General features: G+C 28.6%; 49 protein-coding genes, 1 pseudogene and 1 CRISPR repeat array (1 of these 51 cut by a window edge). Of the genes and pseudogenes, 5 read left to right on the top strand and 45 right to left on the bottom strand.

The genetic code is table 11. From position 1 onward, the window contains the following. Positions 1–67 precede the first annotated feature (67 nt). The 31 genes and pseudogenes from METOK_RS08230 to METOK_RS08075 all read right to left on the bottom strand — a co-directional run bounded on the left by METOK_RS08230 (position 68) and on the right by METOK_RS08075 (position 24,720). Positions 68–940 (bottom strand): cohesin domain-containing protein, encoded by an 873-nt coding sequence (locus METOK_RS08230; RefSeq protein WP_013867757.1) that lies wholly within the window; start codon positions 938–940, stop codon positions 68–70. 55 nt (positions 941–995) lie between these two features. Beyond that, positions 996–1,748 (bottom strand): CARDB domain-containing protein, encoded by a 753-nt coding sequence (locus METOK_RS08225; RefSeq protein WP_013867756.1) that lies wholly within the window; start codon positions 1,746–1,748, stop codon positions 996–998. Between the two features lie 32 nt (positions 1,749–1,780). Then, on the bottom strand, positions 1,781–2,422 hold the full coding sequence (locus METOK_RS08220; RefSeq protein ID WP_013867755.1) for a NosD domain-containing protein: 642 nt from the start codon (positions 2,420–2,422) through the stop codon (positions 1,781–1,783). A gap of 241 nt (positions 2,423–2,663) precedes the next feature. After that, a pseudogene (locus METOK_RS08930) lies at positions 2,664–3,319 on the bottom strand (C25 family cysteine peptidase). 17 nt (positions 3,320–3,336) lie between these two features. Continuing rightward, the gene (locus tag METOK_RS08205; RefSeq protein WP_048057964.1) at positions 3,337–3,864 is read right to left on the bottom strand and encodes a C25 family peptidase propeptide domain-containing protein; all 528 of its coding nucleotides are present in this window, start codon (positions 3,862–3,864) and stop codon (positions 3,337–3,339) included. A gap of 49 nt (positions 3,865–3,913) precedes the next feature. Beyond that, positions 3,914–4,102 carry a hypothetical protein gene (locus METOK_RS08200; RefSeq protein ID WP_048057963.1) on the bottom strand — a complete coding sequence of 63 codons (189 nt, stop codon included), beginning with the start codon at positions 4,100–4,102 and terminating at the stop codon, positions 3,914–3,916. 268 nt (positions 4,103–4,370) lie between these two features. Further along, complete coding sequence (locus tag METOK_RS08195; RefSeq protein WP_013867753.1) at positions 4,371–4,625, bottom strand: hypothetical protein; 255 nt, start codon at positions 4,623–4,625, stop codon at positions 4,371–4,373. 176 nt (positions 4,626–4,801) lie between these two features. Further along, positions 4,802–5,710 (bottom strand): S-layer protein, encoded by a 909-nt coding sequence (locus METOK_RS08580; RefSeq protein WP_232210809.1) that lies wholly within the window; start codon positions 5,708–5,710, stop codon positions 4,802–4,804. A gap of 207 nt (positions 5,711–5,917) precedes the next feature. Then, positions 5,918–8,320: a carbamoyltransferase HypF gene (hypF, locus tag METOK_RS08185; RefSeq protein ID WP_013867751.1), complete on the bottom strand. Its 2,403-nt coding sequence runs from the start codon at positions 8,318–8,320 to the stop codon at positions 5,918–5,920. 104 nt (positions 8,321–8,424) lie between these two features. Then, entirely contained in the window at positions 8,425–9,291 is an 867-nt protein-coding gene (locus METOK_RS08180; RefSeq protein WP_013867750.1) for a topoisomerase DNA-binding C4 zinc finger domain-containing protein, read from the bottom strand. Positions 9,292–9,424: 133 nt separating this feature from the next. Continuing rightward, positions 9,425–11,131 carry a thiamine pyrophosphate-binding protein gene (locus METOK_RS08175; protein ID WP_013867749.1) on the bottom strand — a complete coding sequence of 569 codons (1,707 nt, stop codon included), beginning with the start codon at positions 11,129–11,131 and terminating at the stop codon, positions 9,425–9,427. 219 nt (positions 11,132–11,350) lie between these two features. Then, the gene (locus METOK_RS08170) at positions 11,351–12,571 is read right to left on the bottom strand and encodes a SufB/SufD family protein (RefSeq protein ID WP_013867748.1); all 1,221 of its coding nucleotides are present in this window, start codon (positions 12,569–12,571) and stop codon (positions 11,351–11,353) included. Beyond that, complete coding sequence (gene sufC / locus METOK_RS08165; protein ID WP_013867747.1) at positions 12,547–13,287, bottom strand: Fe-S cluster assembly ATPase SufC; 741 nt, start codon at positions 13,285–13,287, stop codon at positions 12,547–12,549. Before sufC ends, METOK_RS08170 begins: the two co-directional genes overlap by 25 nt. A gap of 60 nt (positions 13,288–13,347) precedes the next feature. Then, positions 13,348–13,905 carry an archaeoflavoprotein AfpA gene (gene afpA / locus METOK_RS08160; protein ID WP_013867746.1) on the bottom strand — a complete coding sequence of 186 codons (558 nt, stop codon included), beginning with the start codon at positions 13,903–13,905 and terminating at the stop codon, positions 13,348–13,350. Positions 13,906–14,016: 111 nt separating this feature from the next. Further along, positions 14,017–14,613, bottom strand: coding sequence for a flavodoxin family protein (locus METOK_RS08155; protein WP_013867745.1), 597 nt, complete (start codon positions 14,611–14,613; stop codon positions 14,017–14,019). Positions 14,614–14,678: 65 nt separating this feature from the next. Further along, positions 14,679–14,966: an MTH865 family protein gene (locus METOK_RS08150; RefSeq protein ID WP_013867744.1), complete on the bottom strand. Its 288-nt coding sequence runs from the start codon at positions 14,964–14,966 to the stop codon at positions 14,679–14,681. Positions 14,967–15,125: 159 nt separating this feature from the next. Then, positions 15,126–16,304, bottom strand: coding sequence for an FprA family A-type flavoprotein (locus METOK_RS08145; protein ID WP_013867743.1), 1,179 nt, complete (start codon positions 16,302–16,304; stop codon positions 15,126–15,128). 97 nt (positions 16,305–16,401) lie between these two features. Next, complete coding sequence (locus METOK_RS08140) at positions 16,402–16,752, bottom strand: DsrE family protein (protein WP_013867742.1); 351 nt, start codon at positions 16,750–16,752, stop codon at positions 16,402–16,404. A gap of 39 nt (positions 16,753–16,791) precedes the next feature. Further along, entirely contained in the window at positions 16,792–17,379 is a 588-nt protein-coding gene (gene rbr, locus METOK_RS08135; RefSeq protein ID WP_013867741.1) for a rubrerythrin, read from the bottom strand. Positions 17,380–17,514: 135 nt separating this feature from the next. Beyond that, a complete protein-coding gene (locus METOK_RS08130; protein WP_157198912.1) occupies positions 17,515–18,159 on the bottom strand; it encodes a peroxiredoxin in 645 nt (214 codons plus the stop codon). A gap of 132 nt (positions 18,160–18,291) precedes the next feature. Continuing rightward, the gene (locus tag METOK_RS08125) at positions 18,292–18,477 is read right to left on the bottom strand and encodes a rubredoxin-like domain-containing protein (RefSeq protein ID WP_013867739.1); all 186 of its coding nucleotides are present in this window, start codon (positions 18,475–18,477) and stop codon (positions 18,292–18,294) included. A 12-nt stretch (positions 18,478–18,489) separates the two neighbouring features. Further along, positions 18,490–19,005 carry a ferritin gene (locus tag METOK_RS08120; RefSeq protein ID WP_013867738.1) on the bottom strand — a complete coding sequence of 172 codons (516 nt, stop codon included), beginning with the start codon at positions 19,003–19,005 and terminating at the stop codon, positions 18,490–18,492. A gap of 8 nt (positions 19,006–19,013) precedes the next feature. Further along, on the bottom strand, positions 19,014–19,271 hold the full coding sequence (locus METOK_RS08115; protein WP_013867737.1) for a thioredoxin family protein: 258 nt from the start codon (positions 19,269–19,271) through the stop codon (positions 19,014–19,016). A gap of 23 nt (positions 19,272–19,294) precedes the next feature. Continuing rightward, positions 19,295–19,450, bottom strand: coding sequence for a rubredoxin (locus tag METOK_RS08110; protein ID WP_013867736.1), 156 nt, complete (start codon positions 19,448–19,450; stop codon positions 19,295–19,297). Positions 19,451–19,553: 103 nt separating this feature from the next. Continuing rightward, complete coding sequence (locus METOK_RS08105) at positions 19,554–19,910, bottom strand: class II SORL domain-containing protein (RefSeq protein ID WP_013867735.1); 357 nt, start codon at positions 19,908–19,910, stop codon at positions 19,554–19,556. A 130-nt stretch (positions 19,911–20,040) separates the two neighbouring features. Next, a complete protein-coding gene (locus tag METOK_RS08100; RefSeq protein ID WP_013867734.1) occupies positions 20,041–20,355 on the bottom strand; it encodes a carboxymuconolactone decarboxylase family protein in 315 nt (104 codons plus the stop codon). Between the two features lie 395 nt (positions 20,356–20,750). Then, a complete protein-coding gene (locus tag METOK_RS08925) occupies positions 20,751–20,975 on the bottom strand; it encodes a hypothetical protein (protein WP_013867733.1) in 225 nt (74 codons plus the stop codon). Positions 20,976–20,979: 4 nt separating this feature from the next. Further along, a complete protein-coding gene (gene apgM, locus METOK_RS08090; RefSeq protein WP_013867732.1) occupies positions 20,980–22,281 on the bottom strand; it encodes a 2,3-bisphosphoglycerate-independent phosphoglycerate mutase in 1,302 nt (433 codons plus the stop codon). A gap of 32 nt (positions 22,282–22,313) precedes the next feature. Next, positions 22,314–23,135, bottom strand: a complete 822-nt coding sequence (locus tag METOK_RS08085; RefSeq protein WP_013867731.1) for a hypothetical protein — start codon at positions 23,133–23,135, stop codon at positions 22,314–22,316. Between the two features lie 181 nt (positions 23,136–23,316). Then, the gene (locus METOK_RS08080; RefSeq protein WP_013867730.1) at positions 23,317–24,015 is read right to left on the bottom strand and encodes a sugar phosphate isomerase/epimerase family protein; all 699 of its coding nucleotides are present in this window, start codon (positions 24,013–24,015) and stop codon (positions 23,317–23,319) included. 288 nt (positions 24,016–24,303) lie between these two features. After that, positions 24,304–24,720, bottom strand: coding sequence for a hypothetical protein (locus tag METOK_RS08075; protein WP_013867729.1), 417 nt, complete (start codon positions 24,718–24,720; stop codon positions 24,304–24,306). 255 nt (positions 24,721–24,975) lie between these two features. On the opposite strand from METOK_RS08075, the gene METOK_RS08070 reads away from it, so the two are divergent. After that, the gene (locus METOK_RS08070; RefSeq protein ID WP_013867728.1) at positions 24,976–26,058 is read left to right on the top strand and encodes an archaeosine biosynthesis radical SAM protein RaSEA; all 1,083 of its coding nucleotides are present in this window, start codon (positions 24,976–24,978) and stop codon (positions 26,056–26,058) included. A gap of 96 nt (positions 26,059–26,154) precedes the next feature. Here METOK_RS08070 and mch read toward each other — a convergent pair whose 3' ends face one another. Next, the gene (mch, locus tag METOK_RS08065; RefSeq protein WP_013867727.1) at positions 26,155–27,126 is read right to left on the bottom strand and encodes a methenyltetrahydromethanopterin cyclohydrolase; all 972 of its coding nucleotides are present in this window, start codon (positions 27,124–27,126) and stop codon (positions 26,155–26,157) included. A 175-nt stretch (positions 27,127–27,301) separates the two neighbouring features. Here mch and METOK_RS08060 point away from each other — a divergent pair, with 175 nt between their 5' ends. Then, positions 27,302–27,811: an MBL fold metallo-hydrolase gene (locus METOK_RS08060; protein WP_048057962.1), complete on the top strand. Its 510-nt coding sequence runs from the start codon at positions 27,302–27,304 to the stop codon at positions 27,809–27,811. Between the two features lie 182 nt (positions 27,812–27,993). Here the strand turns inward: METOK_RS08060 and METOK_RS08055 are convergent, their stop codons facing one another. From METOK_RS08055 to thiL, 9 genes are all read right to left on the bottom strand, one after another. Beyond that, complete coding sequence (locus tag METOK_RS08055) at positions 27,994–28,479, bottom strand: hypothetical protein (RefSeq protein WP_013867725.1); 486 nt, start codon at positions 28,477–28,479, stop codon at positions 27,994–27,996. A 213-nt stretch (positions 28,480–28,692) separates the two neighbouring features. Continuing rightward, a CRISPR array of direct repeats spans positions 28,693–33,124; the repeat unit is 30 nt; unit sequence ATTTCCATCCATCAATGGTCTGATTTTAAC. 429 nt (positions 33,125–33,553) lie between these two features. Next, positions 33,554–34,210: a type I 3-dehydroquinate dehydratase gene (gene aroD / locus METOK_RS08050; RefSeq protein ID WP_013867724.1), complete on the bottom strand. Its 657-nt coding sequence runs from the start codon at positions 34,208–34,210 to the stop codon at positions 33,554–33,556. 5 nt (positions 34,211–34,215) lie between these two features. Beyond that, on the bottom strand, positions 34,216–34,854 hold the full coding sequence (locus METOK_RS08045; RefSeq protein ID WP_013867723.1) for a hypothetical protein: 639 nt from the start codon (positions 34,852–34,854) through the stop codon (positions 34,216–34,218). Positions 34,855–34,891: 37 nt separating this feature from the next. After that, entirely contained in the window at positions 34,892–37,285 is a 2,394-nt protein-coding gene (locus tag METOK_RS08040; protein ID WP_013867722.1) for a DEAD/DEAH box helicase, read from the bottom strand. Positions 37,286–37,332: 47 nt separating this feature from the next. Beyond that, positions 37,333–37,809, bottom strand: a complete 477-nt coding sequence (locus tag METOK_RS08035; RefSeq protein WP_013867721.1) for an archease — start codon at positions 37,807–37,809, stop codon at positions 37,333–37,335. An 85-nt stretch (positions 37,810–37,894) separates the two neighbouring features. After that, positions 37,895–38,929, bottom strand: a complete 1,035-nt coding sequence (gene rtcA, locus METOK_RS08030) for an RNA 3'-terminal phosphate cyclase (protein ID WP_048058114.1) — start codon at positions 38,927–38,929, stop codon at positions 37,895–37,897. A gap of 126 nt (positions 38,930–39,055) precedes the next feature. Continuing rightward, positions 39,056–39,889 (bottom strand): NOL1/NOP2/sun family putative RNA methylase, encoded by an 834-nt coding sequence (locus tag METOK_RS08025; protein ID WP_013867719.1) that lies wholly within the window; start codon positions 39,887–39,889, stop codon positions 39,056–39,058. Continuing rightward, entirely contained in the window at positions 39,849–40,364 is a 516-nt protein-coding gene (artE, locus tag METOK_RS08020; protein WP_013867718.1) for an archaeosortase family protein ArtE, read from the bottom strand. The genes METOK_RS08025 and artE overlap by 41 nt, the downstream gene beginning before the upstream one ends. Further along, positions 40,361–41,320, bottom strand: coding sequence for a thiamine-phosphate kinase (gene thiL, locus METOK_RS08015; protein WP_048058113.1), 960 nt, complete (start codon positions 41,318–41,320; stop codon positions 40,361–40,363). Before thiL ends, artE begins: the two co-directional genes overlap by 4 nt. A 371-nt stretch (positions 41,321–41,691) precedes the next feature. On the opposite strand from thiL, the gene METOK_RS08010 reads away from it, so the two are divergent. From METOK_RS08010 to METOK_RS08000, 3 genes are all read left to right on the top strand, one after another. Further along, entirely contained in the window at positions 41,692–42,999 is a 1,308-nt protein-coding gene (locus METOK_RS08010) for a B12-binding domain-containing radical SAM protein (RefSeq protein WP_013867716.1), read from the top strand. 482 nt (positions 43,000–43,481) lie between these two features. Beyond that, positions 43,482–44,663 carry a redox-regulated ATPase YchF gene (locus tag METOK_RS08005; protein ID WP_013867715.1) on the top strand — a complete coding sequence of 394 codons (1,182 nt, stop codon included), beginning with the start codon at positions 43,482–43,484 and terminating at the stop codon, positions 44,661–44,663. A gap of 131 nt (positions 44,664–44,794) precedes the next feature. Further along, entirely contained in the window at positions 44,795–45,091 is a 297-nt protein-coding gene (locus tag METOK_RS08000; RefSeq protein ID WP_048058112.1) for a hypothetical protein, read from the top strand. Positions 45,092–45,102: 11 nt separating this feature from the next. On the opposite strand, the gene METOK_RS07995 is transcribed toward METOK_RS08000, so the two are convergent. The 4 genes from METOK_RS07995 to METOK_RS07980 form a co-directional block, all read right to left on the bottom strand. Then, positions 45,103–45,594 (bottom strand): YkgJ family cysteine cluster protein, encoded by a 492-nt coding sequence (locus METOK_RS07995; RefSeq protein WP_013867713.1) that lies wholly within the window; start codon positions 45,592–45,594, stop codon positions 45,103–45,105. Positions 45,595–45,677: 83 nt separating this feature from the next. Then, complete coding sequence (locus tag METOK_RS07990) at positions 45,678–46,364, bottom strand: phosphatase PAP2 family protein (protein ID WP_013867712.1); 687 nt, start codon at positions 46,362–46,364, stop codon at positions 45,678–45,680. Between the two features lie 9 nt (positions 46,365–46,373). Further along, positions 46,374–47,429, bottom strand: a complete 1,056-nt coding sequence (locus METOK_RS07985) for a M42 family metallopeptidase (protein WP_013867711.1) — start codon at positions 47,427–47,429, stop codon at positions 46,374–46,376. 136 nt (positions 47,430–47,565) lie between these two features. Continuing rightward, positions 47,566–47,723 carry the final stretch of a PIN domain-containing protein gene (locus METOK_RS07980; RefSeq protein ID WP_013867710.1) on the bottom strand. It continues 241 nt past the right edge of the window, so 158 of the gene's 399 nt are visible here — the last part of the coding sequence; its start codon lies beyond the right edge, outside the window; it ends in the stop codon at positions 47,566–47,568.

Here is a 47,723-nt window from a genome sequence, read left to right as displayed (position 1 = left end):
ATAAGATTATATAAGGCATTTATTTTACGATTGTAGTAGGAATTATTTCATTATTATTTAAACTTACTTAATTTACATTTCTACCAAGTAGGGTATCTTTTTTACTCATTCCTAACCAGTATATCTTGTAGGGTTCCAAATATACATTGGATATATTGTCATTTCTTGTATATATGCGTCCATCTAAATCAAGTATTTGTATCCAAGTGTTGTTTATGGATAATATATAATCGCTTAGTTTTACCTTTCCATTGTAGTTTTCATAATCATTTATTGCTGGATTTACACCTACTAAGTTGTATCCTGGATATACTATTCTTGATGGTGGGTTTGAAGGTTCTGAGTTACTATTATATAATATATTCATTATAGTATCATTTTTACAGAATATATAGTATCCATACAATACCTTCAAATTGTTTTCCCTATTTAATTTCCATGAGTTGTTGTAGTATGTGATTATCTCTACAACATTTGAAGGATTATCGAATGTTATGTTGTTCCTATGTGGTAATGATATTGCATTCCAACCTTTTTTCAAGTGTATGGTGGTTCTACTTATAATACAATAGTTGGTTACTTTTGTAATTATATTTGAATATTTTGTTCCGTTACTGTCGCAAATTGTGGTTTTTTGCAATGAAATATTGCCATTTCCTGAATTTAACGCTTTAAAGGTTAATGTTGCTACTTTAAAATTATTATTTGGAAGATTGGAGAACCACACCAAACTTATTAATCCTGATGAGGTATTTATCATTCTTAAATTTGCATTATTTGAAACATTGCTCAATGTAATGGCTGTCAAGTTTAATATACTTTTATTGTATGTAATAATGGTTTCAAACCCTCCACAATTAGGAATATCATCCACTTCCAAACTTATATTGAATGTTTCGCCTGTTTTTGAGATTATATATTCTGGATTTAATTTAGCCAAAATATTGCCATATACATAAAATACTGCTGAGTATTTATTATTTGATTCATTTATCTCATTTACTTGGGTTGTTGATATCTACAACTACTGTTAAATTATGAGCTCCTATTGTTAAAGGTTTCCAATTAAATAAAATGGTTTCGATACTATTTGCATTTAATGAATTTATTGTTTTTGTAGCTACAATATTACCGTTATCTTTCAATACTGCATTGAATGATGATGCATCATTCATTCCCATGTTTTTAATGGTTGCATATACTATGTAAGAGTTATTTACCACTATTAGAGGTTTTAGAATTCTAATATTTGTTACTGTTAGGTCCGGTCGAGGGGTAATATTAATAATTCTATTTATTTTATAGTTTTCAAATTTGTTTATTAATGGATAATTATCATTAATGTTGTTACAGTAGTCAAGATTATAAGGAGTATCTCCAATACCATCTCCATTTGAATCAGTACCATTGTAATCTGAATAGTAGTTTCCTAAGTAATTGCAATATGTATTTCCGTTGTATGTGTAGTTTATTATATATGGTGAGTGGAATATGTTATTTTGTAAGTTAGTTAGGTAGATATTTCTCTTACTGTTATTTATGAAGTTGTTTAGGTAGATTATATTGGATGATGATGAATCAAGGTAAATTCCATTATGGTCATTGCAAACAGTTACATTAGTTATGGTATTGTTGGATGATAAATCAAGAGTAATTCCATAATTATTATTACTTGCATTTACATTAGTTATTTTACTGTTAGATACATTCCAAAATTCAATACCAAAACTTACATTATTTATTGACATATCTCTTAAAGTTATATTTTTACAATTTATGGCTATAACTGACCTGCATTGTCTATTACTTTATCTTTTTCATTTTCTAAATAAACCAACGGTTTTCCATTAACTGTATTGTTTTTTATTGTATTATGGTATGATTTCCAAATACATAATCCACAATTGTTGAAATTATTGTTGGTTATATTGTTGTTGAATGATGTATTAAGGATGATTCCATCACCATAATTAATACTTACATTTACATTAGTTATTGTATTGTTGGATGATGAACCAAGGTAAATTCCCTCATCAAATCCTTTAACAGCTAAATTCTTTATTGTGATATTTTTATGATTATTTACATAGATACCACATTTCCAATGCCAATTTGTAGTATTCCTGTCTAAAATATGCCCATTTCCATCCAACACAACATTATTTGCATCTATGGTTATTGCTGTTGTAGTTAGATTTTCACAGGAAGTATTTAATATATAATATCCAGGAATCTCGATATTATAAGGTAAATAATTTATAAAGATTTTTTTATTCAAATTAACTTTATTATTTAAACTTAATGAAGGGTCGCCATATAGGTTAAAATCCATTAAATTCATCATCCAGCAGCCATCATCATAATTAGCAAGATTACTTTTTGCCGCATAAAGTGCCTCTCCAACGGGATAATCCAATGCCAAATATTTTGAAAATTTATAGCCAATCTCATTACCACTTGCTGTTCCATCTGGTTTCCAATATCCTGGATTATACCATGAAACCCTTGAAGCTGAAACCGTAGCAACTGCACCTCTTTTTAATAATGAATATCCTAAATTATCCGAATCTTCTGGATATCCATTTAAGCACGAACATTGATAAGTTATTGCTGGTTTGTTGTCCGATAAATTACATACATCAGATGAATTAGTAAAATTTACCCTACTTCATTTCATTGTAGTCAGGAACACCATTACTGTTATTATCGTATGCCCAATATTTCCTATAAGCTCCCCATGAGCTACCATGTCCGCTCCAAAATACCAATCCATATCCTTTATTCCACTCGTTTATCACATTTTCTTTGTTTATTGGTGCATTGTAATATGGAGCACTAGTTGGAACTGGATTTAACCCCTCTCTTTCATACATTATATAGTAAGAATAATTTAATGGTTGCAATATATTTTCAATTAAATATTTTGGTAAATCCCTATCATCTGTTCTTTCATACCAACTTCCATCTTCATTTTTATAATTTGCTATCGCCATGGGTAGTAAAACTCTTCTTCTCCAATTACCACTGCTATTTTCATATTTATGGTTTTTATAAATATATTATTTAGTTGGGTGAAATTTCCATAGAATGGGATTCTTCCGACAAATACTTCTGGATAGAAATCCACATCATCATTAAGGTCTCCATATATACCATTTCCATCTGAATCCCAATTTCCAGTTAAATCTGCATAGAAATAATCTGTTGGTGATGCTCGATAATATGTTGCATAATATCTTGGATAACACATCATCATTGGAATATCTCCGTAGCCATCTGAATCATTTAATGGGTCATCTGGGTTTGGATTGCCAATCAACAATACATATTTTATTCCTAGGTTTGGTAATGATTTTTTAACCAATTTCTAATAGTTATGACTCTTTGCTGTCCTGTGGCATTTCCATAATCATTTTCGGTTATAATCAATGGATTAAATCCTCTAATTTTTAACCAGTTTGTAAAATTATTTAATGCTTTGGCTGATTTATTAATGCGATTTGTTGTTACAATTACATAATCATACTTAACGGATGATGAGCCATATTCAGCAGGTAGTAGGGTATTGGTATTTAATGCATCAGAATTCAATAAATTATAATGATTCAAGAGATGCTTAGTATATGTGGATATAGAATATTTTTTATCAGCAGTATTCAATAATGAAGGTAGATGATTTTCACCCCTTAAATTATAGGATACTCTGAAAACTACTTTTTTAACATGGTAAGCCTTTTTTTGAACTGGATTATAGAGAATAGGGTTAAAAGATATGGCTATTAATTTTGCCTCTCTCAACTGCCCTTTATTTACGATATTTGCGGGTCTCTCTGGGTAAAAACTATCATTGTTATATATATTCATATTGTATCCATTGACGATATGTTTCCCTATTCCATAATCTACTATTGTTTTATTTATTCCATCTGCAACTTGGTGGAGCTGGTTTAATATTTAATGTTCTATTTATATAGTTTCCATCAACTTTAATTATTTCCAATTTAACCGTGGATAAATTACAATTTGACGGAAGGATTATATTATAAATTTTATACGGCAACATTGGATTTCCCGGAGCTCCTCCATTATAAAATCCATCCATTATAAATAGGTTGCTACCGTTAATATCTTTAATATTATAGTAGTTGGAGGACGTTAATGTATAATTATCAGATAATTCTCCTTTTCACCCCACAGCTACTAATGATTTCCAGTAATGAACTGAAATATTGTAGTATTTTTTATTTTTATACTTCTATTATTACTATTTTTTATAGGTATGATAGCACATGTTTTTTCATCGATATAATTTAAAGCTGGATATCCAACACAGTACGTGTAATTTTTAGATAAATTTGATATATTTAATACTATAATTCCAGGTATTTATTCTCCCTGATTTTTTTAAGAGGTATTGTTTTTATTTTTTCAAATACTCCTGAACCAGGAATATCCTCATTAATATAATAAAACCTATAAAGTGATACATTTTTAGGCTCTCCTTTAATTAACACATAATTTTTTGATATAGGATTATCGCATATAACCGTTATATTAACAACAATTATACCATTCTCCCTGTTGTCGCCTGTCCTATCTAAGTTATTATTTACACAGCAACACATAATGCCTAAAAATATTATTGATATAACTATTGGGATATATAAATATCTTTTAATGATTAACCACCACCCCTTTTTATTTTATAACATTTAAAAATTTTATATTATTTATTATATTATCTATCATTTTATAAGTTATAAAAATTATTGAATTAGAAAATATAAAATAAAAAAAGTAATTAAGGTTTATTTATTTTTATAGCTTCATCATCTTTCCATTCTACAAATGTAGGTTCTGATGGAATATCATCCAATGTTTTGAAGTATTCTACTGCTGCTTTTGTTCCGTATCTATCTGAACCTGCCAATAATATTACATTATGTCCATTTATTGTCTGTTTTTGGATGACTCCCATATGAGCTCCTGGGTAGTTATTTGTTACTTTAACATTAAATTTGGAAAGATATTTATTAGTTAATGGGTTAGCTACTGGACCTCCTATTAATATACAGTCTTCTTTTATTTCCAATGGTTTATTTACTAATTCTGATGTATCTTTAAGATGTTTTGCCGATAAATCTTTGTCAATTTCGGAACCTAATATCAATTTATAGTTATGAACAATTTTTTTAATCTTTTCTGATTTTATATCACTTGCTACATCGTTATAAGACACTGCGATAGTTTGTGAAATAGTCCCACTGCTACCTTCTACGGTTGAGTTAGTAGATATAGATGAGTTGGTGGATATGTTATTAGATATATTATGTCTTTCATTATTGCCCAATACCTCTTTTGGAAAAGTTAATGATAATTCTTTTACATCTCCACTTTTCCATGTTGTGGTTTCATCAGCCTTATAATTTCCGATATAAAATTCAACAGTTTTTCCTTCATCATCCGAACTTCCTTTAACTATCAATTTTTCTTCTGAATAACTTTTTCCCCCAAATTTATTATTTTTGATAATTATCGAGCCTCTTTCCTCCCCATTAATTTTTGCCACCAATTTTACATTATTTAATGTTCCTCCACCTTCTACATTGATAGTTCCATAATATGAAGCTGGGAGTATCGGTGCAGATTCAGCATATACTGCGGATGTTAAAAAAATAAATGTAAGAAATAAAAATATTTTTTTTAGCATTGTTTCACCATTATTCATTATACCCCATTTTAATGACATTAGTAAATTATTTTATATTTTTAATATTTATTTATTAATTAGTATATTCAATTAACATTTATTTTTATTATTTTATTTTTATATATTTTTTACTATTTAATTCCAACATATCTAACTATAAATTTTATAAATTAAACAATATATAATGCTTTTTACCTCATTTAAATTTTAACACCTGCTGTTTAAAATATATCCAATGCCCTGACCAAAACTAATACCACCATCCCCATTGGGAACTTGCTTATGGTATAAAAATTTAAATCCGTTATCTTCCACATTTTCCCTTATTCTCTCAGATATGATTTTATTATAGGAAACTCCACCTGTTAAACCTATATATTTAATATCATAGAGCTCCGCATTTTTCATGGCAATTTCTGAAAGTCCTTCTGCAATAGCCAAATGAATATAATAAGCTATAAATCCTTTTTTAAATCCATTTAATAGCATATTATAGCAGTTATAAACTAAATCGGTTGTATTTAATATATTGTTTTTTATTTCGATATCATTTTTAGCCATTTTTAAACATTTAGTATAATCATCTGGATGTTTTTTTATATAACTCTCCGCTACACTTTCCATTCTAATGGCATATTCACCATCATAAGTTCTTTTATTTGTTATAGAAAGTAATGCAGAGATAGAATCTAAAATTCTTCCGCACGATGTGGTTTTTATAACATTTATTTTTTTATCCAACTGGAAAAGCATAAGTTTCAAATCCTTATCACTGAAAAAGTTATATTTCTTAATAAATTCAATTAATTCATCGGAATTTAATCTTTTATACAGTATTGAAAATAACATTCTAAGCGGATATTTTGCAGATAAATCCCCGCCTGTTTGATACTGTTCTTCCAAATGACCCACTCTTTTTATATATTTATCGTTTTTATAGTTTTTATTTCCATTATTATTTTTATCATCATAATCATACCTATATTTTAAAATTTCACCTCCCCAAATATTTCCATCTTCACCATATCCAAGCCCATCGACAGTGATAAAAATAGCGTCCTCAAATATGTCGTTGTCTCCCATCAATGCATAGGCATGTGCTTTGTGATGTTGTAGTTTATAGAGCTCGGTATCAAATTTCTCTGCGAGCTCGTATGCAAGTTTTGTAGAATTATAACTTGGATGTAAATCACTTACAACAGCATCTAATTTATTTGTATTTGTTAATCTTAAAATATTGTATATTGCATCATTTAAATAGTTAAATGTTTCATACTTGGAGGTATTTCCAATATATTGCGTTAAATAAAACTTATTGCCTTTAACTAAACATGCCGTTGAGTTGAGCTCAGGACCCACGCATAATATATTTTTGTTGTTATTTTTAATTAAACTGTTATTTACAATAATGGGTTCTGGCACATAGCCTCTTGAACGCCTTAAAAATATCATTCTGTTATTTATTTTCTTTAATACGCTATCATCACACCTATTTATTATTTCACGATTGTGAAGCAAAAAGTAGTCTGCAATATCCTTCAAATTATTTAATATATCTTTATTTTTTATAGACATTGGGAGACCTGGAAGATTGGCGGATGTCATAATATAGGCAATTTTATCGGTATTATCAAATAAAAGATAATGTAATGCGGAATACGGTAGCATAACGCCTATGGTATTTAAATTGGATACATATTTTGAAAAATATTTATTGTAATCTTTATTTTTTTCAAGAACAACAATAGGTCTTTTTGAGGATTTTAAAAGATTCAATTCATCATCATCAAAAGTTGCAAATAAATCTAAATATTCCAATTTTGTCATTATGGCAAATGGTTGAGTTGGACGATTTAATTTATTTCTTAAATTTAATACAACTTCATCATTATCACAACAACAGGCTAAATGAGTTCCACCAACGCCTTTTATTGCAATTATATGTCCCTCTTTCAGAAGATTTACTGTATTTTCAATAACATCTTCTTTTTCACATAGTATTTTTCCATTTTTATCCGTTAAAAATACTTTTGGACCACATTTTGGACAGCATGTTGCCTGAGCATGGAATCTCCTATCCAATGGGTTTTTATATTCATTTAAACAATCCTCACATAATGGAAATTTATCCATGGATGTATTATCTCTATCGTAGGGGAGCTCCTTTACTATGGTAAATCTCGCACCACAATTTGTGCATGCGGTAAATGGATATTTGTATCTCCTGTCATTTTTATCCATTATTTCCTTTAAACAATCCTCACATATTGCTATATCTGGTGGAATTGTTCCCTCCTCATTATTTTCGTTATTTTCTTGACTTTTTTCTATAATAAAATCGTTATAGTAATCCATGTAATATTTATATAGGGATTCATCAACTTCATCAAAAACTTTTATTTCATTAATTTTTGCCAATGGTGGTTTTTTATTCATTAAATCATCCAAAAAAGCGTTTATATTAGTTTTATTTCCTATTACCACTATCTCAACATAATTTCCCATATTTTTTACATATCCCCTTAAACTATTGTCTTTGGCAATTCTATAAACAAAAGGTCTAAATCCCACACCTTGAACTATGCCTTTTACCATTATCTTTTTTAGCATAATATATCCCTTAATTAGAGTAATAATAAATTAAATAATTAAATAACTAATGTAAAAATTTAATAGGCATGTTTAAAATTAAAAAAATTAAAAATGAAATAATATTATTTTTTTAAGAATCTCCTATAAAGACAGTTCGGATAGTTTGAACATCCTAAAAACTCTCCTCTTTTGGTTTTTACCAATCTGAGTTTTCCACCACACCATGGACATATATCATCGTGCATCTGTTTTCTTACCTCATCCACAAATGAATATCCACTTTTACATAACCTGCTTTTATTGTATCTTATTATATTATTTTTAACATCTACATATATTAGATAATTTTTAAACAATTCTGTATTTTCCAAATCAACGATAAGTTCGTTATTAGTTATTTCAAATCCTTTTGTAATCTCCATTTTTGTTTTTAATGGTAATAACCAATATCCTTGACCAGAATAGTTAAATAGTCCTGCTTTATATTTTAATCTACCTATTAACCAATTATAATCCCTATTTGCAATATATCTCGCACTTTCTTCAACTGAATTAAACATATTTCTTTCTTTCATTCTTTCCAAAACATCAATTATGTGCTCATCTCCACTATTATATTTTTCCATAAGCATCCTTTCAAAAGTGTTTATAAACTTCTCTTTGTCTATTTTTATACATAATAAAAGACCATTAAATCCATTTGCTACGACATATTTTTCTTTTTCAATAATATCTGCTCTATCAAATTTAAAGTAAAGTCTTGCGTTTATAAATTTATTTTTATTGTCAGAAATCCCTTTTTTCAGCACATAATTCTCTTTACAGTTTTTTGTAACACCATAATAAAAAACTGGACTTTTTCCATTTTTTAATCCGATTATTGATATAAGCCCCTCAGGAACTCTCCAATTTTGATTCCATGTTTTATCACTTAATGCCGTTGCATTAAAGTGCATATTGCTTGTTAGTGTTTTAAATAATTCATCCATGTTTATTCCTCCATTGGTAATAATTTAATTCTATTTATTTTTTTAATTTTTAATTATTTTTTTATTTAATACCTTGATTAACTTTAAAATCATCATCATTTTAAATTATTATTATTTAAGTTAATTTATTTAATTAAATAAAAGGTTTAGGTAGCCCCTCATTTTCACATTCAACTACCATAAGATAAGGTTTGTTATTGTTTAAATAATATTTTATATTTCCTCCTATTTCATCGATATCTTCTATATAAACATTATCAATATCGTAGGCATCTGCTATTTTATTAAAATCTGGATTTTTTATATTACCAAATACATTTAATCTACTATTTTTCATTATTATAATAAGTATTTTTAGATTATTTTCTGATACTGTTGCGAGCTCCTGCATATTCATCTGGAAACCGCCATCACCATTGATGGAAATTACCTCCCTATCGATATTATAATCCAAACATCCAAATTTAACTCCAATCGAAGCGGGAAGCCCAAATCCCATAGTTCCCATGCTATGAGATGATATAATATTTCTTGGAATTACACATTTTTTTAATAATGATACAAAGACTGTATGATTTCCAGCATCTGTGGTAATTATTGAATCATTGGGTAAATTATATAGTATCTCTTTGATTTTTGAAGAGTAATCCCCTAATTTAAAATTTAGACTATTATTAATATTGGGAATATTACCTTTATTATCCTTATTTGTATTGTTATTATCACAATTATTATAATAATTATTGATATTATTGGTATTGGTAGTCATAACCTTATTGCTATTATTTAATGAACTATCATTGTATAACTCATTTAATCCATCAATTAAGTTCTTAATATCACTTAAATCATTAATTTTAATGTCCAAATTAATTACTTTTTTTAAAACTTTATCCCTAATACTTTCAGGTATGGTGTTGTATGAAAGGCTTACACCAATTGAAAATATAACATCGCTTTCCACGATATATCTATTTGCTATAAATGTTCCCCTTCTTCCAACTAAACCTAAACAATTCTTATAATTTTCGTCAATAACACCTCTTGCAGGATAGGTTGTTGCAATTGGAATATTGCATTCCTTCAATATATTATTTATATTACTCATATCATTGTAGGATAATGTTCCATAAATACCTTGACCTATAAGCAACAAAGGTTTTTTAATATCTTTTATATTAATATGTTTTTTAATTATTTTACCTTTTATATCCTTATATCCTAATTTATCCTCATTTTTATGATAGTTGTTATTTTTATCATTATTTTTATTATTTTTACTGTTATTATATCTATTGTATTTATTATAGGTATTGTTATATATGCCGTCATTATTATTGTCATATTCAGTGAGACACTTTACCTTTGATTTAAGAATATCACTTGGAATATTTAAATGGATAGGTTTTTTATTATTTAAAGTTTCAGAAAATGCATTTATGAAATAACCTATGTCTGGTTTATTCATAAAATATCCTTTATATATATTTAAAAAATCCAAAGGTATTTCTTGAAAATAATTTTTATTTATATATTTTCTCATGCATCTTCCAGTGATGGCTATTACAGATGAGGAGTCCTTATATGCTGTGGCAATGCCTGTCATCAAATTTGTAGCACCAGGACCCGCAGTTGCTAAACATACTCCAATATGATTTGTAATTCTACTATACCCATCAGCCATGTGCAGAGCTCCCTGTTCATGTCTGACCATTATATTTTTTATTGGTGATTCATTTAATTTATTATATAATGGAAAAATCTGTTCCCCAGGATATGAAAAAACTGTTTTTATATTATTTTTCATTAGAAAATTTATTATTGTATCTGTAAATTCCATTTTATCCCATAATTTATTATTATATTTTTATTATTTTATTATCTACACATTATCATCCAATTTTTATATATTTTTATATATTTTTCAGTCTTTATTTAAATTATACATTAAAAATAAAAGTTTTTATTTTACGATAAAATAATTACAAAAATATGAAATATGGATAAAATATAAAATAGACCTATAAAATGGATATACTGAAATAATGAGTATTAATAATTACAATCCATCAAGAGTCATATCCATTATTTGCTCAACAGATTTTGCAAGTTTTGGGGGAAGTCCCGATATATCTACGCTTAAAAATCCTTTTATAATCAATGAAGTGGCCTCGTCCTCTGTTAAACCCCTTGACATTAAATACATTAGTTGATTTTCTGCAATTTTTCCAACAGCTGCCTCATGCGATAAATCAAGGTTTGTTTTTTTAGCCTCTAATTCAGGAACTGCATGAAGATGTGCATTATCCGATAAAATTAAACCTCTACATTCCAAATGTCCTTTTACATCTTCACTTTCTCCAACGAGATGACCTCTTGCTATTATTTCAGCATTATCTACAACAATAGTTCTTGAAATCATATCTGCACTGCTACCTTTTCCCGATAATATAGCCCTTGTTCCCATGTCCATCTTTGAGTTTCCTTTACCATAAGCCACAGTTTGAAAGGTTGCCTTTGAGTTATCACCTGCACAATAGACTGTTGGATAACTTTGGATAGATTTAACCTTTGATAATACCACATAATTATTTATGAATATCCCATTTTCTTCAACATATACGCCAGTTCTCGGTCTAACATGGACATTTTCGCCCCAGTCATGTATCATAGTATATGTTAATTTTGCATCTTTTTTTACATAAAATTCAGAAACTCCAATATGAAGACCTGATTTTACATGTGGAGAAGTTGCACATCCAGTAATCACATTCAATTCAGCCCCTTCTTCAACAATGATGATATTATGAACATTTTGAGATGAGCTCTCCTCACCAATTAAAAGGCATGTTTGAAGTGGTATAGTTTCCTTAACACCCTTTGGAACTCTTATGAAAAATCCTTCTGTTAATTCCAATGCTACTCTTGCTGTGTATTTATCCTTAATTTCAACAAGATTCCAAAAGTAATCATCCAAATCATATTTTTTAAGAGCCTCGGAAATTGGCATCATTTCAATGTTTGAATATGTTTTTGAATAAACTGCCTTATTATTTATTTGCAAGTATGAACCTGCTGAGCTCTTCTCCTCAATATCGATACCTATATTTTCAAGTTCGGATTTATACTCTTGGTCGAGCTCAGTCAATGAATCTATTGATATGCCATCTTTTTCTATTTTATATTCTTCAAGATTTATATCTTCTCCGTATGGTGCTGGAACATTTCTATATTTTTCAGCGGTTTCCTTTATTTTTAATGCTTTTTCTTTTGATAGCATTCTACACACCTCTCATATCCATGTTCAATTATGTTGTCAAGGATTTCTTCTGGATGACCTGAACAAGCTATAATTCCATCATAGAGAACATGAGCTCTATCTACATCCATAAAGTTTAATATATGCCCCATGTGTGTGATTATCAAACCAGATTTTTCTCTATCACTTGGTATTTTATTTTTATCGAGTAATTCGTTTATGAGGTTTCCAATTAATTCCACATTTTCCACATCTACACCGCTATCGGGCTCATCAAACATGATAAAATCTGGATTTTGAGCATATATTTGGAGTATCTCAGACCTTTTTGCTTCACCACCCGAAAATCCAACATTTACTTCTCTTTCAAGAAAATCATTAAAATTCAATATTTCAGCCATCTTTTCAATTTCATTCCATTCTCTATTTGAGATAATATTTAGAAGATTTTTCAACTTTACTCCGGGAATTGCTGGCGGATTTTGATATGATATGCCCATTCCAAGTTTTGCCCTCTCATACATTGGCATGTTGGTAATATCCTTTCCTTTAAAATAAATACTGCCCTTTACAACCTCATATTTTGGATTTCCCAATATGGTATTTATCAATGTAGATTTACCTGCTCCATTTGGACCAAATAAAACATGCGTTTCACCAACGCCAATATTTAAATTAATATCTTTTAAAACTTCCTTATCCCCTATTTTAACACATAAGTTTTCAATTTTTAACATTTAATCACCTTTCTTATTTTAAAAGTGACATGAAATACATATCAAAGTTATTCCCTATTTCTAACTTTTCTCACTTTTAACATATTTCAGAATAACATCTTTAATTTCATCCACACTATCCAAGACCGTTATGCCATTCATCTTTCTTAATTTATTAACATTTTCTACATCTTCCTTTCTAATATATAACTTTAAAGTTTTTCCACCGGGAATTATTGTTTCAATCTCTCCTATTTTATTATCTGGCGGATATATATATGTTGGAACCTTAGCTTTAATACCCTGAGCAATTGAATTTGTAATAAGGGTATCGGCAATACAATGTGCCACCTTTGCTACGGTGTTTGCAGTAGTTGGAGCTACAATAAATATATCATATTTTCCAGTTTGAAGTTTTCCCGGCAAAAAGGGAGAATTTGCATCTACTTCAACCCTTATATCATAAAACTCATCTATTAACAAATTCCAGAGTTTATACCATTTTAAAACAACTTTGGCACTTTTTGATGCATATATATCAATATCCAAATTATATTTATTTTTTAAATCAATCATTAATTTAACTATTTCCTCTATTTTATCTCCGCATCCTGTAATGCCCCATGCGATTTTTACCATAAAATCACCTTTTTTAATTATTTTAACTAAAATATATTCATTAAATTTAATGAAACTTATAATATTTCAGTATGTCAATATAATCCTATATATTTATTATATATTTTTTATTTATGCTTTTTTAAATTCAGATACTCTATTTAAAAATTTATTTAATGTTTTTCTTAAAACCCTCAATCCTTCTTTATCCTCTACAATACCCTCTTTGCCTTTGTCCTTTGACCATAATGTAGCACCTAAATTTGCACCAAATGAACCTCCACCTACTGGAATCATCTCATTAATGATGTAAAAATCGTGAATTGTTCTTAAAGCTATCTCCTGTCCTCCATTCCTATCTCCTCCAATAGCTATGCCCATTCCAACCTTACCACTTAAAACCTTTGGATTTTTAGCAACTATTGCCCTGCATCTATCCATTAATGTTTTTAACTGCCCGGTGATATTTCCCTGATAAACCGGAGCTCCCATTATTATACCATCAGCCCATATTAAATTTTCATAAACTTCATTCATGTCATCCTTATAGATACAGCCCTCTTTTTTTCTTATACAGTAATCACAGTGTTTGCAGAAATTTATTTCTTTTCCCGCTACTGAAAAATACTTAGTTTCGCATCCTTTTTCTTTTAAATAATTTAGTGCGTAATTCACCGCATAGTGAGTGCCCTGTAATCTTGGACTTCCACTTATACCAAAGATTTTCATTATTTCACCAACTAAATATATAAATGAATGAATTAATTATACTATAAAAATAAAATAAAAATATTTTATAATTCTTTCTTTTCTTGTTTTTCAATTACGCATTTATTGGATAATTTCATTGCCAAATCATCAGGGCTTTTTATTGGAAAATCTGCATCAGTCATTAATTTAACCAATTCTCCCGCTTCAATATCTCCACAAGGTAATGAAATACCACAAGGCAGTGCATTTGCTAATTCAGTTTTATTTTTTATTGGAAATACATCCTTATCCTTAAAAAATTCAACTAATTTTAATTTAAAATCTTGAATATCTTTCAATGCCTCATACAATGGATGGTTTGTTGTTATCATAATTTATCCCTCTTTTCTGCAAGATATTTTTATTTATTTATATTCTTTTGTATTTTATTTTTTTATATTTTTTTATATTTTTTTATTGTATATCTATTATTTTCATTATATTATATATTTTTTTTGATTTTAATTTTTTAAATTTCTTTTTAAAATTTTTTAATTAATTTTGGATAGTTTTTTTCCAAATTCATAGCACATTTTGAGATAATCTTCCTTTGGAACAAATCTACATTTTAAACATTCATCTTCAACAATTTTAAAGTTTAATTTTTCAAAAGATTTTTTTATAATATCTGTTGCTATCTCCATCCATCCATAAGAGCCAAATGCCGCTGCTATTTTTCCATCTGCTGGATTTAATCCTTCCATATATGCTAAAAACATTGCAACTGGTGGATAGACATTTGAATTTAATGTTGGAGAACCTATTAATACATATTTTGCATCCAATATCTCTCTCATTATTGTATTCATTGGTGTATTGGATATATTATAAATTTTTACTTCGACGCCACTTTCAGAAAGTCCATTTCCTATGGCATGTGCTATTTTTTTGGTGGAGTTATACATGGTGCTGTAAGCTATTACAGCCTTATTTTTGCATTCTTCTGATGACCATTCCACATATTTGTTTAATATTTCGTCTATATGTTCTTTCCATATAACACCGTGGGATGGGCAAATATATTCAATATCCAAATCTTTTAAGGCATTTACAGTATTTGGTATAAGCATTTTGTAGGGCAATAATATATTTGCAAAATATTCCTTAGCATCTTCAAAAAGTTCTCCGATATTTTCAACTTCATAGTCGAATCTTTCCGATGTTGCTACATGCTGTCCAAATGCATCGTTGGAAAATAAAATTTTATCCTCAATGCAGTATGTAACCATATTATCGGGCCAATGAAGCATTGGAGTTCTTATGAATTTTAAAGTTCTTTTTCCAATGTTTATCTCATCTCCTGTATCCACTATTATAAATTCCCAACCTTCTGTATTAAATTGGAGCTCTAAATCTTCCTTTCCTTTTTCATTCGTAATAATCTTTGCACCGGTTAATTTAACGAGTTTTCCTATACATCCACTATGGTCTTTTTCGGCATGATTTACCACTATATAATCAATATCCTTTGGGTCGATTACAGACTTAATGCCATCGATAAGTTCTTCAAACATATAATGTTTTGCAGAATCAACTAAAACATTTTTTTCATCCTTTATTATATATGAATTATAGGAGCTCCCTTTTGAAGTTTCATATCCATGGAATTCTCTAACTTCCCAATCTACTGAACCTACCCAATATACTCCCTCTTTTATTTTAACAACCATTTATCTCACCAAAAATATTTAATTAGAATAAATTATTTAATTAACTCGAATTAAAATAAAATAAATAAATAAAATAAATAAAGTAAATAAAATAAAATTAAAATTCTATTATATTATAACCCTCATCCAGATATTTTTTTAAACTTATATGGCCAAATAAATCATTTTCAATATTTAGTTTGCCTTTTATATCATCCAATACACCAAACATGTTTGCACAAGCTTCGCAAACTACAAAATTATTTAGTAGTGGTTTAGCATGGTTTGACAATGGATGGTCTTCATTTAGTAAGTCCTTAGCCCAATTAACTCCTTCCCCTTCAAATATTATTTTCACATTATCCCCCTTCTCATTCATCTCCTTAGCAAATAGCAATACATGCATCATTACTGCCATATTCGGTTTATTATTGTGCATATAAGAAAATATTAAAAACGCATTTTTCATATTATAGCCCCATAATATCTTATTAAACTTTTATTAAATCTAATATTTTTCACATAATATTTCAAAATATTTGGTTGGATGACTGCATGATGGACATTCTTTTGGTGGCTCTTCTCCAACATGAACATACCCACATTTCCTACATACCCACTCAACTTCTTTATTTTTCTTAAATACTGCTTCATTTTCAATTTCTTTTAATAATTTTTTGAATCTTTCCTCATGATGCTTCTCTGCAATTGCAATAGCTCTCAGCCGTTCTGCAATATCGTTTAATCCTTCTTTTTCTGCTATTTCAGCAAATGTAGGATACATTTCAGTATTTTCGTAATGTTCCCCTTCAATAGATGCCTTCAAATTTTCAGCAGTATTCCCTAAAACAACTGGAACTTCAATATCATCTACTTTTAAAGAATCTCCACCGATATTATATTTCTTTTTTAATTCAGTGATTAAATAAAACAGCCATTTACCATGTTCTCTTTCATTTTCTGCGGTTAATAGAAATATTTCCGAAATCTGTTCATATCCTTCACTTTTTGCTATCTTGGCATAGCATGTATATCTATTTCTAGCCAAACTTTCCCCGATATATGCCTTTATCAAATTTGTAATGGTTTCTTTCATAATATCTCTCCTAATTTAGCGGTTATTTGCAATAATTATTAATTAAAAATTGATATAAATATTAAAACTACTATTATTTTTATTAAACAGTTATTACCAAAAATAAAAGAAAAATTTATATTTTATTATTATAATTTATTCTAACTTCTTACAGCAAAGCCACCAATCAAGGCATTCTATTTCTCCTCTTTTAGCTGCTTCTTTTCTACTATTCATTTCTTCAACTGTGGAAGCAGGTGGAACTATTACCTTATCCTCAAATATATCATTGTTAGGCCAGTTGGCTGGAAGTGCTACTCCTTTATCGGAAGTTTGAAGTGCTTTAACAAGTCTTATTATTTCATCTATATTTCTTCCAGTTTCCTGTGGATAATACAATATTGCTCTAATAACTCCCTTATCATCTACAACAAATACTGCCCTAACTGTATTATTTCCTTTATATGGACTTACCATACCTAATATTTCAGCCAATTCTCCCCTATCGTCAGCTATTACAGGGAATTCAATATCAACATCTAAATTATCTTTTATCCATTCAATCCATTTTAAATGGCTGAACACCTGGTCTATACTTAATCCTATTAATTCAGCATTTAACTCCCTGAATTGGTCATATCTTTTTTGAAATGCCACAAACTCTGTTGTGCAAACTGGGGTGAAGTCCGCAGGATGGCTGAATAAAACAAACCACTTATCTTTAAAATGTTCTGGTAATTTTATAGTTCCTTGTGTAGTTTTAACCTCTACCTCAGGAAATTTCTCACCTATTACTGGCATTTTAGATTCTCCAATGAAACATACATCTTCGCACATAATTTCCCTCCTATATTTTTTTATTTTTTTAATATAATATTTAATTTAGATTTATTATAATTTACTTCCTTTTCTTTGTATTTTCTTTATTATTAATTATAACTTACTCTCTTTATTTGTAGGCCTTCCAACTAATTTTGGGTCATAACCTTTACATCCACATTCAGGAGTATAACAGGTTACATCATAAAAAGTACATTTTTCACCGCAATTTGGACATTTTTCAGGCGGTTTTTCAGCCTCAAATACATATCCACAGTTGGAACATTTCCACCAAGTCATATTTTCACCAATTTATTGATTTTGAGCAATTAATGGAATATAAACCCTTTGTCCCAAATCTTTATCAATCATAAACAGACCTCTTCTGTCCCCATCTAATAACTTTAATTTATCCACAATTTCCAAAAATGAAGATTCCTCCTCAACCTGCTCATCTATAAACCATTGAAGCATGTTTATTGTAGCATAATCCTTTTCAGAAACTGCTAAATCCATTATGTTATTGATAGATTCTGAAATAAACTGCTCATGTTTATATCCATCTTCAAAAACTTCCAATATTGATGACCATTCATTTTTTGGCTTATCTATGGCCTCCAATTCTATTTTACCTCCCCTTTCTATAACATAGTTATAAAATTTCATGGCATGGTCGAGCTCCTCTTGATATTGGACTTTAAGCCACTGGGCAAATCCCTTCAATCCTATGGATTCTGCATAAGCAGACATGGATAAATACAGATATGCCGAAAAGAACTCTTTATTTATCTGTTCATTTAAAGCTTTGAGGATATTGTCTTTAATCATAGGTATATTCACCTATTTAATTTTTCTCTTAGATATTTTTCCAACTCTTCACTTGAAGGAGCCCCTATAAATGCTACCTCTTCATCTATAACGATAGTTGGAACCGCCATTATATTGTATTTTTTCACAGTTCCTTCGTCTTCTGTTGCATCTATATATTTTACTTCGATATCATCACAACTTACCTTTTTTACAACTTCTTCAACTACCCTTTTAGCTGCGGGACAGTGAGGACATTGAGGAGAGGTAATTACTTCAATCAACATATTTTCACCATTTTATTTAAAATTTAGAGCTTTTTAAATGCACTTTTTGGTAAGCCACACTGTGGGCATTTAAATGTATTGGGTAAGTCCTCAAATTTTGTTCCAGGCGCTATATTTTGAGAAGGTTCTCCCTTGTCCTCATCGTATATCCATCCACACATACATTTGTATTTCGCCATAGTATCACCAATTTTTATTTTTAGGCGATATTAGTCTAAAAATCTCTTGATTTTTAGCAGATAGTATCACCGATTTTATTTTATTTTAGTTTATATTTCATTTTTATTCTATTTTTATTTCTTTTTCATATTTCCAAATACCATGTAAATTACAATACATATAGGAGGTTAATTTCATTACACTACCTTCATGACCTTCTGATGGTGCTTTTATGTAAAATACCACCTCTGGTTTAGCATACTGCGTTAAATCTACTCTTGCCAAAGGTAAGTCTCCCATTCTAAGTCCTATGAATTGAATAAAATGTCCATCCTCCATTGGATGTTCAACTCCTGCGGTGTGGATTTTGACCTCAAAAATTTCTCCTGCCTTTACTGTGTCCTTGCACTCAATCATTGGTGTGTGTTTTTTCTCAAAATCAGTTCCTTCCACCATAGTTTTTGCATCAATGCAACTCATACTGTTCCCTCCATTATGGATTAATATAGTTCTAATATAGTTTTAATTCCAACTGACTAATTATTTATTATGTGCTTTACTAAATAAATATTTAATCGTTCGAATTTCGTCAAATAATTAAAAAATAAGGTTATAATTCGTATAATATTTTCATGGCCTTTGTAAATGGTGGCATACCTGATGTTAATAATACTACCCTCAATACATCGCATATCTCATCTTTTGTTATACCGAGCTCAGCCATTCCACTTCTCATCTGCTTTTCAGTAGCATTTGTATCTCCACTTGCTGCTGCAATACCAATTGCCATTAATTTTTGGGTTTTATAATCCAATACCCTCCCAGTATATACTGCATCGTTTAATTTAACAATGGCATCATATAAGTCTGGACAATCCTCCTTAACATACTTCATTCCTTCTCCTACAAAGACTTCATTTTTCATATTATTCCCCTCCTTTTTAATTTTTAATTTTTATTTATTGTCAAATTATTTACAATATAAATAAGCTCTTTTTTATATATATAATTTTTGTTATAATTTGACATAGCCATATAATGTAAATAACCATATATCGATGACATATAATTTCTGAAATCCACAATAAAAAAGATTTAAAAAAAATGAAGTTTTATTTAATATCAAAAAAGAAGCTATTTTAAAAATAAACTATAAGATTTAAAAATTCTTCTATAAGTTTTTTATAGGTGTTATTTTTATTTTTAGATTTAATTTCACCTTTTATGCATCTTTTTTTCCATTCCTCACATAATTTTTTGCTTATATTTAATTTTTTTAGTAAATCACAATTACCATTTAAAATATATTTTTCAAAATAATTAAAAGGAATATTCTACCCTACTTTTTGGTTCAAAGAATTCGAAGATATTGGCATCATAAAAATGCGTAATTCTTCTTTCTATATTTGATATGTGATTTATATCTGGAATTATACAACCAAAATAAAAGTTATCTAAATCGATGTTTTTGATTTTATGTTTATTTTTTCCCAATACCTCCAAAAATAATTTTCCAAAAACCAAATGGGCATAAGAATTTGGCATTTTTTCACATATTATCTTTTAAATGCTCAATATCATCATCATTTGGAATATATCTTAAAAGGGAGCTCCCACTTCTCAAACCATAGAGCAGAGCTCTGTCAGTATAGTTCAAAATAACATTCATTAAATCTTTTGAAAATATCCTTAAATGACCTTTTGAACATGCTATTTCGTTAAATTTATTAACCTCATCAAATCGAACATTTTTTCCAACAACCATAATAGGAACGCTTTCCCCAGAATGAATAAGCCCCCCAACAGAAGGTGTAGAGTGGTCGGCTGTGATTACTATCAAATTTTCATCCAAATTAATATCTAATAGTGGGGTTAAATATTTATCAATTTTTTCAATTACTTTAACCTTATTCATAGGATTTTTTGTGTGGGCAGCTTCATCTGTTTCTTTTGTATGAATATGGACAAAATCATAATCCATTAACTTTATTCCAGTATTTATTGCAGTTTCAAAGTCTCCAATAGCCATATAATCCATTTTCAAAAGTTTAGAAAGTCCTTTAAAAACAGCACTATTTGCTATAATAATTCCCTTCATGCCCCATTTTTCTTTAAATGAAGTAATATCCTTATATTTTCCAGCCCATTTTGTTAAAAGAAAGTTTGCAGGTTGTTTTTGTTTTCTCCTTCTTTTAATATTTATTTCATGGTTTTCAAGGATTTTATGACATTTTAGGAGATATTTATTTAATGCATTGCATGTGCTTTCTGCTTTTCTATATTCCATGTCATTTTTACACAATTCATTTACAGGCAGTACTTTCATCACATGCCTATCTTTATAAAATGGGTCAGAATCAGAAATTCTATCAGAAATCCATCCATTTTCTTCTTTTATCTTTAATATAAAATGCACACCATAAGAATATTTTAATTCAAATTCATATCCATCAACAAGATTTGGTAGTGCATCTACTAATTTATTTATCTCATCCGTTGGTATATCTTTTGTTCTTCTATCTACCACATAATAGCCTTTTTCATCAGATTTTACAAATCCAAGGGATGCCCTTAAATAGATGGCACTATCCTCCATCTCCATATCTTCCCCAAGTGCCTCAATAACTCCCCTTCCAGGAAAGTCATTAAGAGAATACCCCCATAGTAAAAAATGGGCAACCTCAGTTCCCAATGGAATACCTTCCTTATATGGAACCATAAGTCCACTCATGCCTTTTTCTGCAAGTTTATCCAAGTTTGGAGTTTTGGAATATTCAAGTGGTGTTTTTCCGCCTAAAACTTCCGAGCTCCTATCGCCCAACCCATCGAGTAATATTAATATAGTTCTCATGACATCACCAAAATTAAAAAATTTCTAAAATTTTAAATAAAGTTTTTTACAATCTCAATATATCTAAAATCCCCTTCATAGCCTTTTTTTATAATTTCAACCGATGATGGATATGTAAATTCATTTAATATACTTAATATGTTTTCTTTATCAAAGATAACTTTGCCATCCTTATCTCGGTAATTTCCGCTGAATACGCATGAGAATTGATTTTTGCCCTGCTCCCATTTGTAGCCTATAATCTCTTTTACCCTATCTCCGTCCAATATATCCTTTACAGATAATAGGAGCTCTACATCAAAATCATTGCATAATTTATGATATATCTCTAAAACTTCTTTGAACTGGTCGATTTTAAAATCATTATTGTGATGAATTCTTTCACCACTTATTATTTTCCCGCTTAACTGTTTTGCAAGTGGTATTCTTATAATTCTTAGATAAGCATGACATCCAATACATGGCGTATAATAATTATATTTTTTTAGTATCTCTACTGCAAATCTACCATTAAGGGCATTCCATAATTTTGGTTCAAACATAAAATGAAGCGGTAAAAGAGTTTTATTTTTATATATCTGATTAATTCTCCTGTTTAAAATCTCCCAATTTTTATAAAATATGTTTATATCCCCATAATCTGTTCCAGTAAATGCCACTATTGGAAGAACAACATTTATTTCCTCACTTTCCATGGCTTTTATTATTGCTGCGGCACTATCCCTCCCTGAAAATTCCCCAATTGTTATATTTTCCAAATTTATGCCTTTATTATTAATTATATCCATAGTTTCTTTTGAAAGATTTGTTTTTTTAAATGATTTTTTGAAATCGATAAAATTACCATTATCCATACATGTATAATTACTAATTATATTCAAGATTTCACCGTTATTTATTTTTTAATATTCTTATTTTGCTATTATTTTTATCATTATTTTATTTTTTAGTTTAATTTTTATTTTAATTATAATATTATCTTATTTTTTAATTTTAAAGCATTTTAATATAATTATTTTTAAGTTAATCTTTTCATTATTTATGATTATCCAAATAATCTTCCAAAAGATTTTTTGTATATATAATTTCATTTAGTTTCATAAGTTCAATAAGCCAAAAATCGCATTTATTATCTAATAATTTATCCAAAACAGATCTTAAATTATCCAAATTATTTGGTGCAATATGTCCAATCTTATCCTTTTCAAGCTCATACACATGGACATTATATATCCTGTTGGAAAATATATCGATAAATTCATCCCTATATTTGTAATCAGTATGGCCTATATCAAAGGTTATATTGCAGTTGCAAATATCGACCATTTCAATTACATTATTTGGATTTGATGAAAATCCTTTTCTTAAATTTTCAATACATAATTTTATATTGTTCTTTTTTGCATAATCGCTTATTTCTGAAAGATTATTTATTAAAGTATCTTTATCTGGTTCCTTTCCATTATGCAAATGGATTGTCAAATAATTGTATCCTTTTATTTCATCAATTATATTTTTTAAAGTCATTAAACAGGTTTTAGATTTATCTTTTTTATCCCCTAAATTAACTATTGGTGCATGAAATCCTATAATAGATTTGTTTTTTATTATCTTTGGGTAATAATGAAGTCCCCAATCAATATGCTTAAAAGTCATATATCGATTTTGAACCAAATTTCCGATAGAAATGCAGGGAATTTTCCCCAATTTTGAACGCATGCAAACACCGAGCATAAAAATCACCAACCATGCTATTATTTTAATATTATCTATTAGATTATATAAACATTATTATTAAACTAATTAATATTATAAATTTAAATTTTTAGATTATATTGTTAAAAATATGTAATTATATCGGAAAATAGAAAATAAAATTAACAAAGATAGGACAATGAAAGAAATAAAATAAATTAAAATAAATAAAAACAAGTAATAATGCTAAATAATAAAATAATAAATAGAACTACTAATAAATAAAACTAAATAAATAATAAAATTCTAAAAAAGAAAAATAATTTTTTATTCAATATTTGAAATAATAATTTTTGTCAATATCATGCTTAAATAAGCGGCTCTCTTTGGTTTTACAATTATTGACGAGTGCTTATCTTCTCTATGGAATCCTACCAATATCGATGCTGTTCTTTTTTCATCTGCTGGAAGTATTGCTATTGAGATTCTGCTACCTTCATTAGCAAAACAAGTTCCTACATCTTGTATTTTCTGTAATTTTATGCCTTCTCTTTTGAATTTTTTGTTTATATTTTCTGCGGTTATTACACCACTGTTTAAAAGGGCAATCAACAATGAAGTAGTCTCTTTATCCATATTTACAGATTCTATCTCTTCATTATCTTCATTAGTTAATGTTAATGTAACTATTCCATCTTTGTATTCAGAAGTCAATGTTTTCCCCTGAGCTCCGGATATGTTCATTCCCTCACCTTCAAAAATTTATATTATGCCTTCTTATAAAACATATCTATTTATATTTAATAGCTACAATATAAAATATTATTGGTATATATAACTTATGTTTTTATAAAATTTAACATATAATCGTATTTATTTTATATATTTTAATTTATTTATTATTATTGATTTATTATTTATTGAATTTTATGTTATAATAATGATTAATAAATACTTACTTTCCATATATAATATAATATTAAAAAATTTGGCGATAAAATGGAATCTTATTTAAAAAAATTAAGAAATAAATATTTAAAAAGGAGAAAAAAGAAAAATCCAAACATGCCAATAGCAACATGGATTCAAGACGATGTATTTTTGGATAAATCCATTGGAAAAAGCATAACAATTATATTGAGAACTGTTGGTTGTAGATGGGCATACGAAAGTGGCGGATGCACGATGTGTAGCTATTTAATGGATAGCTCGCCTATAAAAATAAGTGCTGAGAACATCATAAATCAATTTGAGTATGCTTTAAATAAATATAGGGAAGAAATATTAAAAAATCCAGAAAAATATTCCATAAAATTATTTACATCTGGTAGTTTTTTAGATGAATTTGAGGTTCCAAAAGATGCCAAGGAACATATATTTAAAAAACTAAATGAGCTCCCTATTAAAGAGATAGCTGTTGAATCAAGACCTGAGTTTATAAATGACTATAACTTAAAAATAATACGAGATTATGTGGATAATAATATAAATGTAGAAATAGGAACAGGGATAGAAACCTTAAATGAGAAAATAAGGAATACATCGATTCATAAGGGCGTGTCAATAGATGATATTAAAAAGGCAATAGAAACTGCCAAAAAATATAATGTAGGAATAAAAGCATATTTATTAATAAAACCACTATTCATCACTGAAAAACAGGCTATAATTGATTCAATACATTCTGCAAATGAGTGTATAAATATGGGGGTTAGTAGGATATCCTACTGTCCAGCCACTATCCATAAAGGAACATTAACAGAAGTTTTATGGAAAAAAAATCAATATAGACCACCATTTTTATGGAGTGTTTTGGAAATACTAAAAGAAGTGAAATCTCAAAATTTAGACAAACTTATCATGTGTGATACAGCAGGAATACCATCAAGTAGAGGAGCTCATAATAAAATAGGTTGTGAATGCAACTATAAATTAAAAGAGATACTCAATGATTTTACAATTACACAGGATTTATCACTAATTGAAGGAGCTCTGAATAGTGAGTGTGAATGCAAAAAGTATTGGGAAGAATTTATAAGATTTGAAGAGAAAAATATTGTTCCATTAGGTGATGAAAAATAATTTAAAATTAAAAAATTAAAAAAGATTTTTTATTATTCTATTTTATTATTTTACTATAATTATCTACTATTTTTATATAATATAATAATTTCTTAATTATAATTCTTTATAACCTAATGATTTTTTAATTACTTCTATATGAGTTTTGCCTGAGCTCATAAGTTTTCCTGTTCTCATGTCATTTATTACAACAATAGCTGGTGCAAACATACCTTTGTCTATTTTATAGAAATCGTAGTTTGCAGCTTTAAAGGTCTCTAAAAATGGTTTTCCATAGTCTGATGATGAGCAGGAAGGTAATGCTTTACATAAAGCTTCAATATCATCGTTTTCATCACTTTCTATATAATAGTATGTTCTTCCACCGTATAAAACCATGTCGTTTGTAGCTCCCATCATAACCAAATCATCACCAACAATTGGTGCAACTGGGGCAATTCCTGCTGCAAATTTAACCTTATTTACATCGAAATGAAGGAATTCAAGCATTTTATAAGTTCCATTTTCTACAACTCTACCGCTGATTTGTATTGAACCTACCAAGGATGCTGTTGGAGCTACCAACATATATACATTTTCGGTCTTAACACCACATTTTTCAGCAACATACTCTGCAACTTCTTCATTTGGAAGTTTTGATGATTCTAAACATAATATAGCAATATCTGCATCATCTTCATATCCTATCTCTTCATAAGTAGCCTTAGGCATTTTTGCAAGAGCTCTTGCAGGACCTGAACCCATGGCAAAATATTTACCAACTTTAATACTCCACCCAGCTTTCTGAGCTCCTAATGTTGCTATTGCTGGATGAGCAGTTTTTATCTTAACACAAGGCAATACCAACTCGTCATTTAATGTTCCATTTATGCTAACTCCAACATGTGCCAATCCACCCAAACATACTTTTGTATAGGCTTTTCCTGCTTCAAAACTACCGCTTACATTAACTCCACAGTCAAGAACAGTTGCTCCATTTTCAAGTTTTATTACATCAATATTTAAATCTCTTTTTTTATTAATCATTTCCTCAACAATTGGCAGGGCTTTTAGATTTACACTTACCATTTTTTCACCTTAGATTTTTATTATACCTAAACCATAATAACTATGTTTGATAATATTTTTTATAGGTTTTGATAATATTAAATTAAATTATATATTTACATATATATACTTATAAATAAATTTAAATCATATAAAATTATGTAAAAATATTATGTATTGTAAATATGGTGATAATATGATAAAAGTCCTTTACGATGGAATATTAGTAAGAGATGGCAATAAAGTAACAAAGGCTTCTTCTTCTGTAACATTTATAAAAACAAAGAAGCACAATATAATAGTAGATACTGCTACAAGGGATAAAAGGAATTTAATTATAAAAGAACTAAACAAATTAGGATTAACACCAGAAGATATTGATATAGTTATAAATACCCATGACCATTGGGACCATGTGGAAAATAACGATTTATTTAAAAATGCAAAAATCATTACATATTACAATTATAAGGAGCTCGATGATGATGAAATAAAAATTATAGAAACCCCTGGGCATACAGAGGATAGTATTTCAGTGATATATGAGGATTATATAGTTGTTGGCGATGCTTCTCCCTTGAAAGATAACATTTTAAAAGATATTGAACCAAAGTTAAATATTGATGAGGAGCTCGCTCTGAATACTCTAAAAAAAATAAAAAGTTTAAAAAAGAAGATTATCACAGGTCATGAAGGTTTAATATAAAAATTAAATTAATTAATCACTTTTTTATATATTATATTTCCATCCATCAATGGTCTGATTTTAACTCTGAAAACCTTGTTTGGAATGGTAATACAAGATAATTTCCATCCATCAATGGTCTGATTTTAACCAATCCCATTTGCAATATATCCATGGTAAAATGGAGACGGTCAAAAATGAAATTATCTTTTCCGTTTTGAAGTTCTTGAACTTTCATCTTGCAAGTATTTGATGAGTGCATATATTGTCAAGATTAGTAACATGACTATGATAATTTTTTCAGCCAATGAGTAAATTATTACAATGGCAATAATTCCAAGTATAAAATATATTACTCCCTTTTGTACAGTAGAATTTGAAGACACTTCCTGCAATGTTTGTAATAAACTATCTGTCATTTCACTTTCTGAACTTCTCCTTAAATTGGGACTATCTGTTTTTTCTGCTATATTTGTATTTTTTACTAAATTACCCAGAAATTCATTTTCATTAATGTCTGTTCTCTTTATTATTATCTCATGGGTAGGTTGTATTATCTGCCAGTTTTTGCCGGTTATATTCTCCAGCTCTTTCTTTATTTCATAAAGAGGTTTTTCGAAGTTTTGTAGAGGAATATCTTCTATTGTAATATCAAAGATTTTCTTTTTATTATCTACGACTCTTAACACGCCAATTAAATGAGACCTATAGTTTAATATTGATTTTTTGATTTTTAGCTGATAGTTGATAAAAACAATTTCGTCTGCAGGTACTTCGAAATATCATAATTAATATTAATCCTATCGCCTTTAGAAATTAGTTCTAAATTTTGTTTCGTTCAGATTTTTCCATATGCTCCCCTTATTCTCTATCTTTTTTTATAATTATTAATCACAAATAAATATTTCCATCCATCAATGGTCTGATTTTAACTTTTTAATTTTATTATATTTTTTAAATAAAATTATAGTTTCCATCCATCAATGGTCTGATTTTAACTATAATCAATTTTAACATTAAATTTACTTACATTTAAGTTTCCATCCATCAATGGTCTGATTTTAACTATCCACAACATTGAGGGGTATCTTATATAATATGAATTTCCATCCATCAATGGTCTGATTTTAACGTTTGTAAAATTGTTTGAGAAATCTATCTTGTTGCCATTTCCATCCATCAATGGTCTGATTTTAACGCATATCGGGCAAAAAAGAAAGAATATAAATGATGATATATTAAATTTCCATCCATCAATGGTCTGATTTTAACTATATGTGTTTATAAAATTATTAACCGCCTCATGTTGATTTCCATCCATCAATGGTCTGATTTTAACCTATCATCAATAATGCCAATGTTGTTAATATAAAATGATTTCCATCCATCAATGGTCTGATTTTAACTCATTAATAATATTTGCAATCTTTTCAGTCTGTTTATTTCCATCCATCAATGGTCTGATTTTAACCACATAACTGAAAGAGAGGAAAAAAAACATATTATTAATTTCCATCCATCAATGGTCTGATTTTAACTTTATACTTAAAGGTCACGGATGGGACTAATGAACAAACATTTCCATCCATCAATGGTCTGATTTTAACACTAAAAAAGAGGTTGAAGAAAATGAAAATATTAAAAAAATTTCCATCCATCAATGGTCTGATTTTAACATAATATAATAACTACCAAAATCTAATATGCCCTCCAATTTCCATCCATCAATGGTCTGATTTTAACTACACAGCTGTATAATATATTATAATATAGTAAAAGATAATTTCCATCCATCAATGGTCTGATTTTAACTCTACGATTATGTAAAAGAAGATATAATAAACATGAATTTCCATCCATCAATGGTCTGATTTTAACGTATTAACTTATTATCTACAAGCTCCTTTAATGACAATTTCCATCCATCAATGGTCTGATTTTAACTTTCAAAAAACACATTTGTAAGTAAATATCCATCTATTTCCATCCATCAATGGTCTGATTTTAACAGGCTCCGAGGATTAACCTCATCATTGCCATCCATCAAATTTCCATCCATCAATGGTCTGATTTTAACTCATAGAAAGAGGATTTTAGAATATATTTGAACACGTATTTCCATCCATCAATGGTCTGATTTTAACTAAATGAAGCGCTTAATGATTTTAGGCACAATTATTTTCATTTCCATCCATCAATGGTCTGATTTTAACAATGGACATTATGTTATGTGGATTGTTAAAAAAGTTATTTCCATCCATCAATGGTCTGATTTTAACTATTCGTTTTGTATTCAATAAATAGTATCTAAATAATTTCCATCCATCAATGGTCTGATTTTAACAAATTTTATCATTGAAAGAAAAGAACTTCTTATGTCCATTTCCATCCATCAATGGTCTGATTTTAACTTCATTAAAATCATCAAAGAAATCAAACACCTTTGAACCATTATTTCCATCCATCAATGGTCTGATTTTAACAAAACACTTATCTCCACAAAACACCCCCACCTCATTATTGAGATTTCCATCCATCAATGGTCTGATTTTAACCCTTCAAGGTTTCTTACTATCTTAATGAAAAACATTTCCATCCATCAATGGTCTGATTTTAACTATTTAGAATATATAAATATATAGAATAGGTATATCCATCTCATTTCCATCCATCAATGGTCTGATTTTAACTTTCTTGCTCTTTTTCGTATAGCAAAGATGCAAGAAATTTCCATCCATCAATGGTCTGATTTTAACATATTCCACCAGAAAGTATTGAAACTAAAATATTTGATTTCCATCCATCAATGGTCTGATTTTAACGATATAATACACACCATCCACATTTTCCCAGTATATATTTCCATCCATCAATGGTCTGATTTTAACTAACGCAAAAAGAATATAACTATAAAAGATGTTAAAATATGATTTCCATCCATCAATGGTCTGATTTTAACTGTTTCCTATGTCGCATCGAGTGTCATAGAGTGTAATATTTCCATCCATCAATGGTCTGATTTTAACTAGGTCGTATGTTGTTTAGACTGGTGCTTTGTAAAAAAATTTCCATCCATCAATGGTCTGATTTTAACAGTTAAAAGACTTAATAAATTCAGATATTGACTATAAAAATTTCCATCCATCAATGGTCTGATTTTAACATTTTTCTTAAACTTCTGTATAAATACCTTAAAGCTCTTTTTATTTCCATCCATCAATGGTCTGATTTTAACTAGGTCGTATGTTGTTTAGACTGGTGCTTTGTAAAAAAATTTCCATCCATCAATGGTCTGATTTTAACAGTTAAAAGACTTAATAAATTCAGATATTGACTATAAAAATTTCCATCCATCAATGGTCTGATTTTAACATTTTTCTTAAACTTCTGTATAAATACCTTAAAGCTCTTTTTATTTCCATCCATCAATGGTCTGATTTTAACGATATGGTATTATCATCCCTCTCTAAAAAAATGAAAGAATTTCCATCCATCAATGGTCTGATTTTAACTTTGATGTAAAATGTAATACGCCCCCGTTTTTACTTTATTTCCATCCATCAATGGTCTGATTTTAACACAAATCCCTGCTGATGAGTTTTTATCTGCTTTAAGAGAATTTCCATCCATCAATGGTCTGATTTTAACGCATTATAAAATTCATTATTTACTATTGATATGTTATATTTCCATCCATCAATGGTCTGATTTTAACATTTTTGCAATTTCTCTTACCGCAACCGTTTTATCTGTTATTTCCATCCATCAATGGTCTGATTTTAACTTTGAATTCCATTTCCATGATGTTTTGCCCTTTTTGAATTTCCATCCATCAATGGTCTGATTTTAACTGATTTTGCCGTATTCCTCTTTTCGTATTTCCTCACATATTTCCATCCATCAATGGTCTGATTTTAACGGTAGCAGCAGGACGGTATAAAATAACGAAATGGTATATTTCCATCCATCAATGGTCTGATTTTAACATATATTTATATTCTTTTTTTAAGATATTAGTATAATTTCCATCCATCAATGGTCTGATTTTAACTTCATAGTCGTCTGCAAAGTCATCAGGATTCCTAAAATTTCCATCCATCAATGGTCTGATTTTAACTTTTGTATAGAAAAGGATTTAATCCTGTTTTATCTCTATTTCCATCCATCAATGGTCTGATTTTAACCTGCAAATGAACTTCCTGAGTTGAAAGATACCTCTTTATTTCCATCCATCAATGGTCTGATTTTAACGGAAATATATTCCAATAGATAGAACCCTTAACTATTAACTAATTTCCATCCATCAATGGTCTGATTTTAACGCTATGGAACACACGGGGATTATAAAGTCATTTACAGATTTCCATCCATCAATGGTCTGATTTTAACTTTTCCAATAACCTTATCTAAATCGATAGATAAGATTTCCATCCATCAATGGTCTGATTTTAACCCAATACCACGAATCGGGCGAAGTCGCTTTAAAGAACAATTTCCATCCATCAATGGTCTGATTTTAACGATAAAGAATGCATAGAATTAGGGCATTCTATAATATAATTTCCATCCATCAATGGTCTGATTTTAACTATCTTGGAAAACCACATCCTACACTTATTAAATTATAATAAATTTCCATCCATCAATGGTCTGATTTTAACTTTACTGTTCCACTTGTTTTATTATCGAAAATGTATGATTTCCATCCATCAATGGTCTGATTTTAACAAAGAGAATAAGCCTCTTCCCTAACCTCATTATAATTATTTCCATCCATCAATGGTCTGATTTTAACCTTTATATGTATTGCTTGATTATCAAAATTGAATTTCCATCCATCAATGGTCTGATTTTAACAGCTTTCATTTTTATGCTCTGTGGCGTCTCCATAAATGATTTCCATCCATCAATGGTCTGATTTTAACGATTGGGTGCATTATTTTTATCATATCCTGCTATTTTTAATTTCCATCCATCAATGGTCTGATTTTAACACTTTACCAGCAAACCCATATTTTGCTGTGGCTTCCAATTTCCATCCATCAATGGTCTGATTTTAACAATTTACAGAAATAGAGGCCCTGATAGAAAAGGCAAATTTCCATCCATCAATGGTCTGATTTTAACGGAGATATACAAATAATAGGAGTATCTGCGTATTTCAATTTCCATCCATCAATGGTCTGATTTTAACTCGGTTTGCATGTTTGCATATTTTTTTCAAGGGGGTAATTTTTATTTCCATCCATCAATGGTCTGATTTTAACCATATTGGTAGATGTCTGCCTGAGCTCCATTATTGCGATTTCCATCCATCAATGGTCTGATTTTTAACAGTTCAAAATTTTTCTTATTTTATGTAAAATACCTTTGCATTACCCCTATATAAACTTTTCGAATCTCGAATCACATTGATTTTTGTTATTTATATAGTTTTAAGGGTGATTTACGACGGATAATTTAAAGGTATTTAGGAATATAAAAGATATTAAATTGATATTTTTTTAAAATCTAAAAAATTTACAAGGAAGGATTAAAAATAACACAATATATAAAAAATCTCTTAAAAATCTCTATAATTCTATTTATATAAATATATTAATTATACTAAAAATTTTAGTGATTTACGACGGATAGATTAAAGGTATTTTAAAAAATAAAAATTAAATAATCAATATAATAAAAAAATAAGTAATATTTACAGGGATAACATATAATAAATAATAACTTAATATTTTTATATAATAAAAAATAAACTATACTTTACTTTAAGAGCTCCCATATTTTCTTCAACTTAACTACATCAACCTGCCCAGGTGCCGAGCTCCTACCTTCCATGGATGAAAATGTTAATATACTGCCAAAATCTACCCCTAAAATTCTCGTTAATTTACCCTCTTCACCCATGCCTATGCCTATTATTTTGCCTTCGAACTCATTTACAATCTTTAAAATATTCAAAACATCCTTTTTAGATTTAGCCATTGTGGCAAACTTTGCAATATCTCCAATTTCAAGTTCTTTTTTAACGATTTTTAGGAGCTCATCATAATCTGGTGTTTTTTCAAAATCATGATGTGATATAATAATTTTAGTTTTTGAATTTGTATCATTTCTAAATTTAACGAGTTCTTTATTTTTTTCTTCTTTTAATTCAACATCTATAAATTTAGCACTATTTTCAATTGCAGTTTTATATAACTCTATTCTTTTGTTATTATCTCCACTATATGCTCCACCTTCCCAATCTGCCCTTATTGTAATAATTGATGGATATTTTGCCATTTTTATTATATCATCTTTATTTACATTTTTTAACATATCTACCCTAAATTCCACAATATCAGCAACTTTTAAAGCTTTTTCTGCACTTTTTAATGCCTCATCCACATTTTTATCAATTACAGGAATGCAAATCATATCTTTTACCTCAATATATTTATATTATTTAATCCAAATGTATAATTAATATCTTTATTTCTATCAAATATTATATAAGGAATATTGTTTATCGTTATTATCTTTTTATCTCCTTTTTCCAAAATCTCAATATTTTTGTAGCTATAATTATTTCCCCCAATACTTACTCCATTTTCATAAAAATTTATTTTTACTGGTATTAATTCAAAAATTGGAGATAGAACCCCCGCTATAAAAATTTTGCCCATAGGAACATTATTTATATATTCTGGAAGTGTGATTATGCCATTATCATATAAGAGAAATAACATACAAATACCCATAAAAACTAAAATCCAAAATATATACCATTTTAACGGATATAATGCCCATTTATTTATTAAAAACATACCCTTATCAAAAGAATTACTGGAATAGCATTTTTTAATAATTTTGATATATAAAATACCCAAACCAAATATTGAAACTATTACAATTAAAGAACCTATTAAAGCAATAGCTGGTGAATTAATATTAAACAAAAATTTTAATTTATCGCCAATAATCAGTGATAACCACAACAAAGCCACCCATACAACCCCTTGAACAGTTTTTAAAGTAAATTTATCTAAATTATACTTTTTAAAATATTTAAAAATCCCCATTATATCACCAAATATTTATAACTTTAATATTTACTTTTTATTTTTCATATTTTTCAGTTAAAACTGACTTTATCTTTTTCGCCATTATTTCCCCAATACCTTCAACCTCTCGGAGCTCCTCCTCGGGAGCATTCACAATATTTTCAATAGTGCCAAATTTCATAAGTAAGTTCTCAGCAGTTAATGGTCCAACATCTGGAAAACTTTCGACTATAAATCTCTGTCTTTCCCTCAATGACATAGGTTTTTTTCCTGTTCTTATAGATACTGTTCTTTTAGACCTTAACTGCTCCCTTTCAGCCATCTTTATTAATATGTTTGCAGTATCTTCTGCATCCTTTGAAAATACCACAGGGATATTAAAATCGAGTATTATGGAAATTACTGCACCATTTACTATTTTTTCAGATAACCTAAAATAATTATTACCTTCAATGATTAAAACTGGTCTCTCATACTTTTTTAAATCCGTTAATTGTTTGAATAATCTCTTATCTATTATAGAGCTCTCAAAATCCTCAGCAGTTTTTCGCTCTACAATTACTCTATCGCTTACTATGTAATCCCCATTTTCAAGATTTTTAAACGTTAGCTCTGCTCTGTCAAATAGATACCTACTTACAATTTTTTCCCTATTATCCACTACTATTTTTATAGGTTTTTGAGTATTGATATCTGTATTAGGTTCTATATTTATACTTTCATTTTTATTTATACCCTCATTCTTACTTATATTTTTATTTATTTTATTTACTTCTTTTTTATCATTTATTTCATTTCCTTCGTTAATTTCTTTATAGGTTCCCTTATAAATTTCGTTATCACTTTCTTTATTATCTTCTCTGTTTATTATGTAATCAAGGGAATTTCTATCTTCAACAATGTATTTATCCCTGTATTTTTCTTCAAGTTTTTTATTCAATATATTTTGCATATCCTTTAAAATATTCTTCATCTTTCTTTCTTTATTTATTGCAGACCAATAATAGCCCTCATCCCTACTATTTTTAGTAATTAAAATAATACATTCTCCACCTTCACCTCTGGAAGCTCTACCTCTCCTCTGTATAAACCTTATTTCAGAAGGCACAGGCTCATAAAATATCACATTATTTACACTTATTATGTCAATACCTTCCTCAGATACGCTCGTAGATACTAAAACATTTATATTATCGTCATTTTTGAATTTTTCAACAGCTTCAACCTGTTTCTTTTGAGACATTCCTTTTCCATCTTTGTTTGATTGCCCAACAAAAGGTATTGCATTTATGCCATTTGATTCAAGAGTTTTTACGATTTTATCAACGGTATCCCTATATTGTGCAAATATGATTATTTTTTCCTTATTATTTTCTTTCTTATTTTGATTTTTATCTTCATCTTTTTTATTTAATATCCTATTAACAATTTCAACAAGTTTTTTCATTTTAGGATGTTCAATTTCAGAAGTTCTTAATTTATACACCGCTTTTAAAACCTTACTATCCCTTACAACAGCCTTTGCAGACTTTGTATTTTGACTTCCAAGTCTTTCATAATAGTTTAAAAATGCATCCTTTCCCTGACATTCCAAAGTTTCAATAGCATAATCAAGTTTTATAGCTTCGGAAGCCATTTTTATGAGCTCATATTTTGAGTTATCAGGTATGGTCATAATTTTCTTTTGAAGCATTAGGAGCTCCGATTTATTTATGTTAGTAGAATAAATTATTTTATTGTCTCTAAGCACTTTTAACCTTTCTTTGAAAGCACTTCTAAGTAAATTAATACATTCCTCATATTCCTTTGGTAGTTCCACCTTTACAGGTCTCAATTTAACGGTTTTTACATAATCCCTCACATCTGCATCGTCGTATGTTCTAATTTCCACATGTTCAATCCCCAAATTCTCACATATTTCAAGTATCTTATCAATATTTGACCCCGGAGAAGCCGTTAATCCAAGAACATGAGCCTTATTTCTAAATACCGATGCTACGAATGTATAAGAATGATTTCCTGTTGTATGATGTGCTTCATCGGCGATAAGAAGCATAAAATCATTGGTATTGACCCTATTTGCTACAATATCGTTTTCCACAATCTGTGGCGTAGCTATAAATATTTGTCCTTCTTCCCACATTTTTTTTCTTTTTGATGGTGCTATTTTTCCAGTTAAAACTATTATTTTATCCTCATCGATGTTTAAAAAGTTCTTTAAACTATTGTAATGCTGTTCCACCAATGGACGAGATGGAGCTACAATTAATACTTTTCCATCTTTTTTTGACAGCATTCCAGCAATTGTTAATGTTGCAATTGCAGTTTTTCCAAGACCAGTTCCTAAAACACACAATGTATTCTTTTTTAAAGCATTTGCAACAATTACCTGCTGATATATCCTTGATTCCATAGTATTTGGTTTAATAAATGGATGAGTAATATACATGAGCTCACCAAAATTTTATAAATCTTTAAATTTTATAAATCTAAATATTACAAATCTACAATATATTTTATAACATATTCGTTATTTTCTTTTTTAATTTCCATTTTATGGTATGTTATGGCTTTTACCTCTTCCTTAGTTTCGTGTTTTTCTTTATTTAGTTTTTCACCATAAGCCACACATTTTAAAATATATTTTTCGTTTTCTGAGTTGTATTTATCATGTTCTTTGCCATGTTCATTATCATTATTATTTCCTTCTTTTTTATATATTTTAATATCAAAATCTGAAAATACCAACTGCTCACTATCCATTATTATTAGGAGCTCCGTTAAAAAATCATATAACAAACTGTATAAATCCTCGGAATTTACTTCGATTTTCCTTTTAATTTTCTTTTCAACGGTATTTAGATTTACCATCAGGTTAGATAATGCTTTTGCAGATTCCTTAAACGCCTCTTCAAGTGTATCTCCTCGGGCAATAATACCCATATCTGCCATAGTTTCAAAGTATTCAAACATGTTTCCACCATTACTTCATAATTATTATTTAATTATTAATTATTTTAACTATATTATTATTATTATTTTTTAAAATATTCCCTAATTATTGCTTATTCTCATCGCATTTTATCAAATATCCGTTGCAATTATTTTTGCAGTATTTTGAGATATTAAATTTCACATCCAAAAATCTTTCAACCACATATATGTTTGTCAAAGTATGGTTTGTAATCTCAGAAACTCCAACAGTGGATTTGGAATAATATAAAAAGGGTATTATCTGGTCTCCCATGTATTTATCCAATGCCATGCCTGTTTTTATTTCACTTAATAAATTTTCCACTGCAATTTTTCCAACCATTTCAGACCTTAAACCCCTTTCACCTAAACACTGAGCTCCTACTGTTCCACATTTTAAAAATATCCCAACACCCGTGGATATGCCTTTTGTGTTTTCTATTTTTATATTTGCCATATAGCCGTTTTTCATAAGCACATCTGTTGCAGATTTTCTAATTCTCTTTGAAATACTTTCATCTAAATTCTGGTTAAAAACTATGCCTTCAACATACTTATTATTGGTGAGCTCCACTAAATCCACAGGTTTTAATGTCGATGGCCTTATTTTTAATTTAACCTCCCCTCCTCCTTCTGGATAGAATCCCCTTTTAATTATATCGACATTACCACAATATCCCATTTTACTCAATATATCTAAGGTAATATTTTTAACATAATCTATTGGTGGAGCATTTTTTACATTGGTTCCACCTTTTATAATTACATTTACAGGCTTATCTATTACAAGAGCCAAAGGTAAAAGTGTCTGTATTACCAATGAAACACTACCCGCTGTTTCAACATCTATCTTAAAATCCTTTGAAACTACCTTATTTGGATAAAACTCCAAAGTTTCAGAGCTCACATAAAGACCATCTACCTCAGCATTGCACAGTTTTTTAACTGCCTTAATGCATGCCACATGTTGATGAGCAAGCCCTCTATTTTTCCGTTTTTTTCTTATATTTATTATTCTAACAGGTTTTTGTGTTATTGCAGATAGTGAAACCGCTGTTCTAACGATTTGACCTCCCCCTTCTAAATAACTGCCATCTATGATAACAATATCGTTGTCCATATTGTCCATATTTTCCCATTTTCTTAATTATTATTATTTCTTTTAGTGTCATTTTTTATTATTATTTATTTCATTTTATTTATTTTATTATTACTTATTTTTACTCTTTTTCTATCTATTATTTTATTATATTTTTCTTAATTTTGCAATAAAAAACGGCTCATCTGGGGGAATTACCTTTAAAGTTCCGTTTAATTCTCCATCAATAACATTTATACCTTTTAAATTATCCTTAAATTCTCCAATATCAATTAATTCAACATCTCTTCGAGTATTTAATATATATTCAATTACTTCCTCATTTTCTTCAATCTCAGGTGAGCAGGTGCTATATACAATCTCCCCGCCCTCTTTTAACATATCGATACCAACATTTAACATATTTTTCTGCCTAAGAGCACAATATCTTATATCTCTTTTACTAACTACCCTATTTTTATCTTTTATTGGATTTCCCGTGCATGGAGCATCCAACAATATTTTATCAAATAGCATATTAAATTTTTTTAACCTCAATGCATCCATATTTAATAGTATAGTATTTACAATGCCCATTCTGTAAATATTGGATTTTAAACTTCTCATTCTTTTCCTATTTATCTCATTCGCTATTATAACCCCTTTGTTATTCATTAATTGAGATAAATGAGTTGTTTTTCCACCAGGAGCTGAACACATATCAAGAACAACATCATTTTCGTAAGGATTCAGCACCAATGCTGGAATTGTGGATGATATACTTTGCAGATAATAATATCCAAAGAGATATTCTGGTGTAGCACCCATTGAAAAAGGAGCTCCTTTAACTTTAAACATATAATCTAAAAATGTATCTTCCAACTTCACCTCTTTATTTTTCAGCCTATCTTTTAACTCTTTTGGAGTGGTTTTTAATGTATTTACCCTAATATACTGTGTTTCAATTATTTTTCTTTCTTCTACTTTTCCTTCTGCTATCATCATTTTCCCTCATTTTATTAAGTATTTTTAAATAAATCAATAATGCAATTATAGCCACTGTTGGAAATGTTATATATCCAACAATATCATGTATAATATGTAATTTATCAACGAATAACATCCCAAAAATTCCTATCAACACTATTCTTAAAATATTTCCGAAATAAACAAATGGCGACAATGAAAGTCCAACAATCACTTCTTTTATATTTCTCGATAATATTAATACCGATGCCAAATACACCGCAATCAATTCTAAACCTGTGCATGCTCCTATTATTTCTATTTTTAGGTTATTTAAATAAATATAGCACCCATTATATGAAGCATTTGTGAATAAATTTAAAATCAAATAACTTTGATATGCCACAAGGTTTATTAATTTATCCCCAAAAGGTCTTAAAATTAAAAATAGAATAATACAAAATAGAAAATACTTAATAAGAAATTTAATATTATTTTTTGAATTTGTTATTTAGACCACCTATGAACATACCCTCCAAATTTAAATGTATTACCATCTATATAACATCCATTATCTATAATTTTTCCTATTTTTATTGATTTAGTGCCTAACTTGCTGAGCTCCTCCTCGACATTATTATATCTTTTTGTTGTGAATAGGAGCTCCCATTCTTCACCACTATTTAAAGCTACATCTACTGGATTTAAATCAAATTTAGTGCAAAATTCTACCACATCCTTTGGAACAGCATTTAAAAGTTTTTTTGAAGATATTTCAAAGTTTCCCATATATTTTAAATCCTTTCCAAGACCATCCGATATATCACAGCAGGAAGTGATGTATTTATTTATAGCCACTCCCTCTTTAACTCTTGCCTTAGGTTCAGTTAATTTTTTTACAATGCTCGGATATTCATTTAAAAGATTTTTAAAAGTATTTTTATTGATTATTCCTTTATTTTTCATTTCAAGTATTTTAAACCCGCAATAAACCCTTCCAATATTATTTGTAATTACTATATCATCCCCAATTTCTCCATTTTCCCTATATACTGGGTTATCCGTAATCCCAAAGGCAGTTCCACACAAGGTGAGCTCCTTTGATTTGTTTGTATCCCCCCCAACAATAGGACATTCATATTCCTTTGCTATAAAATCCATCCCTCTTATAAGTTCTTCTATAAATGCCTTTTTTGGATAATCAAAACCCATTGAAACCACAATTCCCAAAGGTTTAGCACACATTGCAGCTATATCTGATACATTCGCCGTAATTACTCTCATACCAATTTGAAATGGAGTTAAAATCTCTGGAAAATGTGTAGATTTAAACATCATGTCTGTTGTAATTGTTAAATACTGATTTCCCAATTTAAAAACTGCACAATCATCTCCAATAGATTTTACAGCATTTCCTGTATATTTTATGTTGCTAAATATCGTTTTTATAATATCTAATTCATCCATAATATTTTTTATATTATTTTTATTACTTTTATTTCTATTATCCCTATTAGTATTCACGAGCTCACCTAATATTACACCTAATTATTAATTATTATAAAATTTTATTTTATTATTCAATAACTATATATATCAGTATTTTATAATATACTTTTGGTGGATGATGACCGGAGTAGCTTCTGATTTATGATGAAAGATGGGCGAGCTGACACCGCTTTTTTTAATGATATAACAATATTATTGAATTTATAATTTTATAATTTAAATTCTAAATTTATTTTTATATTTTTTATATAATTTTATTAATTTATAATTTTATATATATTATATAATTTATTCTAATTATTTAGGTGAGTGATTAATTTGTGGTATTTATGAAAAATGTAGCTCTAATTTATCCAAACAAATTTAAAGGGGGCATATCCTGCTTAGCTATGCATATCTTATATTATCATTTAAATAAATACCACGATATAAATTGCAATATGTATTTTATTGAAAATTACGAAGAGATAAGGAATAACAACGCCATAATTATCACACTCCAATATGAAAACGATTATTTTAATGTGGTCAATATAATAACTAAATTAAGACAAAACAACCCAAATGCTATTTTTATAGGTGGCGGTCCCTGTGCAATGGCAAATCCTTTACCATTAGCCAATTTTTTTGATGCCTTTGTAATTGGTGAAATTGAAGGCACGAATATTATGCATGAGCTCATACATGGAAAAACTGATTTGGATGGAGTATATTATCCAAAATTTGATGGGGTAAATAAAGAAGATTTTAGAAGGATAAAGCGAATTTACCCAAAAAAAATAACCACAGAGGATTATCCAACAAACCAATTTACTCATCCATCTGGTGCTTATGGGAATGCCTTTTTGCTTGAAATAGGTAGGGGATGCCCGAGAAGATGCAAATTTTGTATGGCAAAAAGCATATATTACCCGCCGAGATTTAGAAAACTTGATGACTTAAAGTATCTTGTAGATGAAGGTTTAAAGCATACAAAAACAAATAAAATTGCGTTAATATCCCCATCTGTTGGAGATTATAAACATATAATTGAGTTATGCCAATACATTAAAGAAAAGAATGAAAATATTTCAATATCTCCATCATCGTTAAGGGCAGATACTATAAAAGATGAGCTCCTAAAAATACTCAATCTCAAAACCCTTACAATAGCACCCGAAGCAGGAAGCGAGAGATTAAGAGAATATATAAAAAAGGACATATCTTATGAAGATATTTCAAATGCTTTGGATATTGCAAAAAATAACAAAATTGATAAGATAAAATTATACTATATGGTTGGACTACCAACTGAAACCAAAGAGGATATTGAAGAGATAATAACATTATCCAAAAACATCAAAAAGAATTTTAGAAAGGTGGAAATAAGCGTAAATCCATTTATTCCAAAACCCTATTCTGAATTTGAAAACGAACCATTTAATTTAGAATCAAAAAATAATATAAAGTATATTGAGAAATCCCTAAGAAAATCCAATGTAAAAGTAAATTATGAGAATTTTAACGCTATGGTTATCCAGTGTGTTTTATGTCGTGGTGGTGCTGAGCTCGGGAATTTACTAAAAAATTACAATAAGCCTATACAGTTTTTGAAGTATTTGAAAAAGAATGATATGTTAAGTGATTATTTAATGTAAATATAATATAAATATAAATTCTATTTTTCCATTTTTATTTATTATTTAATTATTTTATTATTATTTATATTTTATTATTTTTTAGCAGTATTTATCTATTTTTTTATAATTTTGCCATATATTTTATATTATATATCTAATTTTTTACGATAAATGACAGATTATTTTTTGCCCTCTTTGAACCGTAGAATTTTGAAACATTTTAATATAATTCTTTCCATTTTCCACCGGATTTATATATAGATAAATATAATGTAATTAATGATATATTTTTGATATGTTTAATATCTTAATTATCATTTATTATTCATATAATCACAATATCCCATTCATCAATAAAATAATAAATAATTAAAAAATAAAGAGCGTGAAAAAATACATAAAATCAAAGATTTTATATTTTTTCTCCCGGAGGTCGAAAAAATAATCGAAATCAGAAGATTTCGAATTTTTTCACTAATAAAAATAAAGAGCGTGAAAAAATGGCAATATTAGGACTTGTAGGAAAACCAAATGTAGGAAAATCAACTTTATTCAATGCAATGACTGAAAAAGTCGCAGATATTGGAAATTATCCATTTACAACAATAAACCCAAATATTGGAACATCATTTGTAACTTCCCCATGCCCCTGTAAAGAGTTGGGCGTTCAATGTAATCCAAACAATTCAAAATGTATTAACGGTATAAGATACATACCTGTTGAAATAATAGATGTTGCTGGGCTTGTCCCAGAAGCACATAAAGGAAAAGGTATGGGAAATAAGTTTTTGGATGATTTAAGGCAGGCTGATGCTTTTATAGTGGTTGTAGATGCAAGCGGTAAAACTGATTTAGAAGGTAATCCAACCGAAAATCACAACCCCGTGGAAGATGTTAAATTTTTATTGGATGAGCTCGACATGTGGATTTATGGGATACTTACTAAAAACTGGGATAAACTATCAAGAAAGGCCCATCAACAAAAAAATACTGCAAAATTAATTGCAGAACAATTAAGCGGTCTTAATATCTCAGAAGAACAGGTTATAAATGCTATTTGTAATTTAAACGATAACCCTACAAAATGGACTGATGATGAGCTATTAAATTTAGCAAAAACCCTTAGAAAACTTTCAAAACCTATGCTTATAGCTGCAAACAAGGCAGACTATCCCGGTGCAGAAGAGAATATTAAAAAATTAAAAGAAGCCTTTAAAGATTATATTGTAATACCCACATCGGCGGAGATAGAGCTCGCATTAAAAAGGGCTGAAAAGGCAGGCATTATTAAATACGACAGAGCTAATAATGATTTTGAAATAATAAGTGAATCATTAAATGATGCACAGAAAAATGCCTTAAACTATATGAAAGAATACTTAAAAAAACATAATGGAACAGGCATACAGGAACTCCTAAACAGGGCATATTTTGACCTATTAAATATGATAGTAGTTTATCCCGTAGAAGATGAAAACAAATACTGCGATAAAAAAGGAAATGTTCTTCCAGATGCTTATTTAGTAAAAAAAGGAACTACTGCAAAGGATTTAGCATTTAAAATACATACCGATATAGGAAATAAATTTATATATGCCGTTGATGCAAGAAAGAAGATAAGAATCGGTGCAGACCACGAATTAAAAGATGGAGATATAATAAAAATCGTATCTGCGGCTTAATTTTTTAATATTATTAATTATTAATTATTTTAACTTATTATTAATTTTATCTTTTAATTTTATCTATAAATTTTATTTATAAATTTTAAGGTGATATGATGGACGAAGAGACTAAAAAGATAATTAAAAATATGAAATGTCCAATATGTGGTGGGGATGACTGCATAAAAAAATCTGCGGTAGAGCTCTACCTAAATATGATAAAAATGTTCTTCAAATACCAAGAAAAAGATAGCGAAATTACCTATAAAAAATACCCAACAGTGGGAGAAATTGGGGAATGTAAAAAAACATCCAAAAGAATATGGCTTTGCCCTTATTGTAAGAAGCCTTTTGAATCAAACTACGAGCTCGGGAAGGTAGTAATTAAATGTCCCAACTGTGGCAAGACATTATGCATTCCAATTTCAAACAGAACCTTTTGCTAATATTTATTTTATTATTTATTCTTTTTATTTAATTTTTTATTTCTTTTTTTAAAATTTTTAAATAATTCATCAGGCGTAGGTTGTTCTTCTCCTAAATATTTAACAACAAGAGCTCCGTATTTTAAATATTCCTCTTCAACAGGTAAATTACCAATAAATAAACCTGGACAATTATTTAAAAACCATCCATCGTAGGTTAATATTAATTTTCCATTTTTTAACTGTGGAGAATAAGGTCTTAACCTACAAATTAAAGGTCTTACCTTATATATGGAGCATTTATTATCCTTTAAAAATATACATTTGCCTTTAACCTCTTTTAATTCACCGTATGTGCCATCAAAATATGTTAAATATTTCTTAACAGTTTCTTCAAAAGGTATTTTTAAATATCCGCTTATATTTGCTATGTCCTTTTTTGTTACTGTTGGAGAATCACAACACTTTCCACACATTAAACATGTCCAGGCTATACCTTTTGTATCAGGTTTAATTTTTTCCATATTTTCACTTATTTTATTTTTATTTTTTTAATTTTTATATTTATTTTTTATTTTCCTTCTTATTTTATATTTTATTTTATATTTTATTTTATTTTTTTAATTCCATAACATCCAGATAACACATTAATAGCATCATGTATCCTTAAATGGATATTTTTAGGCAATTTATAAAGAATATATGCAAATATTATTCCAGTAATTACATCAACTATCCAGTGCTGTCCCATAAATAATGTAGATATTGGAATTAATATGCCAAGTGCATAAAATAAATATTTTATCTTACTTTTTTCATCCTTAAAATGCAATGCCATAAGAACAGAATATGCCGTATGTAAGGAAGGAATTTCATAGGTGGGCTTTGTAAATATCCACAATAAACTATCATGCGTTAAATCATTAGCAACACCAACTTGAAATGGAGATTGAACTACAAAAAAGGTATATATCAAACCTGCTATAAGCCATCCAAGTGCAATATCTATTAATATCACATCTGATTTTAGATAATCCCTTTTTACAATTAAATAATAACCAATTCCTCCAACTATGCAAAATGTAAATGAATACAAATAAATTATTCTAAAAAACTCTATTAAAAAATAGGGCGAAGTTTGAAGAAGATGATAAAAATTGGCATTGCATAATGGGATATAATGTAAATAAGAAGTAAAATCAAAGGGGGAAATTATTTGGGAATACCACATCATTCCTCCCCACATAACATAGGCAGTAGGATAGGTAATTAATCTTGTTATTATCATCTTCATAGTATATCCCTATTGGAAATAGTTAGGTAATTCCTTAATACAGGAGCTCACCAACTTAACAGTTTCATTTAAATCTTTGGTATCAATTACCTCAACAGGTGTATGTATATATCTGGAAGGAACTGAAATAACTCCCGTAGGAATACCTTCTCGTGTTAGATATATTGCAGTAGCGTCTGTTGTTCCTCCTTCTCCAACCTCATACTGAACAGATATATTATACTTATTTGATACCTCTTTTACCATTTTTAAAACCTTTGGATGAGCAATTAAACCTCTTCCCGAAGCATCGATTATACCTACTGCTGGACCTTTTCCCAATTCAATAGGAGCATCTTCAAGTTTTATACCTGGATGGTCTCCACATATTGTTACATCGAGTGCAAATGCCACATCTGGATTAATGCCAAAAGCCGATGTTCTTGCACCCTTTAATCCAACCTCTTCCTGAACAGTTCCAACGAAATACACCTGACAGTTTAATTCCTTTTCACTTAATTCTTTTGCAACTTCCAATAAAACGGCACATCCTGCCCTGTTATCAAATGATTTACAGGAAACCCTATTATTACCGAGCTCGTCAAAATCTGATTTAAATGAAATCCATGAACCTATCTCTACACCCATTTTTTGAGCGTCTTCCCTATTTTTTGCCCCAATATCTATAAACATATCCTCATAGTTTATTAATTTGTTTCTTTCACTCTCTTTCATTTTATGTGGTGGTTTTGAACCTAAAACGCCTACTATATTTCCTTTATCTGTATGGACAATTACCTTCTGATTCAAAAGCATCTGGTCGTTTATTCCACCTATTTTTGTAAATTTTAAGAATCCGTTTTCATCAATATATTTAACCATTAATCCAATTTCATCCATATGTGCTGCAAACATTATTTTAGGTCCTTTATTTCCTTTTTTTGCTATTAAGTTTCCAAGTTTATCGGTATATACTTCATCACAGTATTTTTTAAGTTCTTTTTCCATTATATTTCTTATATTATCTTCCCTTCCTGAAATACCTTCTGCTGTGGATAATTCTTTTAAATAATCAATTACAGCCATTATATCACCAACTTTTTTATATTTCTATATTTTTTGATATATATCATTTATAATGAAATATATGCAGATACTATTTAACATTTATTAAATATTTTTATTAAATATCAAATTTATTATATTTATTAGATTTTAAATTTTAAATTTCCCTCAACTCAAAATAATTTTTTTGCTTAACAACTATTATAGGAATACCCATCTCCATAAGTTTTCTTTTTAATTCTTTGTCATTTGTGCATATTACTATTTTATTACCCTTATCCTTTTGATATTTAGCATAATTGATTATTATTTCAT

The organism is Methanothermococcus okinawensis IH1 (genome assembly GCF_000179575.2).
GTDB classification, from domain to species: domain Archaea; phylum AGJL01; class Methanococci; order Methanococcales; family Methanococcaceae; genus Methanofervidicoccus; species Methanofervidicoccus okinawensis.
Note: the sequence above shows the minus strand (reverse complement) of the source record. Positions and strands in the feature narration are given on the sequence as shown.

What these genes read in the sequence shown, in the direction of transcription:
- METOK_RS08120 (WP_013867738.1), bottom strand. Translation starts at nt 19,005, where the DNA reads ATGATTAAAGACAATATCCTCAAAGCTTTAAATGAACAGATAAATAAA.
- METOK_RS08025 (WP_013867719.1), bottom strand. Translation starts at nt 39,889, where the DNA reads ATGATAGCAGAAGGAAAAGTAGAAGAAAGAAAAATAATTGAAACACAG.
- METOK_RS08195 (WP_013867753.1), bottom strand. Translation starts at nt 4,625, where the DNA reads ATGTGTTGCTGTGTAAATAATAACTTAGATAGGACAGGCGACAACAGG.
- afpA (WP_013867746.1), bottom strand. Translation starts at nt 13,905, where the DNA reads ATGGTAAAAATCGCATGGGGCATTACAGGATGCGGAGATAAAATAGAG.
- aroD (WP_013867724.1), bottom strand. Translation starts at nt 34,210, where the DNA reads ATGATTTGCATTCCTGTAATTGATAAAAATGTGGATGAGGCATTAAAA.
- METOK_RS08125 (WP_013867739.1), bottom strand. Translation starts at nt 18,477, where the DNA reads ATGACTTGGTGGAAATGTTCCAACTGTGGATATGTATTTGAGGCTGAA.
- METOK_RS08080 (WP_013867730.1), bottom strand. Translation starts at nt 24,015, where the DNA reads ATGCTCGGTGTTTGCATGCGTTCAAAATTGGGGAAAATTCCCTGCATT.
- METOK_RS08205 (WP_048057964.1), bottom strand. Translation starts at nt 3,864, where the DNA reads ATGAATATATATAACAATGATAGTTTTTACCCAGAGAGACCCGCAAAT.
- thiL (WP_048058113.1), bottom strand. Translation starts at nt 41,320, where the DNA reads ATGGATGAATTAGATATTATAAAAACGATATTTAGCAACATAAAATAT.
- METOK_RS07995 (WP_013867713.1), bottom strand. Translation starts at nt 45,594, where the DNA reads ATGGAAAAAATTAAACCTGATACAAAAGGTATAGCCTGGACATGTTTA.
- METOK_RS08170 (WP_013867748.1), bottom strand. Translation starts at nt 12,571, where the DNA reads ATGCTATCAAAAGAAAAAGCATTAAAAATAAAGGAAACCGCTGAAAAA.
- METOK_RS07985 (WP_013867711.1), bottom strand. Translation starts at nt 47,429, where the DNA reads ATGGCTGTAATTGATTATTTAAAAGAATTATCCACAGCAGAAGGTATT.
- sufC (WP_013867747.1), bottom strand. Translation starts at nt 13,287, where the DNA reads ATGTTAAAAATTGAAAACTTATGTGTTAAAATAGGGGATAAGGAAGTT.
- METOK_RS08580 (WP_232210809.1), bottom strand. Translation starts at nt 5,710, where the DNA reads ATGCTAAAAAAAATATTTTTATTTCTTACATTTATTTTTTTAACATCC.
- METOK_RS08105 (WP_013867735.1), bottom strand. Translation starts at nt 19,910, where the DNA reads ATGAGTTGCATTGATGCAAAAACTATGGTGGAAGGAACTGATTTTGAG.
- METOK_RS08000 (WP_048058112.1), top strand. Translation starts at nt 44,795, where the DNA reads ATGAAATGTCCAATATGTGGTGGGGATGACTGCATAAAAAAATCTGCG.
- METOK_RS08005 (WP_013867715.1), top strand. Translation starts at nt 43,482, where the DNA reads ATGGCAATATTAGGACTTGTAGGAAAACCAAATGTAGGAAAATCAACT.
- METOK_RS08085 (WP_013867731.1), bottom strand. Translation starts at nt 23,135, where the DNA reads ATGGATAATGGTAATTTTATCGATTTCAAAAAATCATTTAAAAAAACA.
- METOK_RS08035 (WP_013867721.1), bottom strand. Translation starts at nt 37,809, where the DNA reads ATGTTTGAATACTTTGAAACTATGGCAGATATGGGTATTATTGCCCGA.
- METOK_RS08010 (WP_013867716.1), top strand. Translation starts at nt 41,692, where the DNA reads ATGAAAAATGTAGCTCTAATTTATCCAAACAAATTTAAAGGGGGCATA.
- METOK_RS08925 (WP_013867733.1), bottom strand. Translation starts at nt 20,975, where the DNA reads ATGCCAAATTCTTATGCCCATTTGGTTTTTGGAAAATTATTTTTGGAG.
- mch (WP_013867727.1), bottom strand. Translation starts at nt 27,126, where the DNA reads ATGGTAAGTGTAAATCTAAAAGCCCTGCCAATTGTTGAGGAAATGATT.
- METOK_RS08045 (WP_013867723.1), bottom strand. Translation starts at nt 34,854, where the DNA reads ATGGGGATTTTTAAATATTTTAAAAAGTATAATTTAGATAAATTTACT.
- METOK_RS08075 (WP_013867729.1), bottom strand. Translation starts at nt 24,720, where the DNA reads ATGAACATATCCGGAGCTCAGGGGAAAACATTGACTTCTGAATACAAA.
- METOK_RS08040 (WP_013867722.1), bottom strand. Translation starts at nt 37,285, where the DNA reads ATGTATATTACTCATCCATTTATTAAACCAAATACTATGGAATCAAGG.
- METOK_RS08070 (WP_013867728.1), top strand. Translation starts at nt 24,976, where the DNA reads ATGGAATCTTATTTAAAAAAATTAAGAAATAAATATTTAAAAAGGAGA.
- METOK_RS08100 (WP_013867734.1), bottom strand. Translation starts at nt 20,355, where the DNA reads ATGAAAAATGAAGTCTTTGTAGGAGAAGGAATGAAGTATGTTAAGGAG.
- METOK_RS08060 (WP_048057962.1), top strand. Translation starts at nt 27,302, where the DNA reads ATGATAAAAGTCCTTTACGATGGAATATTAGTAAGAGATGGCAATAAA.
- METOK_RS08175 (WP_013867749.1), bottom strand. Translation starts at nt 11,131, where the DNA reads ATGGAATTTACAGATACAATAATAAATTTTCTAATGAAAAATAATATA.
- rbr (WP_013867741.1), bottom strand. Translation starts at nt 17,379, where the DNA reads ATGAAAGAAACCATTACAAATTTGATAAAGGCATATATCGGGGAAAGT.
- apgM (WP_013867732.1), bottom strand. Translation starts at nt 22,281, where the DNA reads ATGAGAACTATATTAATATTACTCGATGGGTTGGGCGATAGGAGCTCG.
- METOK_RS08110 (WP_013867736.1), bottom strand. Translation starts at nt 19,450, where the DNA reads ATGGCGAAATACAAATGTATGTGTGGATGGATATACGATGAGGACAAG.
- METOK_RS08150 (WP_013867744.1), bottom strand. Translation starts at nt 14,966, where the DNA reads ATGATAACAACAAACCATCCATTGTATGAGGCATTGAAAGATATTCAA.
- METOK_RS08140 (WP_013867742.1), bottom strand. Translation starts at nt 16,752, where the DNA reads ATGAAAAATGCGTTTTTAATATTTTCTTATATGCACAATAATAAACCG.
- hypF (WP_013867751.1), bottom strand. Translation starts at nt 8,320, where the DNA reads ATGCTAAAAAAGATAATGGTAAAAGGCATAGTTCAAGGTGTGGGATTT.
- METOK_RS08180 (WP_013867750.1), bottom strand. Translation starts at nt 9,291, where the DNA reads ATGGATGAATTATTTAAAACACTAACAAGCAATATGCACTTTAATGCA.
- METOK_RS08130 (WP_157198912.1), bottom strand. Translation starts at nt 18,159, where the DNA reads ATGCCAGTAATAGGTGAGAAATTTCCTGAGGTAGAGGTTAAAACTACA.
- METOK_RS08155 (WP_013867745.1), bottom strand. Translation starts at nt 14,613, where the DNA reads ATGAAAATCTTTGGTATAAGTGGAAGTCCAAGATTACAGGGCACTCAC.
- METOK_RS07990 (WP_013867712.1), bottom strand. Translation starts at nt 46,364, where the DNA reads ATGAAGATGATAATAACAAGATTAATTACCTATCCTACTGCCTATGTT.
- rtcA (WP_048058114.1), bottom strand. Translation starts at nt 38,929, where the DNA reads ATGGACAACGATATTGTTATCATAGATGGCAGTTATTTAGAAGGGGGA.
- METOK_RS08115 (WP_013867737.1), bottom strand. Translation starts at nt 19,271, where the DNA reads ATGTTGATTGAAGTAATTACCTCTCCTCAATGTCCTCACTGTCCCGCA.
- METOK_RS08200 (WP_048057963.1), bottom strand. Translation starts at nt 4,102, where the DNA reads ATGGATGGATTTTATAATGGAGGAGCTCCGGGAAATCCAATGTTGCCG.
- METOK_RS08145 (WP_013867743.1), bottom strand. Translation starts at nt 16,304, where the DNA reads ATGGTTGTTAAAATAAAAGAGGGAGTATATTGGGTAGGTTCAGTAGAT.
- METOK_RS08225 (WP_013867756.1), bottom strand. Translation starts at nt 1,748, where the DNA reads ATGTCAATAAATAATGTAAGTTTTGGTATTGAATTTTGGAATGTATCT.